This is a genomic window from Flavobacterium sp. (genome assembly GCF_040379285.1).
GTDB lineage: Bacteria > Bacteroidota > Bacteroidia > Flavobacteriales > Flavobacteriaceae > Flavobacterium.
In genome coordinates this window covers 1-57671 of record NZ_JBEILJ010000007.1, presented here as the reverse complement: position 1 = coordinate 57671, position 57671 = coordinate 1, and the positions used below count along the sequence as shown (strand labels likewise).

Below are 57671 nucleotides of genomic sequence, written 5' to 3'. Positions count from 1 at the left end.
ACCAACAATCGCAGTGTTCGGCTTCTATACTCCCTTTTTCAATCGCTGTGGCAATTTCGATAACCGTCATTTTTGCTCTCGAAGGATTCTTTATGGTCGCTATGTTGCAACATACTATGGGAGGATCAGATGGACAATCCGGTCTTCCAGTGCTTAATTGGAGCAACCGTGCGGGTGATTTACGGGTGGCTCATTTTTTTGGAATCCATGCCTTACAACTACTGCCGTTGTTGAGTTTTTACTTGGTCCAAACCAAAAGGGATGTTCTTATCATCGCGCTTCTCTATGGAATTGGAGTCACTTTTACATTCATTCAAGCGCTTCGCGCCAAACCTTTTATCTCTCTTTAATTTAAATAATCATGAAAAAAATTCTAATTACACTTTTTTGTTTAGGTGTTGGATGGAGTTGGAGTCAAACGGGAACCCTCAAGGGAAAAGTCATTGACAAGCAATCTGAAAAGCCCCTTGAATCCGCTCAAATCGCACTTTTAAATGTACAAGGTTTTGAAACAACGACCGATGCCAATGGAAGTTTTATGCTCACGGGAGTTCCTTTGGGTCGTCAAATGCTTAGCGTTCAGGCTTTAGGGTATGCCTCGGTAACTTTACCCAATCTTGAAATTACGGCGGGAAAAGAGTTAATACTCACGATTCCATTAACCGAACAGTTGACAACACTCAATGAAGTTGTGGTAAAAAATGAAACTTCCAAAGGGCGGGCATTGAATAAAATGGCAACTGTTTCTGCACGACAATTTACGGTTGAAGAAGTGAATCGTTATGCGGGAGGAAGAAGCGATGTAGCCCGATTGGTTGCCAATTTTGCAGGCGTTTCAGCGGCCAATGACAGTCGAAACGATATCGTCGTTAGGGGAAACTCTCCAGCGGGGATGTTATGGCGTATTGAAGGGGTACCTGTTCCTAGTCCCAATCACTTTGCGACCTTGGGAACCACGGGAAGTCCAGTTTCGGCATTGAATCCTAATATGCTGGCCAATTCTGATTTCCTTACCTCTGCTTTTCCAGCCGAATATGGCAATGCGATCAGTGGTGTTTTTGATTTAAATTTTCGCAAAGGAAATGCCGATCGTTATGAATTCATGGCAGGAGTTGGAGCTTATCCAGGAGCCGAATTTGTCGCTGAAGGTCCGTTGGGAAAAAAAGGCGGTTCATTTTTGGTCGCGGCACGTTATGGCATTGCGGGTTATTTGGGCGGGGCAGGAACAGGCGCTGCGATTCCCAATTACAATGATGTATCTTTTCATTTGGACTTTGGCAAGCTCGCTTCAGGTTCGTGGTCTCTATTTGGTATAGGAGGTCTATCCAACATAAATTTTTTGGGTAAAGACGCCACCGATGATGACCTATTCTCAGCCAAAGATTCTAATCAATATGTAGATTCACAATTTTCAGTACTTGGCGTATCGCATAAAATTTATGTAGGCCCACAAACTTTTTGGAAGACGACATTGGCTTGGGCAACGAGTGGTAATCGATATGAGGAGGAACGCATTTACAATTTCAATACGCCCAATGCGCTAAACTTGCCTTTTACCCTAAACGATAACCAAGACCAACGGTATACTGTAAGTACGTTTATCAATTCAAAAGTGAATAAAAAGACAACATTAAAAGCGGGGATTTTAGGGGAGTATTTTTCACTCGATTACAGCCTTGATGATCGTAACCGACAGCCCGATACCAATTTGGATGGCTATCCCGATTTTAATCGTATTTACTTATCCAAAGGAAATTATCAAGTGATACAACCCTACGCGCAACTCCAATATCGCTTTACCAATAGGCTCACCCTTAATGCTGGGATACACGGACAGTATTTTTCCATCAATGAACAAAGCGTAGTTGAACCTCGAGCGGCGCTAACATTTGCTATGAATTCGCGACATAGTCTCAATTTTGGCTATGGTATGCATCATCAAAATGTACCGGCTCCTATTTTATTTCAAAATTCACAAGTTCCCGGACAACCCCAACAACCCAATCGGCATTTGGATTTAGTTCGCAGTCAACATTGGGTTCTAGGGTACGATGTTAAGCTTGCTCCCCAATGGAGAGGAAAAATAGAGTTGTATTACCAAGCTATTGATCGTGCCGCTGTTGAGCGCTCCCCTTCAAGTTATTCCTCACTTACGGAAGGCGCTGATTTTGGTTATTCAACGGATAAAATCAATTTAGTAAGTCAAGGTCGCGGCTACAATGCAGGGGTTGAATTTACCTTAGAAAAGTTTTTTAGTAAAGGGTATCATGCTTTAATTACCACTTCATTATTTGAGAGTAAATACCGCGGAAGTGATGGTCTTTGGTATAATTCGCCATTTAATAACCGCTATGTAGTCAATGTGTTAGGAGGTAAAGAATTTAAAGTTGGTGCCAACCAAAAAAATACACTTTCATTTGATGGAAAGGTGACCACTTCGGGAGGGCGATTTTACACTCCCGTTGATTTGGTAGCCTCACAACAAGCAGGGTATGAAATAACGCAAGATGATAAAGCCTATAGTTTACAATATGAAGCTTATTTTCGACTTGACCTTCGCGTTGGATATAAATTTAACAGTACCAAAAAGAAGCAGTCACATTTGATTTATCTCGAGGTGCAAAATGTAACGGATAACAACAATATTTTTATCAGTCGCTATAATCGGGTGACAAACCAAGTCAATCGTGTGGATCAAATTGGACGATTCCCCGATTTTGGGTACCGCTTTCAATTTTAATTCAAAAGTCCTTCATTTTGATTTACTGATGATGATACGGCTCACCTTTTAAAATCGTAAAGCCGCGGTACAATTGCTCAATAAAAAATAAACGCACCATTTGATGGGAAAACGTCATAGCTGATAAGGCAACTTTACCTTGGGCTTTTTGGTACACGGTATCACTAAAACCATACGGCCCACCAATCACAAAGACGAGCGTTTTGAGTCCGGCATTCATCTTTTTTTGTAAAAATTCAGAAAATCCCACACTCGTATGGGATTTTCCGTTTTCATCCAGAAGGATTAATTCTTCGCCGGCACCGATTTTCGACAAAATCAGTTCGCCTTCCTTCTCTTTTTGTTGGGCTTCCGATAAGTTTTTGGCATTTTTGATATCGGGTAATATTTCCAATTCAAATTTGATATAAAACGACAACCGCTTTTGATAGTCCTCCATCAATTGTTGCAATTGCTTGTTGTCGGTTTTTCCAACGGCCAAAAGTTTGATGTTCATCCCATTTATTTTTCAACACAAAAATAGGGAAAATTCCAAGGGTGCCTGAAAAGTTCAATTCGAATTGTATCTTTGTGCCTCACAACAACACAACCATGTACCGCAATCTTATTCGTCCGATACTCTTCCGTTTCGATCCTGAAAACGTTCACCATTTCACCTTTAGATGGATAAAAATACTCGCGACGCTCCCCGGATTTTCCCAACTTTGCCGAGCGCTTTATGACGTCAATGATCCACGTCTCGAACGGGAAGTCTTTGGACTAAAATTCAAGAATCCAGTTGGGTTAGCCGCTGGTTTTGATAAAGATGCGAAGCTGTTTAATGAGTTGTCCGACTTTGGGTTTGGTTTTATCGAAATTGGAACATTGACGCCTGTGGGACAAGAAGGAAATCCCAAAAAACGACTGTTTCGATTGCGGGATGACGAAGCCATCATCAACCGAATGGGGTTTAACAACGGAGGTGTGCAAGAAGCCGTTGAACGATTGAAGAAAAATAAAGGTGTACTCATCGGGGGTAATATTGGCAAAAATAAAGTGACCCCCAATGAAGATGCTGTTTCCGATTATACAATCTGTTTCGAGGCCTTATTTCCCTATGTGGATTATTTTGTGGTTAATGTGAGTTCGCCCAATACACCCAATTTACGGGAACTTCAAGATAAAAAACCGTTGACCGAACTCTTGGCGACCTTGCAAGCGGAAAATCAAAAGCGTCCGTTACCCAAGCCTATTCTATTAAAAATTGCACCCGATTTGACCAATGAGCAATTGTTGGATATTATCGAAATTGTTCAAGATACACATATTGCTGGGGTGATTGCTACCAATACGACTTTGTCTCGTGAGGGCTTGTATTCGACCAATAAGTCAGAAATGGGTGGACTTTCTGGCAAACCCTTGACCCATCGCTCAACTGAAGTTATTCGTTTTTTACATCAAAAAAGCAACGGTACTTTCCCAATTATTGGGGTAGGAGGAATTCATTCGGCACAAGATGCATTGGATAAATTGGATGCGGGAGCGAGTTTGGTACAATTGTATACGGGTTTTATTTACGAAGGACCAGCTCTGGTGAAGGCGATCAATCAAGCCTTGTTAGCACGGATGCGTTAATTTCCTTTACGAAAACGTTTTCTTTACTATATTTGGCCTCGGATGGAAACAGTAAAACTTATCGAATGTCCACGAGACGCGATGCAAGGCATCAAAACGTTTATTCCCACAGAGGTCAAAGTCAATTACCTTCAAGCGCTACTTCGTGTAGGCTTTGATACCCTAGACTTCGGAAGTTTTGTCTCTCCTAAAGCCATTCCGCAAATGCAAGATACGGCTGAGGTTTTGGCCCGATTGGATTTAAGTCAGACACGCAGTAAACTCCTCGCCATAATCGCCAATACACAAGGCGCACTGAATGCAGCGGAGCATCAAGAAATTCAGTACCTCGGATTTCCTTTTTCGATTTCAGAAAATTTTCAAATGCGCAATACCCACAAAACGATTGCAGAAAGTTTAGTCACGTTGCAAGAAATCCTGGAAATTGCGCAGGCTTCCCAAAAAGAAGTAGTAGCTTATTTATCGATGGGCTTCGGCAATCCGTATGGCGACCCCTGGAATGTAGAGATTGTAGGGGAGTGGACGGAGCGCTTGGCGCAAATGGGCGTCACAATTTTGTCTTTGTCGGATACCATTGGGAGTTCGACCCCCGAAGTAATTGCGTATTTGTTCAGTAATCTCATTCCAAAATATCCCAATGTCGAGTTTGGAGCGCATTTGCATACTACACCCGACAAGTGGTATGAAAAAGTAGATGCGGCTTACAAAGCAGGTTGCCGTCGTTTTGATGGCGCCATTCAAGGTTTTGGCGGATGCCCCATGGCCAAAGACGACCTTACAGGTAATATGCCTACGGAGAAAATGCTTTCCTATTTCACTGCTGTCAAAGCCCACACCGGATTGCGTCCGATGAGTTTTGAAAGCGCCTATAATGTCGCATCACGCGTGTTTGGGGAGTTTCATTAGGATTAGTTTACAGTCACAGTCGCAGTCACAGTCTCAGTCTCAGTCACAGTCGCAGTCTCAGTCACAGTCTCAGTCACAGTCGCAGTCACAGTCGCAGTCACAGTCGCAGTCTCAGTCGCAGTCTCAGTCGCAGTCTCAGTCGCAGTCGCAGTCTCTGTCGCAGTATAGAAACACGTATTTATTTTATCAATTTAATTTACTTCCAAATTTTTCTGGATGCTGCATCATGTACTGAATTAATTTACCAATTTCAAGAGTTTCATTTTTATAACTTACATATTGGTTTTCAGAAATGTATTCGCATTCAAAAGCAAAAGTGATCCATACAAATGTCTCAGAATTTTCGGCGTCACAATCTGTCAATTTACTGATAAAATGAAGCGGATACTTTCGTTTTCGATATGCTTCTGCAAGATTAGCGCACACACTTCTTGAAGATCTTCGTATTTGATCGGTAAGTGCATAGGATTCTTCTTTGGGGAATTTTTTTGAAACTAAAAACAGTTTCATGGCAAGTTGGTATGCTTTTTTGTAAGCAAATAATTCTGTAAAATCCATTTTAATTCTATTTGGCGTTAATGAAAAAAAAAGTATTAATTTTTATGAATTAATTGATTGCATTTTCTTGATTAGCTAAAATGAATTCAATTCAAGCTAACTGCGACTGTGACTGCGACTGCAAACTATTTCACAAAATCAATTTTTTCCTCAATTAAAAGCCCTACATTTGCATGCAATTTAACAACAATTAAATTGCAATATGAAGGCACACACTACCAAAATCGTTGGTGAGGGATTAACTTACGACGATGTTCTGCTCATTCCTGGATACTCTGAAGTGCTCCCTCGCGAAGTCAATATTCAATCCAAATTCACCCGAAATATTACCCTGAATGTTCCCGTAGTTTCCGCTGCGATGGATACCGTGACCGAAAGTGCGATGGCTATAGCAATGGCACAGGAAGGTGGGATTGGTGTTTTGCATAAAAACATGACCATCGAACAACAAGCGGCTAAAGTCCGTAAAGTAAAACGTGCCGAAAGTGGGATGATTATTGATCCGGTTACGTTGCCACTTTCTGCTACGGTTGGTGATGCCAAAATGGCGATGAAAGAGTTTGGTATTGGGGGGATTCCTGTAGTCGATGAACAAGGCTTGTTAAAAGGAATTGTGACCAATCGTGATTTGCGTTTTGAAAAAGTAAATAGCCGATCTATTTTGGAAGTAATGACGTCAGATAATTTAGTTACGGCGGCACAAGGGACAACCTTACTAGAGGCGGAAAGTATTTTACAAGAAAATAAAATTGAAAAGTTACCTGTTGTCGATGCACACAACAAGCTGATTGGATTGATTACCTTTCGCGATATTACCAAATTAATTCAGAAACCCAATGCCAATAAAGATGCCTTGGGTCGGTTACGAGTAGCTGCAGCAATTGGGGTTACTGGAGATGCCTTGGATCGTGCAACCGCTTTGGTCAATGCAGGCGTGGATGCTATTGTAATTGATACTGCCCACGGTCATTCAAAAGGGGTTATCAGCATTTTAAAAGACGTTAAAAATAAGTTTCCACAATTGGATGTTGTAGTTGGAAATATTGCTACGCCTGAGGCTGCCTTATTTTTAGTTGAAAATGGCGCCGATGCGGTAAAAGTGGGTATCGGACCCGGTTCTATTTGTACCACCCGTGTCGTGGCAGGAGTGGGATTCCCACAGTTTTCAGCTGTGCTAGAAGTAGCTGCAGCCTTACGCGGCACAGGTGTTCCCGTGATTGCCGACGGTGGTGTTCGTTATACCGGAGATATTCCGAAAGCCATTGCAGCTGGAGCCGATTGTGTAATGTTAGGCTCGTTATTGGCGGGAACCAAAGAATCTCCTGGGGAAACAATCATATTTGAAGGTCGTAAATTCAAATCCTACCGCGGTATGGGTTCGGTTGAAGCCATGCAAGAAGGTTCGAAAGACCGTTATTTCCAAGACGTGGAAGACGATGTAAAAAAACTAGTTCCCGAAGGTATAGTAGGTCGCGTGCCATACAAGGGAGAGCTTAATGAAAGCATGCAGCAATTTATTGGCGGATTGCGCGCCGGAATGGGGTATTGTGGTGCCAAAGACATTCCAACCCTGCAAGAAACTGGGCGATTTGTGCGTATTACCGCAAGTGGTATTGGCGAAAGTCACCCGCACAACGTGACCATTACCAAAGAAGCCCCGAATTATTCCCGATAATACAGAGACGCGCTATTGCGCGTCTCTATGTGTGTGATATGCGCGTCATGAGACACGCAAGACACGCAAGACACGCAAGACGCGCTATTGCGCGTCTTTACGGGATGTCTCTAGCCATTTTTTAGGGTTGTTGATGATGTAGCGCCTCACGGCTAGCAGTGCCTTTTCATCTCGTAAGATACTTTCATGAAATCGAGGTTGCCATTCAAATTCGATACCATTTTGATTTGCATATCGCTTTGTTGAAGATTTAAATCCTCGGATTACAGCTGCAAGATTTTTAGATTGTGGACCAAATTGATTGGGTGTCCATTCCTTTTTATCGGGATTGTTGAATATCAAAATTCCATGGAGGTGATCGGGCATAACCACAAACGCATCAACCGTAACAAAGGGGTAATGGTCAGCGATTTCGGCCCAATATTTCTGTGCGATTTTACCAATTTCCGTTGCACACAGAGACGCACCATTGTGCGTCTCTGTGGGTGATGGAGACGCACTATCGTGCGTCTCTGTGATATGGCCAAAAAAATGTTTTCTGTTTTTTGTACAAATGGTAATAAAATAGATTCCGTTGGCCCCATAATCATAACCTTGTAATCGGGAAGAGGGTATTCGGTACTTGTTTTGAAATTTTTTCATGGCGTATATAAAATTAAAATTGTTGGCGCGTATCAATAGGAATCGAAAATTTCAATGGTTTGTGTGATGCTTTATTTGGCAGTATATCACGCAATACTTTTCAAAGTAAAAGGTAAATAAATCAATTCTTAATGGCTATTACTACGGTAAATTTAGCTATAAATTTAATTGAATAGTCAACTTTTATATCATTGAATTTAGTAGTCATTTTTGACAGGTTGTAACGTCTTTTGCCATAATTTTAGTAAATGTATTAGGGTTTTGTTCGGACCTTGTTTGTAAGCGCTTCGGTTAATAGGGGTAATTAGGCAACATTTACCTAACAATTACTGAACAAAACACGAACCAAATAGAGATAAAAATGAGAGTATCCCCTCCCCAAAAAAATACCTATTATTTTTAAATACTTCATTTAAAAAAAAACGACTCACCTCAGCAAGCCGTTCATTTAAAATTTATAATTTACAATAACCCTCATATTCCCAAGTAGTTGCTCGGAGTAATGGCCATCAATTCGGCTTTGACAGCATCATTTACCTTTAAGGTTTGTATGAACGCTTGTATAGATTGTTGGTTAATAGCACTGTTGGTTCGGGTTAAATCTTTTAAGGCTTCATACGGATTCGGATACCCTTCACGACGCAAAATCGTTTGAATAGCCTCAGCCACCACAGCCCAGTTGTTTTCCAAATCTTCGGCTAATTTGGCTTCGTTCAATAATAACTTGTTCAAACCTTTTAAAGTAGCTTCAAAGGCAATAAGGGTATGACCAAGGGGAACGCCCACGTTACGCAAAACGGTACTATCGGTCAAATCACGTTGCAATCGGGAAATCGGTAATTTGGCGGCTAAATGTTCAAATAATGCATTGGCCATCCCTAAGTTTCCTTCTGAATTTTCAAAATCAATCGGATTCACCTTGTGCGGCATAGCTGAAGATCCAATTTCACCCGCTTTGATTTTTTGCTTAAAATAATCCATTGACACATAGGTCCATAGATCGCGATCCAAATCAATTAATATCGTATTGATTCGCTTTAACGCATCAAAAAAAGCGGCAAAATGGTCGTAATGCTCAATTTGTGTGGTAGGAAACGAATGGTGTAACCCCAAAATGCCTTCCACGAAATTGGTTCCAAAATTTTTCCAGTCCGTATTCGGATAGGCTATTCGATGCGCGTTGTAATTTCCAGTAGCTCCCCCAAATTTGGCGGCAAAAGGAACATTAAACAGCAATCGCATTTGTTCTTCCAATCGTTCCACAAACACCAAAATCTCTTTACCCAAGCGGGTAGGAGAAGCGGGCTGCCCATGGGTACGCGCCAACATAGGTACATCATGCCATTCCATCGACAATTGTTTGAGTTTGGCGATAACTGCAATTAACGAAGGCAAATACACTTTCTCAAAAGCCTGTTTTGTCGAGAGTGGAATAGCCGTATTATTAATGTCTTGCGAGGTCAGTCCAAAGTGAATGAATTCTTTGAAGGGTTCTAAACCTAAGGCGTCAAATTTATGTTTGATAAAATATTCAACAGCTTTAACATCATGGTTGGTCGTTTTTTCAGTTTCCTTAATCCACAAGGCATCTTCCGTTGTAAATTCGTTGTACAACTCCCGAAGACTTGGAAAAACCGATGGATTAACGTTCTTCAATTGTGGAATACCCGCTTCACACAAAGCGATAAAATACTCGATTTCCACAAGAACACGGTATTTGATTAACGCTTCTTCCGAAAAATACGCAGCAAGCGGTTGGGTAACTTTACGATAACGTCCGTCTATGGGCGATATGGCGTTCAGTGCAGTAAGTGACATAGGTTGTGTTGTTAAGGCGCAAAATTACGGATTTGATTTCGGAAACGCCAAGCTATCACAGTACTTTTTTTAACTTTTCCCAAAGCAGGGGAACGCCTATTGTAGCCGATTCCGAAATGATTTCCAACGGATTAGCCACATCATACAGGGATGCGGGTTTGGGGTCAATGTAAAACAAGGGAACACCCGGTCGCGCATAGTGAATAAGTCCTGCCGCAGGATACACTTGCAGGGACGTTCCTATCACGACAACGGCATCCGCTTGTTGTACATAGTGTAGGGCTTGTTCAAGTGCAGGAACCTCCTCACCAAACCATACGATATTGGGACGCAGTTGTGCTCCCTTTTGATCACTATCCCCCCAATGCAAATCACCAGGCCAGTCAATTATGTAGTTGGGGTCTTGGGTCGATCGCACTTTCAATAGTTCACCGTGAAGGTGTAAAACATGTGAACTGCCCGCCCTTTCATGCAAATCATCCACATTTTGCGTAACGATGTGTATGCGATAGTCCTGCTCCATCGCGGCCAAAGTAGTGTGCCCTGTATTGGCTTGTACGGTATGCAATTGCCGTCGTCGTTGGTTGTAAAATTCCAATACCAATTCAGGATTACGTCTAAACCCCTCGGGAGTAGCCACTTCCATAACGTCATGACCTTCCCAAAGACCGTTGGCATCGCGAAACGTGGCAATCCCACTTTCTGCCGAAATACCGGCGCCTGTTAAAATGGTAAGTGTTTTCAATTGTAAGTTATAAATTATGAGTTATGAATTCTAGATACAGTAGGTGGTGCGTGGTTATTTGGATAGGATTCATTGATTGGTTAACGCAAAGTAGGAAGTTAATTGTAAAGAAACAACAACGATCAAAAATCTATTGCCTTACAAAGTTTACGCTTTGCGAACAGTACTTCATTTTTAATTCAACTTCCTTATTGTATTTTAGCTAAAAAAATACTCATGGTCGATTTGAACTTGTTAGCCTATCTCGAGGGGTTTTTAACCGAAGAACGCAAAGAAAAGTTTCAAAAGATATTGGCTTCGCGTACCAATCATATTACTATTGCGATGGAAGACGTGTATCAATTGCATAATACCAGTGCAGTGATGCGTAGTTGTGAAGTGTTTGGTGTGCAGCAGTTGCATGTTATCGAACAAAAGTTTGGCAAGCGAATCGATCGAGAAATTGCCATGGGGGCGCAAAAATGGGTCGATGTGCAGCGGTATAATTCCGTAACCTCTTGCATCGAAAAGTTGCGTTCACAAGGGTATCAAATTATCGCCACCACCCCGCACAACGATTCCTGTCTGCTACACGAGTTTGATATCTCCCAACGATCAGCCCTTTTTTTTGGGACAGAAAAAGAAGGCTTATCTCCTGAAATTCTGGCACAAGCCGATGGATTCTTAAAGATTCCAATGGTTGGATTTACAGAAAGTTTAAATATTTCGGTTTCCGCTGCGATTGTTATACAAGACCTTACGTCACGATTGCGCCAATCGGAAATCGCATGGTCATTAACCCCCGAGGAACGCCTGCATTATCGAATGCAATGGACCCAAAATTCAATCAAAGATGTTGCACGAATTATGGAACGTTATTCGCAGCCTCCTTCTTTTGAACCTTCACAAAATTCGTCAACGCAAACATAAGAAAGTGTGTTTGGAGTTGGGCCGATGTTAGTTTTGGACTTTCAACGACCATCAGTGTGGTTACTCCCTGATCGGTGGTTGATACCCCATATCCATTAAAGGTTCGATCCTCCTGTTGAAATTGGTAAAACAATTGGTCGGTGCGCTCAGAAGAAGCCTCTTTTTTACTGAGTTTAAAAGCTTCCCGATGTTGTTTTAGCCAAATATTTCCTTTTTCTTCGCCTTCGTATTCAATAACATAGGTAACTGTATTATCGGTCGACTTGAAGCCGAAGCGAATGGGCATTGGCGGATGGGTAAGGAACATTGTTTCTTTGGTCAAGCGAATACTTGTGTTGATGTCAAAGGGAAATAAACTGTCTTTAGCCAACCGTTGAATACCGCGTTGCAACAACACAATATCTTCGGTTTCACGCAATTCTTGATACGGAGTATACAAGGCTTTGGGGGCCTGTGCATATTGGGTTTCGCGAATCCGTTGCAGGTTTTCTTGCTGCATTTGAAGGGCATTATTTACCGATTGATTTACTAGGGAAATGGTTGGCGCTTGTTGGGTTCGACTGCATAAAAGGGCGATACGAACTAGCGCAAAAATCAAAATTCCGAACGTGAGAATTTTACGCCAAGGATTATTACTTTCCATCGCTTAAAATTCTGACGCATTAAATGTCATGGATTGAATGGCTTTGCTCTCTGGAGTGATTAATTTGTAGGTGACTTTAGTAATCCCAATGCCACGCATACGGCGAAGTGTATTTTGTGTAGAGGGATCTGATTTTAGCACCTCTTTCAACAAAGGTTCTGCATTGGGTGATTTAAGAATTTCCTGCATGTCGGCAGGCATTTCTAAGGTATAGGTGAGTTCGTTTCTCGATGTGCGTTCAATTTTCATCAAGCGACTTCCATCTTCATATTTCATGGGTAAACTCGCATTCAAGGCGTTGATTGCTGTTTCTTCAGCCGATTGACCATCATTGATCGGGCTACTTTGTTGGGTTTTATCCAAATACGGTTTATCTACAAGCGCATCGGTGATGATTCGGCCGTTGGTGTCGATGATTCTAACTTTAAACTTTACGCCTTCGTTGATGAGTTTCATCATCGATTCTTCGCGTTGAAACATGGCTGGAAGTGCCGAAATCATTAACTGTGCTGCTTGCGAAGCCGTAGGATCGTTAATGTCTAAGGGAGATGCCAAGTTTAACTCGATAACGTCCAAACCTCCTACTTTGGCTTGGGTGCCCGAAAGTCCGCTGTAGGACATCGCAGCGGTTTGATTAAAACCATTGACAAATTCGTGCATTTTTTGAGTACGTGATTTACAAGAAACGGTGAGGAATGCTATCGATAGAATGGCAAAAAGAGCGAATTTACGCATGAGTCTTAAATTTTAAGAGCCCAAGGTACTGTAATTTAGGGAGAAAAAATGTAGAAAGAGGAATTATTTGGACTTGCTCAATACTTTATACTGTTCATAGCATTGGCTGATGGCTTCCATGATTTGGAGGTCGTTGGCGGTTTCGATAAAGGCTTCCGAGTAACTACAGCGGCTGAGAATTTCGGCAATATCTTTTTTATCTACTCCCAAAAGGATAGCAATGGTTTCCCGATCGTATTTGGTTTCTAAAAGATTTTTAACCGTATCGTCTTTTTTCATTTCCCGTAATTTACGGAGTTCTTTGGGTTTTTTCCCAAAGAAATTATACAGCATATCTGCCGGATTGAAAACCGAGTTGACCACACGAGTAAAGGCGTTGGGGGAGGATTCTCCCGCTTCATACGCTTGTGGTAAGCCAGAAATGCTATAGCGATAATTTTCAGCAATGGGAATTAATTTGGTGTCGACCTCAAGATACCCTGTGAGCTTGTATTTTCGGATCACCACTTCTTCAAGCGCAATCGCTTTTTCGGTCAGTTCCAAACGAGCGGTTCCGGTTTTAATCCAGTCGTTGGTGACACGAACCCGAAGGGATTGAAATCCAATCATGGTGATGTGAAGCGTATCGTTGACGGAAGCATTGATTTCAAACTCTCCTTTAGTATTGGTTTGCGTTCCTTTGACTTTATTAATATTGATAATATTCACATTAGCTACAGGCAGGGTAGAGGCGCTATTGACAATAGTTCCTTTCACCAAGCGATCGGTAGGGTTGGTTTGGGCAGAGACACCAAGAAAAATACTAAAGAAAAGTAATAAATAGCGGTATTGCATGGTCACCAAATTCAGTGTTAAAAGTAGCAATTTTAACAGGAATTCCAATTTCGTATCGAAAGATTATCAGAAAATTAACAGCCTATCGCTAGGGGAGCGTCTTTTGTTTTGGGATGAAGTAGCCTCCAATAGAAGTTTAATCACCTCCCTGATTCATGAACAAAGGGGTGTCGTCGATTGCAGAGGCATCAAAGTTATATACAAAAAAAACCCTCCGAAGAGGGCTTGTATCTAACTTTTACGGCGGCGTTTGGCTGCTTCAAAAGCTTTGTTGGCGGGCTGTCGATCGCGACTAGCATCACTACGTCTTCCCAAAGGCCTTGCTTCACCACCACTACGGCGTTCACCACGGGGTTCAAAACGTCCTTCGCTACGGCGTTCACTGCGGCGTTCTGAATGGTCGGCAAAACGATCACGACGTTCGCGTTTACCTCCAAAATCACCACGGCCACTTTTACGTCCACCGTTGTCATTTTTAGAAATTTCAACGTTAATTTTTCGGCCTTCCAATTGGAAGTTGCTAAAAATATCCATGACACGTTCAGCATGTTCTCCGTCGGTATTGAAGAAAGAGAACCCTTCTTTTACATCAACTTTGAAAACATCGTCACGTCCTAAATCTAAGGCTTCGCGCAAGAAATCTTTCAATTTCATCCAATCAAAATCATCGCGTGTTCCGATATTGATAAAATAACGAACCGCATCGCCTGCTTTGATTGAACCGCCTGAGGAACGTTCACTGCTGCGTTCGCTCGATAGGTCTTTTTTCTTTTTATAGTAATTCAAGAAACGGTTAAATTCTACCGATACCATTTTACGAATCAAATCCTCTTTGCTTAGGTTTTCAAAAACCTGGTATATCGCAGGCAGGTAATTGTCGATTTCATGGTCGATTTCGGTATCATGAATTTTATTGGCTAAATGCAATAATTGAATTTCGCAGATTTCGATACCACTAGGAATCGTTTTTTCTTCAAACTTTTGTTTGATGATTTTTTCGATGGTGTGGATTTTTCGTACTTCTGATTTGGTAATAATTACAATTGAAGTTCCCAATTTTCCTGCACGTCCAGTACGACCCGAACGGTGGTTGTAGGTTTCAATTTCATCGGGTAATTGGTAATTGATGACGTGGGTAACGTTGTCAACATCAATTCCACGAGCCGCCACATCGGTAGCAACCAACATTTGGATTTGTCGTCCACGGAAGGATTTCATCACCGAGTCGCGTTGCGCTTGTGACAAGTCGCCATGTAAAGCTGCGGCATTGTAACCGTCTTCGATAAGTTTTTCAGCAACGGCTTGTGTATCGCGTTTGGTACGACAAAAAATAACCGAGAAAATATCGGGATTGGCATCGGCCAACCGTTTTAATGCTTCGTATCGATCGCGGGCATTGACCACATAAAATTCATGGGAAACCGTTGCTGTACCTGAGTTTTTAGCACCGACTGTAATTTCAACGGGGTCGGCCATAAACTTTTTCGCGATGCGCGCCACTTCGGCAGGCATGGTAGCCGAAAACAACCAAGTAGACTTGTCATCGGGCGTATCGGAAAGGATAGCACAGATATCGTCGTAGAATCCCATATTCAACATTTCATCGGCTTCATCCAAGATGCAGTAAGCGATGTTTTTAATGTTGACAAATCCACGGTTAATCATGTCTTGCATACGTCCGGGTGTCGCTACAATAACCTGAGCCCCACGTTTTACTTCACGGGCTTGTTCGGTAATGCTAGCGCCCCCATAAACGGCCACGACATGAAGTCCTTTAATGTATTTAGAGTACTGTTTAAGTTCGTTCGTAATTTGGAGACAAAGTTCGCGGGTGGGCGATAAAATCAAGGCTTGCGTACTGCGGTCCTCGACATCTATTTTTTGAAGTAACGGAAAGCCAAAGGCTGCTGTTTTTCCGGTTCCGGTTTGGGCCAAAGCCACAAGGTCAGTCTCCTGTTCCAAAAGCACAGGAATCGCTTTTTCTTGAACCTCCGATGGAGTTTCAAATCCCATATCGCCAATCGCTTGAAGAAGCGCGGCGTTCAGGCCTAATTGTTCAAATTTATTCATAGATCGTATTAATTCGGGGGCAAAGGTAGACTTAATAATTGGATATAGCTAATTATTAAGTGATTAGTAAGCGGGCATTCGGGATTATTTGGCTTGAAATTCAATAAATTACATCAAATCCTACTGCGATTAATTCAGTTATTTTGCTAGAAAAATGACGAAAGCGTGTATAAAATAGGGTTTACCTGCCCAAGATGTAGTTTTTTCTTTATTTATCGGTCAAAAATGCAATTAGCTGCGCCACTGCTTTTCCGCGGTGACTGAGTCGGGCTTTTTCGTCTTGATTCATTTCGGCAAAGCTGCTAGTAAAGCCTTCTGGGACAAAAATCGGGTCGTAGCCAAATCCTTGGGTTCCTTTTTTTTCTTTGCTAATTTCGCCTTGTACAATACCTGTAAATTGGTGTGATTTTCCGTTGATATTCAAGGCAATAACGGTTTTAAATTGGGCTTTTCGATTGCTTTTACCTTCTAATGCCGTCAAGAGCTTTTGCATATTGTCTAGCGCATTTTTCTGTTCGCCCGCATACCGTGCTGAATATACCCCAGGCGCTCCGTTAAGTGCCTCTACTTCAAGTCCTGTATCATCAGCAAAACAGGGAAGGCTATAGTTCTCCGTAACATAATCCGCTTTCAATTGGGCATTCCCCTCGAGGGTTGAGGCGGTTTCGGGAATGTCTTCAAAGCACCCAATGTCTTGTAAACCCAACAATTCAATGGATGGGGGTAACATGGCTTGAATTTCAGTAATTTTATGGGCATTATTGGAGGCAAAAACGAGTTTCATCTTTTTTGTTTCAAATCTATATAAAAGCAACCAATAACTAACAACTTTTATTTAGCTTCCAATTTTTTACATCTTAAAAAAGTAATTTAAAATAGCTTTAAAAAAAATAATTGAGTCATAAAACCGAATGACCTACTATATCGTATATTACTTCACACTCTAATCAAATTGATCATGCGTTGTTCCCCAAATCTTCGTATGGCTATTGGATTTATTTCTCTTTTTTGGAGCGGAATGGTATTGGCACAATTTTGCCTTTCTTTCCCGTTCTCCATTTGCAATCTGTGTGCCGAAATAAAGCACTGACTTATCTTTCGATCTAAGTTTACAATTTAATATTGACGGATTTGTAAATGCCCATTATATATGGATATGAAACGACCATAGTCAATAAGGGGTAATCGGGAATCAATACGGCTGCTATCCCTATCATTGCTGTAAAGGCCGATGTTATGGAAGCTGCCAAAGTTCGACTTCGGGAATTGGGGATGAACCATTATATGACCAAACCCGTCGACAAAGAGCGATTATTGGAAGCAATATTGACGTGTAGGCAAGAATTATAAACGATATGTTGTTGATAGAATCGTGTTAAAGCGCTATGATTAGAAATCGATTATCGTTATTTTTGCAACGATTATAACCTGTTTTGAATCATGGTAAAAGATTTATTTGAACGAATTCAACAAAATAAAGGGCCGTTAGGGCGATGGGCTTCTCAAGCAGAGGGGTATTATGTTTTTCCAAAGCTGGAAGGTGAATTAGGGCCTCGAATGCAGTTTCAAGGAAAAGAAATTTTAAACTGGAGTATTAATGATTACTTAGGTTTAGCCAATCATCCCGAAATTCGCAAAGTAGATACGGAAGCAGCACAACAATTCGGTGCCGCTTACCCGATGGGGGCACGTATGATGAGTGGTCATACCACATTACACGAACAATTGCAAAATGAACTGGCGACTTTTGTCCAAAAAGAAGCGGCTTATTTATTGAATTTTGGTTACCAAGGAATGGTGTCGATTATCGATGCATTAGTGACCAAAAACGATGTGATTGTCTACGATGTCGATTCGCACGGTTGTATTATTGATGGCGTGCGTTTGCACATGGGAAAACGTTTTACCTACAAGCACAATGATGTTGAGAGTTTGGAAAAAAACTTACAACGGGCTACCAAAATGGCGGAAGAAAATGGCGGAGGTATTCTCGTCATTACTGAAGGTGTTTTTGGTATGCGTGGACAACAAGGAAAGATCAAAGAAATTGTCGACTTGAAGTCTAAGTACAACTTCCGATTGTTAGTTGACGATGCTCATGGTTTTGGAACGTTAGGAAAAACAGGTGCCGGGGCAGGGGAAGAGCAAGGGTGCCAGGATGCAATTGATGTCTATTTCTCTACGTTTGCCAAATCAATGGCCAGTATTGGTGCCTTTGTAGCCGCCGACCAAGACGTGATTGATTATTTAAAATATAACCTTCGTTCTCAAATGTTTGCCAAGTCTTTACCTATGATTATGACCGTTGGAGCTTTGAAACGTTTGGAAATGTTGCGCACCATGCCTGAGTTGAAAGATAAGCTATGGGAAAATGTTAATTATTTGCAAAATGGATTGACGAGTCGCGGTTTTAATATTGGTGATACCAATACCTGTGTAACTCCGGTATATTTGGAAGGCTCAATTCCAGAAGCGATGGTTATGGTGAATGATTTGCGAGAAAATTATAATATATTCCTCTCTATTGTGGTGTATCCTGTAATTCCTAAGGGGATTATTCTATTGCGTATGATACCTACAGCTTCCCATACAAAAAAAGATATTGATGAAACATTAGCCGCTTTTGAAGCTATCCGTGAAAAGTTAGAAAACGGAACCTACAAACAAATCGCGGAAGCCACTACGGTTGATGTATCGTAACCAACAAAAATAAATTTTTATGCTCTATAAAAAGTCCATCCTTCGGGGTGGATTTTTTTATTTCACACTTTTATCACCAATCATTTATTGCTTTTTGTAAAATACGAAAATACTTACAAAAAATAACATTAAACTCATTTCGTCGAAAATTATAGTATTTAACCGATAAAAAGTTTTTTTACTTTGTAGGATAATTCTACATTTGAATACGATTTACCCTGATAACAATACAATATACTCGTTTAAAGCGAATGGTATTCAGCAGTAAAAAAAAATGTTTAACCTACTCAAAAGCCCTAATTCTGAGTTTCAAAATTGAACTACTATGAAACAAAAATTACTACTTATCAGTTTTTTTGCAACAAGTGTATCTTTTGCACAAGTTGGTATCGGAACCACAGATCCGCAAGCCGATTTAGATGTTCGAACAACCAATCCCAGTGCACCTGATGCAGCTGCGGGAATTGCTATTCCACAAGTGGACGCCCTGCCTACCACAGGAAATCGTGCGGGACAATTGGTGTATTTTACAACTGTCAATCGCTATTACTATTATGATGGTGTCAAATGGCTTGCCATCTATCAACAAGTACACGATTTTGGTGACATGAAATACAGTCTCAAAACGACCGATCATCAAGGTTGGGTGTTGTTAAACGGTCGTTCTGTTAGCGCATTAACACCTTCACAACAAGCGGCTGCCACACTTTTAGGGTTTGGTGAGAGCATACCAAATTTATCGGATAAAACTTTAGTAGGTTCGAGTGTTAGTAAACCTCTTGGTTTTTATGGTGGTAATTCAACCGTGACCATTTCTCAAAATCAATTACCCGATGTTACGCTCTCAACCTCTACCAATGGCGCGCATACCCATGGAGCTGGTTCTGTGGGGAGTTACAACTTAAATCTTACAGGTGGTATTACCTTTCAACTGTTGAATGCCTCAACGAATACAGCACAAACCACCTCAAGCGGATCGCATTCACATACCACTTCTTCTATTAATGGTGGTGTTACTCAAGAATCTCTAAACATTCAAAACCCTTATATGGCAGCGAATGGATTTATTTATCTCGGAGAATAATTATAAATATTTTTTATAGGTCCTTCTGCGTCTGAAAACGGTTGGGTTGAAGTTCTTCCAGATGTTATGAATGGCCGTATTCTCCTCTAATTCTGGGGTACGAACACAAGTTTGTACCCCATTTTTTTGGAAGGAATCATAATACGCTTCAAAAATTAAGGCGGTTACTCCTTTGTTTTGATAATCGGGATCAACTCCAATGAGATAAAATAAAACTTCTTCGTGTTTTTTTTGCGCTTTCAACAGGTAATAAAACCCAAAAGGAAACAGTTTACCATTAGCTTTTTTCATTGCTGCGGATAGATTCGGCATTACAATTCCAAAAGCGATTAGTTTTCCAGCATTATCAAAAACAAACTTGATGTACTCGGGTTTGATTAAACTAATGTATTTTTTTTTAAAATATTCCTTTTGCTTAGCATTAATCGCTACAAAAGAGGCTAAGGAGGCATAAGCTTTGTTAAACAAATCAAACATTTCATCAACATAAGGCATTATTTCTGCCGTTTTATTGAAATTTTTGCACACCACTTGGTAACGCTTTTGTATCAAGGTACTTGCTTTTCGATACGGTTCGATTTCGATACTTTTAAATGAAAACACATTTTCTAGGTATTCTTTTTCTTTAACAAATCCCAAGTGTTCCAAATGCGTTTTGAAGTAAGGATAATTATACCAGGTAATCATGGAAGCCAAACGGTCAAATCCCTCGGTGACCACGCCAACTTTATCCAAATTAGAAAAACCCATCGGACCCTCTACATAGGTAAGGTCATGTTTTTTTCCCAAAGCATATACTTTTTCTAAAAGTGCTTCCGTCACCGAAAGATCATCAATAACATCCCACCATCCGAAGCGGACCTTGCGTTTCTTTTGGTTGTTCACTTCTTCCCAATTGATAATCGCTGCAATGCGACCCACGGTTATTCCCTCGCGTTGCGCCAAGTAAAACAAGGCTTCAGCTTGGTCAAAAGCGGGGTTTTTTGATGCATCCAACGTGGCCAATTCGTCTTCAATCAAGGGCGGCACCCAGTTGGGATCGTTTTTATACAAACGAAACGGAAAGGTGACAAATTCGCGAAATAAGGCTTTTGAATTGACTTCTATAAGGGTAATCATCGTATTAAGGTTTTGCTGTGGGAACTTCGTCCAAACGTTTTTTTAGTTTTTCTTTCTCTTTTTCTTTTTTCTTCTCGCCTTTGGTTTTTTTCTTTTTCTTTTCTTCTTTTTTGGGAGCGCGAATCAAATTGTCTTCATAATACGTATCCGTTCGCCACGAAACGCCCAAACCAGCGTATGTAATCGAAGGGGTATTTTTCATGTTTTGACTGATAAACGCATCGACTTGAAAACTCGTTCCCCATAAATAGGCTGCTCCTGCGGTCATAAACACATCGCTGTAATAGCCTCCGCTGAGCATTTTTCCTTCAATAAATCCCGACCAACGATCAAATCCTTTGGTAATGGTTCCAATGAATCCCACAGTTTGGTTGTTGGAGGCAATTTTGTCTACAAAGGTATTCGTTACAAAAGCCCAAGCTCCAGAAAATACATTTTGAGAAATCAACATCACTTTTGGACTAAAAGTACCATAAGATTCGCCGGGATACATAAAAGGATAATTCCCCACTTTAATATTGGTTCCCGCATAAACCGATACCGCTGGAATCATCATGCGCCAATTGAATTTATGGTTGGCTTTCCAGCTGTATAAGTTGGGTTTGGCATCATAGTTTTTAAACGGATCATAAATCAAATATTTAAATCCCAAAAGAACCCGTCGGAAGCCGTCTCGATGAAAATTGCCCGCCGGTGAAAAGTAGCTGTCGTTTTGGTAGGTCATTTCTAAAATCCCTTCCAATTCCTCTTTAAAAAATCCATAACGCGTGGTCAAACTCACCAAATATCCTTCGGTATTGAAGGCATTACGGTCAAATTGTTCCTGACTGTAGCTAAATCCCGACTCAAATTGTAGGACACGTTTTCCAACCGCATAAGCATTCATCGATTCGCCGGGACGATTGGTGTTGATTTCATCCGTATACTGCGCATGGGTGAGTAATGAGCCAAGGGTGAGAACCAACAGATGTAAATGGGTGGATTTCATGGTCAATTAGTTGTGGGTTAGGTGACCCAAAAGTACACTTTTTATTATTTATTTATGACCTACACCATGATTTCCTATATGGTTTTTAGTATTTTTGACAAAATTTATACCCATGCAGGAAGCCAGTTTACAAGGACTTCTAAAGACCTTGTTTTATATCATTCTGTTTTACTACTTATTTCGTTTTATCGCCCGCTTATTGTTGCCTATCTTAGCGCAAAAAGTGGTTGAAAAAGCCAATCAACAGATGGAAGATAAATTCCGTCAACACCAACAAAATCAGTCTACTAAAGCCTCAACTTCAGCGCCCAAGAAGAGCGAAAAACAAGTCGGTGAATACATCGATTTTGAAGAAGTAAAGGATTAGCAAATTTATTTTTATGATGCAAAAAATTCAAGCATACCTTCAAAAAGGATATCCTCATTTGTTAGCCATTTCGGGATTTATCCTCATAGCTGTATTCTATTTTTATCCCATTTTACAAGGAAGAAAAATTTATCAAAGCGATATCGTACAATATACGGGTATGGCCAAGGAGCAAAATGATTTTCGCGCTACCTATGATACCGAGCCGTATTGGACCAATAGTGCTTTTGGGGGAATGCCCACCTACCAATTGGGGGCAAAATACCCTCACGATTACATCGGTGCAATCGACGATATATTGCGTTTTTTACCGCGTCCTGCCGATTATTTATGGCTTTATTTTATTGGGTTTTACGTGCTAATGCTCGTGCTTAAAACCGATCCGTTGAAGGCCTTCTTTGGGGCTTTAGCTTTTGGTTTTTCAACCTATTTGATTATCATTTTGGGTGTGGGACACAACGCCAAAGCCCATGCAATCGCCTACATGCCGTTGGTCGTAGCCGGTGTTTTATGGGTGTTTCAAAAACGGTATTTGTGGGGGGGCATTTTAACGCTTTTTGCAGTTGCGCTCGAAATCAATGCCAATCACTTTCAAATGACCTACTATTTGCTCATCGTACTTTTAGGATTGGGCATTTATTACGGTATCAAAATGCTGCGCGAAAAGGACTTTTCGGCCTTAGGGAAAACCGTTGCCACCTTTGCCATCACTTTAATTCTAGCGATAGGGGCCAATGCCACGTCACTTCTCGCTACCCAAGAATATGCGCAATTTAGTACCCGTGGAAAGAGTGCCTTGCAATTGGAACCCGACGGAAAGCCCAAAACCGATAAGGCCACTCTTGACCGAAGTTATATTACAGAGTACAGTTACGGAATTGCCGAGAGTTTAAATCTTATCGCTCCCCGATTGTTTGGTGGAGGTAACGACGAAAAGTTAAGCGACGATTCGAGCGTGTATCAATTCATGTTGAACTATGGGGCAACCGAGTCAGAAGCCCGCCAGTTTACCGATGCGTATGCGCGAACCTATTGGGGAGAGCAACCCATTGTTGCCGCACCTGCCTATATCGGAGCCGTTGTTTTCTTTCTTTTTGTTTTGGCCTTGTATCATGACAAACGTCAGCTTAAATGGGTTTTTTTTGGTGGAGCTTTGGTATCGTTGCTGCTGTCATGGGGGAGAAATTTCCCAGCCTTAACCGACTTTTTTATCGATTATGTTCCTTTGTACGATAAGTTTCGCGCGGTATCTTCAATTCAAGTCGTTTTGGAATTGTGTATACCGGTATTGGCAATTATGGGACTCCATGCGTTTATGACCACTGAGCCCGAAAAGCGATGGAATAATTTGAAGAAAGCAGGACTGACTTGTTTGGGTATTTTGCTGCTAATTTTTTTCCTCAAAAGCAGTTTTAATTTTTCGGGGACTTTGGATGCGGATTTACTTCGCATGTTTAGTGAAGGACAAGATAAATCATTCGGTATAGGTTTTATCGACGCCCTAAAAGCCGATCGGGAAACCTTGTATGCCGCCGATTTGTTGCGCTCCGGATTTTTAATGGCTTTAGCCTTTGTGTTTCTTTGGCGTTTTTCCAAAGTAAAATTAGGCGCTATGAATACCATCCTCTGTGTCGGTATCGTTATGGTTATTGATTTGGTATTGGTCGATAAAAAATATGTCGATAGTACTGATTTCGTCTCCGCACATGAGGTTGATCGTCCTTTTCAAGCCACGCCCGCCGACGAACAAATCTTACAAGACACTACCTACTACCGCGTATTGGATGTAGAAGGCAATATGAGTAGTGCCCGCGCGTCCTTTTTCCACAAATCGATAGGCGGATACAGTGCTGTTAAACCCCGTGCCATTCAGGAGTTGTTTGACTATCAAATTGCCAAAAATAACAAAGAGGTATTGGATATGTTGAACATCAAATACATTATCCAAGTGAATGAAAAAGGGGAGCAGTTTCCCACCCTTAATCCCAATGCCAATGGGAATGCTTGGTTTGTCCATTCGATTCAAGGCGTACCCTCGGATGATGCGGTAATGAAAAGCTTAGATACGTTGAAAACCAAGTCGGTTGCCGTTTATAATCGCAATGAATTTAAACCCACACCAACGCGATTTGTGCGCGATACCACGGCTCGTGTACAACTCACAGCCTACCGTCCCAATAAGTTAATCTATGTTTCCAACAGCAAGCATGAAGGTTTTGTAGTGTTTTCTGAAATGTATTACAAACCGGGGTGGCAGGCCAAAATCGATGGAAAATCCGTAGCTTATGGCAAGGTAAACTTTGCATTACGGGGTATGGTTGTTCCTGCGGGTAAACACACGATCACGTTCACGTTTGAACCCCAAGTGGTAAAAACAGGCAGCATGGTATCGTTAATCAGTTTTATCCTAATTGTTTTGTTATCCATTGTGGGTATTTATCTTGACCGTCGCCAACAGAAAGAACATTCTCCCTCGTAAGGTATGAGTACCACTAAGGAAAAAGTTTTAATCATCACCTACTATTGGCCACCTGCGGGAGGGCCAGGCGTACAGCGTTGGTTAAAATTTGTAAAATACCTTCCCGATTTTGACGTGATTCCTTATGTGTATGTCCCCGAAAATCCCAGTTATCCCATACAAGATGCGGGTTTGCTTCGTGAAGTGTCGGAGAAGGCCATCGTGATCAAAAAGAAAATTCGAGAGCCCTACCAATGGGCGGCTTTGTTTTCAAAAAAATCGACTCAAAAAATCAGTTCAGGGATTATACCCGCAGCCCAAAAACAATCGGTTTTACAAAAATTTCTGCTATGGGTTCGGGGCAATATTTTTATTCCTGATGCCCGCTTTTTATGGGTAAAACCGTCGGTTCATTTTTTAAAAAATTATATAGAAAAAGAAGGGATTACCACGATCATTACTTCGGGTCCGCCGCACAGTTTGCATTTAATAGGTAAGCAATTGCGTGCTTCGATGAATGTAAAATGGATAGCCGATTTTCGTGATCCATGGACGACCATTGGGTACCACAAAGCCTTAAAGTTGTCAAGGTATGCGGCTAAAATTCATCGTGACTTGGAGCGACAAGTATTGCAAAGCGCCGATCATATTTTGGTGACGAGTCCCACCACAAAAGAAGAATTTTCTGCGCTTACTTCCCAACCTATTACAGTCATCACCAATGGCTACGATACCGAACAAGTACCCCCACAAACGTTGGATACTTCGTTTTCCCTTGCGCACATCGGTTCGTTTCTTTCCGACCGAAATCCAATTATTTTATGGGAAGTTTTAGCCGAACTTATTCATGAAAATCCACAGTTTGCTGCTGATTTTTCCTTGAAGTTAATCGGTAAAGTCAGTGAAGAAGTGTTGCAAAGCATTTCCCATTATCAACTGAATCCGTACGTGAATAATTTGGGGTATGTAGCCCATGACGAAGCAGTAGCGCATCAGCGTAAATCCCAAGTTCTATTATTGATCGAAATTGACTCGACAGAAACCCGCAGTATTATCCCTGGAAAATTATTTGAATATATGGTTTCCGGTCGTCCGATCGTTGCTTTGGGTCCGAAAGGTTCTGATTTTGCCGAAATTGTAAATTCTACGAACACAGGTACTTTTTTTACCTATGCGGAAAAAGTCGCATTGAAGCAAAAAATTAGCGAACTTTACACTCAGTATCAAGCGGGTAATCTCCAGACACATCCCGTGGGACTCCAACAGTATTCGCGAAAGCAACTAACCCAAGCATTGGTTCAACTAATTCATTCCGTTTAAATGGGAATAGTTCAAAATCAATCCATTAAAAATACCGTCATTACCTTTTTCGGTTTTGGAATTGGTGCGATTAATGCCTTGTTTTTTTATACCCATTTTTTAGGAAAAGAACATTATGGCATTGTATCGACCTTGCTTTCTGGGGCCAATATTATGATGCCCTTGATGGCTTTTGGCGCACAAAACACCATCATTCGGTTTTATACTCAATACGATTCAGAGGCCAAGCGAGAGCGTTTTCTTGCATTTATGGCGTTGGTTCCTTTTTACTTAATGATTCCTATTGGCGTATTGTTTTACTGTTTTTACGATAGCATCGCTTCCTATTGGGTGACTGAAAATCCTTCGTTACAACCCTTTTTCGGTTTAATTCCGGTTATTGGTTTTCTAATGGCCTATTTTGAAGTTTTTTATGCATGGGTAAAAGTGCATTTACGTTCGGTTTATGGCAACTTTATTTATGAGGTTTTCGGACGGGCTTTAATCATGTTTCATTTGATTTTGCTTCATTTTGATTACCTCACGAAGGCACAATTTATATACAGTGTTACAGGGATTTATGCGTTACAAACGGTAGTCATGTTTGCTTATGCGATGCGGGTGCGACGCCCTTCTTTTGCCTTACAAATTCCGCATAATTTTAAAGAGATATTTTATTATTCTTCCTTCATTATCGTATCGGGAGGCATTGCGGTTATGTTGGTCGATTTTGATAAAGTAATGATTCCGCAATATCTACCTATCGCGCACAATGCAGTGTATTCGGTAGCTATTTTTATTGCCACCGTTATTGCAGTACCTTACCGTGCGATGAATCAAATTGTATCCCCAATTACTGCGCGCTTGATGGTGCAAGAAAGATGGGATGAATTGCAACAATTATATCAAAAAACATCCATCAATTTGCAAATCACTGGCGGTTTATTGTTGGTATTAATTCTAACCAATATCCACATGTTGTATCGCATTATTCCCGATAATTACGACGGGGGCGTTTGGGTGGTATTTATGATAGGGATTTCTAAGTATTACGATGTGCTTTTGGGCAATAACAACGCGATAATTGTCAATACCCGATACTACCGCATGGTTTTATTTTTTGGCGTGGCTACTGTGGTATTGATGATTGTTTTGAATACCATTTGTATTCCTATGTATGGTATCAATGGTTCGGCTTTGGCAACATTACTGACAATCATGCTGTACAATACGGTGAAATTTGTTTTTGTCGTTAAGAAGTTGAAACTTTTTCCTTTTACCCTGTATACGGTTCGATCGTTAGTAGTTTTAATGGTTGTTTTTGGGCTATTTTATGCTTGGGATTTTCCTTTCCACCCGATAATTAACATCGTATTTAAATCTTTATTAGTGGCGCCACTGTATCTGTTTGCCCATTATTATCTTCGCGTTTCCGATGAGGTAAACGAAGTATTGGATCGTTTTTTGCCTCGTTTTTTAAAACGATGAAAAAATAGAAAACCCTGTAATCCTAGGACTACAGGGTCTCCGAATCAAACTAACTAACCCAAACTTTATTTACTCTTCATTTGCTGTAGATTCCGACGTTTCTACTTGTCTTGTATTTTGATCTGTTGTGCGGTAGTAATAGCCTCCAGGGAAATAATGGGTACTTGAACCGTAATAGGTGGTTGAACAGGTGGCTTGCTCATAGTAATTAGGTGTAAAGCCATGGCGTTTGACGCTTCCCACGGTATGGACGATTTGACCCAAGCGATTGTAAACGATTCGCATACCGCCAATTTGCGTTAGCGCAAAACGGTTGTAGTACATGAACACACTTCCAATTCGACTTACTCGATCACGACTATCATAGTTGATGAATGTGTTACCAACGCGTCGTACACGTCCAAAGGAGTCAAATTCAATCAAAACCCCATAATTTACAGGGCGACTTCCTCGCGCCATAGTTTTGGAGCTTGCACCGCGGAAGTAGTAGCTACCTCCAACATCTTCAGGACGGGTATTGAAGTCAAAATCACCATTCAAGAACACATAAAATACAATCCCGCGTTCCATAAATTGAATCGGTTCGGCTTCATTGAAGTGTAGACCATGACGGTGGTTAGCAAACTCCAAAGTAGTGGCATGAGCCCAAGTGTTAAAAGCGAACACTAAACTGGATAAAAGCGTAATAGTTTTCATAAGGCATTCGGTTTACGGTTGGTGCTTACTCTTTCGATTTTCAGCTTCTTCGATCATTGTGATGTAAAGGTATTTTCAATTGCTGTGCCATCTTTATCGATAGAATTGTCAACGATTTGTTAATGATTTTTAATCTGTTGAATGCAAAACTCTTACTTCAGGTGACTGCTTTATTTTCAAGATAATTTTAGTATATTTGACTCCACAACAAACCACTTTATTGAAGATTACCCCATGAAAAAATACCTACTGGTCCTCTTTTCTTTAATTGGATTTCAATTTGTCTCAAATGCCCAATCTTTTATTCAAGCCTATGCCGACATTGCCAATCAGTGTTCTCAAACGAATGTCACGAACAATTTGACTGAGTTTGAAGATTTAGGTGTAAAACGACGCGGCACCGCAGCGTTGCAAAATACTTTAGATTGGTTGAAGAGCAAATACCTTAGCTACGGCTACACGGCCAACCAGCTTCAAGAGTTTTCCTATACCTATTCGGGTTCGTCAGCCGTGTGTAAAAATTTAGTAGTCACCAAAATCGGAACCACCTATCCCAATACCTATGTCATTATATGTGGTCATTATGATTCTATTGTAGGTACAGGGACCAATGATAATGGGAGTGGGGTAGCGGCTATTTTGGAAGTCGCGCGTTTATTGCAAAATGTCCCCACGGAATATTCCATTCGTTTTATCAATTTCTCGGGGGAAGAAGATGGTTTGCGTGGAAGTCAAAATTATGTCAACACCGTTGTCAATGGCACCACCCCCAAAATGAGTATCCGTTTGGTATTCAATATTGATCAAGTAGGCGGAGTTGCCGGAGATATCAACGATACCATTACTTGTGAGCGCGATACAGGGAGTCCAACTTCCAATAATGCGGCTTCTAATGCCATGACGCAACAATTGATTACATGTACTGAATTGTATTCGCCCCTAAATACCAATTTGTCGTATGCCTATGCGTCCGATTATATGACATTTGAAGATAACGGTGAAGTCATTACAGGGTTTTATGAAACCAATGAAACAACGCACCGACACACGGCTACCGATTTATTGGTCAATATGGATCCGGTGTACAACTATAAAGTGGCCCAAGCTGCTACGGGGGCGATGTTGCATTTTGCAGTAGCGAGTACAACCCTAAGCACATCGTCAGTACAGGAATATCAAATGTCGGTTTTCCCCAATCCAGCGACGAATGAGATTTATTGGAATTTGGGGACATTTCCCAAAAATGAGTATCAATTTAGCTTGATAGACAGCACCGGTAAAATTGTATTATCCCAAGCGGTTACCGATGCGCCTTTGGTCAAGGGGTTTGCCGTAGGTCATTTGGCTCGTGGTATGTATATGGCGGTTATGGAATCGGATTCTACCAGAGTTACCCGGAAGATTGTTTTAGAATAAAAAATAGCAAAAACCCCTTCATGATGAGAAGGGGTTTTTCATTATAACTTTGCTTTTAAGTATTGGCCTGTTATCGATTCCGGATTCTTAGCAATTTCCTCAGGAGTTCCAAAAGCCATCAATTGCCCTCCTCTTTCGCCTCCCTCCGGACCCAAATCAATAATCCAATCGGCACATTTGATTAAATCCAAATTGTGCTCAATTACGATGATAGAGTGGCCTTTTTCGATGAGTGCTTCAAACGATGCGAGTAACTTCTTGATGTCGTGAAAATGAAGTCCGGTGGTGGGTTCATCAAAAACAAAAAGTGCTTTTTCCTTGGTTGCGCCTTTCACTAGAAATGAAGCGAGTTTTATTCGTTGCGCTTCACCGCCCGATAAAGTAGACGAAGACTGTCCCAACTGCACATATCCTAAACCTACATCTTGTAAGGGTTGTAATTTTTGTACAATTTTATTTAGTTCGTGCTTTTTAAAAAAGGCAATGGCCTCATCAATGGTTAAGTTGAGTATCGCATCGATGTTGAGACCGTTACATTGAACTTCCAAAATTTCTTTCTTAAAACGTTTACCACCACAGGTTTCACAGGGCAATTCAACATCGGCCATGAATACCATTTCCACATTAATCGTTCCGTCTCCTTTGCACGTTTCACAGCGTCCACCATCTACATTAAACGAAAAATGTTTGGGTTGGTAGCCGCGTATTTTGGATAGTTTTTCCTTGGCAAACAAATCCCGAATGTCATCGTAAGCTTTGATATAAGTGACAGGATTTGAACGCGAGCTTCGGCCAATTGGATTTTGATCGACATATTCAATATGATGAATCCGATGGTAGTGGCCTTGCATATCGCTAAACTGCCCCGCTTTTTCGCCAATACCTTCGAGTTTTTTTTGTAAAGCTGGGAAAAGAATTCGTTTGACCAATGTACTCTTACCACTACCCGAAACCCCGGTAATTACGGTAAGACACTCCAAAGGAAATCGGACGTCTACGTTTTGAAGGTTGTGTTCTCTAGCGCCTAAAATGTCAATGTAAGCCGACCATTTTCTACGAACTTTAGGCACTGGAATTTCCATTTTACCGTTTAAATATTGAGCCGTTAACGAGTTGGCTTCTAAAATTTCGGAAAAAGTGCCTTGGGCCACCAATTCGCCTCCCAAACTCCCCGCTTCGGGACCGATATCGATTATCATATCAGCTTCCCGCATGATATCTTCGTCATGTTCAACCACAATGACCGTGTTGCCCAAATCGCGTAGGTTTTTTAACACTTCAATAAGCAATTCCGTGTCTTTGGGATGCAAACCGATACTGGGTTCATCAAGAATGTACATCGAACCCACTAAACTGCTGCCTAATGAGGTTGCCAAATTAATACGTTGCGATTCTCCGCCCGAGAGTGTAGCCGAGTTGCGGTTTAATGTAAGGTAATCTAAGCCCACATTTTTTAAAAAACGCAAACGGTTTTTAATTTCCAACAAGAGTCTTTTGGCCACTTGCGCATCGTGTTCCGACAATTGCAGTGTTTCAAAAAATGGTAATAACATCCGAATAGGCATGGCTACGAGTTCGCCGAGGGTTTTCCCGCCAACGTGCACATATTGCGCTTCTTCGCGTAGCCGTTTTCCCTTACATACGGGACATTTTGTTTTCCCGCGGTAACGGGACAGCATTACCCGATTTTGTATTTTATAGTTTTTTTCCTCTAATTCCTTAAAAAAATCATGCAACCCGACAAAGTAGCTATTTCCCTGCCACACCAATTCTTTTTGGGCAGGTTCCAATTGAAAAAACGGTTTGTGAATGGGGAAATCAAATTTGTAGGCGTTGTTTACCAATTGATCCCGATACCAACTCATGCTTTCGCCACGCCAGGGAAAAATTGCATTTTCAAATACCGATAAAGCCGTATTAGGAATAACTAAATCTTCATCGATACCGATAATATTTCCATAGCCTTCACAACGAGGGCAAGCGCCATAGGGATTGTTAAAACTGAACAAATGAATGTTGGGTTCAAGGAAGGTCAACCCATCAAGTTCAAAGTTGGTATTGAATTCAGTACAAATTTCGTGATCTACTGACGCAATGTAGCAGGTTCCTTTTCCTTCATAAAAAGCCGTTTGAATGGCATCGGCTAAACGGTTGTAAAAGGCCTCTTCCTCTTTGACCACAATGCGATCAATAACTAAACGAATATTTTCCTTGGGGACCGATTTTAGGTCAATTTCATCCAGACGCAGCATTTCATTGTCCACCAAAATACGGATAAATCCTTGTTGTAGAAGAACGTTGAGTTTGTCTTCTAAGGCTCTACCTTCTTCCACATGAATAGGAGCAAGCAGCAACCAACGGGTTTCGGGCTCTAAGGTCTTCACATGGTCAATAACAGAAGAAACGGTATCTTTTTTTACTTCATTTCCCGAAATCGGTGAAATAGTTTTCCCAATACGTGCGTAAAGCAATTTTAAGTAGTCGTAAATTTCTGTAGAGGTACCTACGGTCGAACGCGCATTGGTGGTGTTGACTTTTTGCTCAATAGCTATAGCTGGCGCGATTCCTTTGATATATTCAACCTTGGGTTTATCTAGGCGACCCAGAAATTGACGGGCATAAGCTGATAAACTTTCTACATAACGTCGTTGTCCTTCTGCATAGAGGGTGTCAAAAGCAATTGACGACTTTCCTGAACCCGATAGTCCTGTGATAACGACCAGTTGGTTGCGAGGAATGGCGAGGTTAAGATGTTTAAGATTGTGAATACTAGCCCCTTTGATTAGAATGTGTTTTTTGGGCTCTAATTCGACTAACTTTTCCGATAGCATTTCTTTTTTTTTCAAAGATACACATTCCCCATTTTTTGGCCTCTATTGCCAAAGCTTTTGCGTCCATTTTTAAGAGGATTTTAGCTTTAATGGGCAATTTTTCATTTCTTCTTTTTCATTTTTTAATTTTACCCGCCTAAGAAATCACTATTTAAATGTACATTACCTATTGACAAAGTGGCTATTCATGATATGATGGGACAAGAGGTTTTAACAGCCTACACCGCAACCAATCGCATTCCAATTCAGGCGCTAACCCCGGGATTGTATTTGGTAACAGTCTATGCGGAAGGGCAGAAGCGTACCCAAAAAGTGGTCATCACCCAACAATAGCAGCGAATTTTATAAAAAATGAATCCCAAAGTAACGTGGTTTTCGCCGCTTTATTTTAGGATTTTTTGACTCAATATGTTAATTTATCGAAAGAAACTTGCATATTAAAAAAATATTATATTAAATTTGGCTATTACTTAACACCAAAATCTTTTGCCTATAGCGTAAAAAACTACTTTTTAGATTGACAACAGAAACAAAAAAATCACTAAAAAGGGTTTGCTATGGCTACAACTCATCTCTCCGATTCTGTCTTAGTACAGCAATACATTGCAGGCAATGAAAATGCCTTGGCAATGTTAATCAACCGGCATCAATCCAAAATCTATGGATTTATCTATTCCAAGTTACCCGATCGGGATGTAGCAGACGATATTTTTCAAGATACCTTTATTAAGGTAATTAAAACGTTGAAATCGAATGCTTACAACGAGGAAGGGAAGTTTTTACCTTGGGTTATGCGTATTGCTCACAACCTTATTGTAGACCATTTTCGAAAAAACAAGAAAATGCCTGTGGTGCGTGATACGGATGAATTTTCAATCTTTTCGGTCATCAAAGACGATTCCAAAACAATCGAAGGTTTGATGATCAGTCAGGTCATTGAAGAGGATTTACGCCGAATCATCCAAGAATTGCCTGCGGACCAAAAAGAAGTATTGGTGATGCGGATTTATCAGGACCTGAGTTTCAACGAAATTGCTGAAATTACAGGGGTAAGTATCAATACCGCGCTAGGAAGAATGCGCTATGCATTGATGAACTTGCGCAAAGTGATTGAAAAAAATAAAATTATTTTAACCAATTAACAATATTTGACGTACGGTAACGTTATAGATGGGAATAACACGCAAATTAACATCTATGGCGAAACTTTACTCTCAAAAAGCCTTTTCGGGTCCGAAACGGTTGCCCAAAAAAGAAACGGTGCAGTTTTTACTGAATTATTCAAAAGCCTTGAAAATTGTAAAAACCAGCCGAATGAACTTCGAACTGATTACCAATTAAATCCATGATCCCGATAACGTGCATTATCGGGATTTTTTTTGTGCTTCTTTGAGTACCGATTTTCGCCCGATGGTTTTCGTAATTATGTCTTTTTCTAGGTCCCATCCCCGTGCGGGCGAGTACTCCCTACCATACCAAATAATTTGTAAATGCAAATCATTCCATGATGCTTCGGGAAATAGTTTTTTGGCATCGCGTTCGGTTTGAACCACACTTTTTCCATTGGATAATCCCCAGCGGTACATCAAACGGTGAATGTGTGTATCTACAGGAAATGCCGGTACACCAAAGGCCTGACTCATCACCACACTTGCTGTTTTGTGTCCCACACCCGGTAGGGCTTCAAGGGCGTCAAAACTTTGGGGAACTTCACCGTTGTATTGATCAATTAAAATATTCGATAAGCCATGTATTGCTTTAGATTTCATCGGTGAGAGTCCGCAAGGTTTAATGATTTCCCGTATCGTTTCAACGGATAACTTCACCATAGCATAGGGATTATCCGCTTTCGCAAATAGATGAGGCGTAGTTAAATTTACCCGAACATCTGTACATTGAGCGGATAGCAAAACCGCAATTAATAGCGTATAGGGATCTTTATGGTCCAAAGGAATGGGAATGGTAGGGTAAAGGTCTTTTAACGTATTTATAACAAACGTTGCGCGTTCCTTCTGAGTCATTTTTGTACTTTTAAAAGTATAAATTTACGTCAAACGCTAACAAATAAAAAACACTATGACCAATTTAAAAAAAGGCGATGCTGCCCCATTATTTTCGGGCAAAGATCAAGATGGAAATGTGCATACCTTGGCGGATTACAAGGGTAAGAAACTTGTGGTATTCTTTTACCCAAAAGCCAACACGCCCGGTTGTACCGCAGAAGCTTGTGACTTACGGGACAATTATGCCCGTTTTGAAGCCCAAAATTATGCCTTACTCGGTGTAAGTGCTGATTCGGCAAAAGCACAAGCGAGTTTTAAAAATAAGTATGAATTCCCTTTTCCATTGTTGGCAGATGAAGATAAATCCGTGATTCAAGCTTTTGGTGTTTGGGGTCCCAAAAAATTTATGGGGAAAGAATACGATGGCATCCACCGCACCACTTTTGTGATCAATGAGGCGGGCGTGATTGATGACGTCATTACCGATGTAAAAACAAAAGCCCACGCGGAACAAATTTTACCCTAACAATAAGCCCCGAGTCATTTCGGGGCTTATTTTTTATGCTTCTTCCAATACGCGATTGGGGTCGTATCCAAACAAATGATGTTGTTTAATTAAATCTGCTGTCCCTTCAGGTAACATAGCTTCCCAACCCGACGTACCATTGGAGATCATTTTCAATACCTCGCGTGAGAATATCTTCAGATTGCCCCGGTCAAAATCGGTTACATCCACCACCTTACCATTGTACGCAAAGAACTTGTACAACTCTTTCATTCGTGGGTGAACTTTTAAGTTTTGTGAAGTGATAATCTCTCCATTTTCTTCCATTGGGTAGAGGTATACTTTGAGATCGCGGTAGAATAACTTACCAAAGGCTTCCAAAATTCCACCACTCAAATGGCGGTAGTATTTTTCATCAAAAATATCAATCAGATTGTTCACACCCATGGCCAATCCCATACGGGCTTTCGTGTAGCTGGAGAAGTACTCCACGACGCGATAGTACTCTTGGAAATTGGATATCATAACCGTTTGCCCTAGTTTACAAAGCAATTCGGCACGGTCCATAAAGTCACGTTCATCAATTTCCCCTTCCGAACGTAGGTTAGAAAGCGTAATTTCAAAAACGACAAAGGTATTTTCTTTTTCAACTTTGTTTTCTTGGTAGAACATTTCCAACGATTTCTCGTACATGTCCATGTTTACTTTGGTCACGGGTCGGAAACTTCCGCGAATCGCCAAAATATTTTTCTTGTATAAAACAGCGGCAGGGAGTATGTTTTTTCCATCAGAACCAAACATAACGGCATCGGTCATTCCGTTACGAACCAATTGTAAACTGATCAATCGGTTGTCAACGTTGGCAAAGCGTGGTCCCGAAAAGTTGATGGTATCGATTTCCAGTTGGTCTTTGTCCAAATGATCGTAGAGGTAGCGTAACAGTTTCTTGGGGTCGTTGTATTTGTAGAACGCACCATAAATCAGATTCACACCCAAAATACCCAACGTTTCTTGTTGCAAACGGGCATCATTTTCTTTGAAACGAATGTGAAGGGTGATTTCATTGTAATCCTCATCGGGTTCAACTTGGTATTTGATACCCACCCAACCGTGTCCTTTGAATTGTTTTGCAAAATCAATAGTCGCTACCGTATTGGCGTAACTGAAAAACATTTTATTAGGATGCTTATCCCGCTTCAAACGCTCTTCAATTAAGCGAACTTCATGGTTCAACATTTTTTTCAAACGGCTTTCGGTCACATAGCGACCATCGTTTTCATTGCCGTAAATTGCATCACTGAAGTCTTTATCATACGCCGACATGGCCTTGGCAATGGTACCCGAGGATCCTCCCGCACGAAAAAAATGACGCACTGTTTCTTGACCAGCTCCAATTTCAGCAAAGGTTCCGTAAATATTTTCGTTCAGGTTAATCCGTAAGGCCTTATCCTTTGTTGTCGGAATCTGTGTAATGACACGATCACCTTTTAACTTGATGTTTAATTCGTTATTCGCCATAATTCTTGTATGCCACGCAAAGTTAATAAAACGATTGCGGTATGTAAAAGGAATTAATCCTAATTTTGTATTAAATTACGCCTTATTACCGCGGGGTATTTCTCGCTTACCACAAAAATCGTGCTACATGAAAATTTATTTTCTAGGAACCGGTACTTCACAAGGTATTCCCGTCATCGGAAGTGACCATCCCGTTTGCTTAAGTCAAGACCCACGCGACAAGCGGCTACGGGTTTCTATATGGGTGGAAGTGGAGGGACAATCCCTCATAGTCGATTGTGGCCCCGATTTTCGGCAGCAGGTGCTAACGTCAGGATGTACCCGCATTGATGGCTTGCTTTTTACCCATGAGCACGCCGATCATACCGCGGGTTTGGATGACATTCGGCCGTTTAATTTTCAATACGGTCCTATGCCCGTATATGCCGAGTCGCGTGTTATTGCCAATTTGAGGCAACGCTATAACTATATTTTTGCGACTGAAAATCGGTATCCAGGAGCCCCCGCTGTGCATGTTCACCCCATTGAGGCTAACGCGCCTTTTTCTATCGGTGGTGTTGCAATTCAGCCTATACGTGTTTGGCACGGCGATTTACCGGTTTTGGGATTTCGAATAGGTGATTTCGCGTATTTGACCGATGTTAAAACTATTGAAACAGCCGAATTGGATAAGTTGAAAGGACTGAAAGTATTGGTGGTGAATGCCTTACGGGAAGCGCCTCACGATACTCATTTCAATTTGCAGGAAGCATTAGATTTTGTAAATTTGGTACACCCAGAGCAAGCCTATTTAACGCATATTAGCCACCATATGGGCTTTCATGCGGAGCGGGAAAAAACGCTCCCTTCTTCGGTTTTTTTGGCTTACGATAACCTAGTTTTAACACTCGAATAATCATGGCACGACAACTTTATCTTTATTTATTTATCATAGCTGCACTTTTGGCTTCTTTTACCTACGTGTATTACAGCAAGCAGGTTCAAATGCAACAAAAGAAAGCAACCGCTGACTTAAAGACGAAAAGCGATAGTATTGCACAACTTTCGCAACAGTTGGCCAATGCCGATTCCTTTTCGTTACAAAAAAACGAGTATGCGCAAAACTATTTTGCCAATTTTGATGTAAAAAAGTTAGAACCTTCCATCAAGGAACAGTTATTGAGTTTCAACGACAAACCGGAAGGAAATCCGTATACGGGACAAGAGAAATTGGGAGAGCAAAAGTTCATTATTAATTCCATGAAAGTACTCAACCACCGCTGGATTATTGCCAACTACAGCGATGGAACGTACTGGGGCGATGTGATGATCAAATATTTTGTCGATGAAAAAGGAAAAGCTACGTTTCAAACCATGGACAGCTACATCTATCCCAAAGAGGAATACTAACGTTTAATTTTCAGCATGAAAACATCTTTTTTTTCACTTATACTTTTGTTGCTTGTCGGCGCTTGCAAACCCCAATCGGAGGAGGCAACCGCAGCACAAGGGCAAGTCAAGGATTCTACCATCACGGGTTCAGATAAAGACGAAAACGGTTGTTTAGCTTCAGCGGGTTATACTTGGTCGAAACTAAACAAAGAATGTGTCCGGATGTTTACAGGATTGCAATTAAATCCCTTAGATCAAGCCAATACTGAAGATGAAACCCTAGCGGCCTATGTCTTGTTTAGCGAAGACCGCAAGCAAGCGGAGGTCTTTTTACCCAACCAAGAATCTATGTTACTTACGCGTGCCAGCGAGGGCAGTCCATGGGTAAAAAACGACTACCAATTGGTAGCTTGGAAGGGGTTTATCTTTAAAAAAGGGGAAACGACCTTGTATGCGGGTGATAGTGAAATCGGGCAAAAGGTAACGGGTAGTGCCGATCCAGAAGCCGAATAATTACCGTGTAGTTTCTAGCCAGTTTCTAAAATCAAAAAAGTTTTGTGGCGACACACCATGGCCTACAGGATACTCTTTGTAGGTAACCGCAATTCCCAAGGCTTCCAATTGCGGCACAGCTTTTCGGGCCCAATCAACAGGAATCACCTGATCAACACTTCCGTGGGAGGCGAAAACTTGTAAACTGTCTAACGCTTTGCCTTCAAATCCTTCCGCAGCGATGTCTCGATTAAAATACCCACTCATCCCCACTACACGTTGTACTTTTTCGGGATACGATACCGCTACGGCATAACTCAAAATACAACCTTGACTAAATCCGATGAGGGTTACCTGTTTTGAATCAATAGGGTATTTCTGAAGAAGTTCATCGATACAATCTGCGATTCGATCCCGCGATTGACGGGCTTGTACTACATCTGAAAATTTATTTTCATCGGCGTCAAAATTTATGGCATACCACGCATAACTTCCGTACATGAGATCATAAGGCGCTCGAACAGAAATCACATAATAATCGTTTGGCAGTTCAGTTGCAAACGAAAATAAATCTTGTTCGTTGCTTCCGTAGCCGTGAAGTAGAATCAACACGGGATGACCTGATTGAATCGTTTGAGGTTCTCTAACAAGGTAGTGTAAGTCCATAGCTATTGTTTGCGCGTAAAGATACTAATTCCCAATACGATTTTTCTCGTCTTCTACCCCGGTATTGCGGTTTTGTGCTCTTTTCACTTGGTCATTACCAAAATTATAAGTGAGGTTAAAACGAAGCTGGCGGCTGTCACTTCCCCCACGACCGTTGATGATAACGTTAGCAAACTCGGTTCGACCCGACCACGGTGAGGTAAACAATACGTCGGAAACGGCCACGCGTACATTTAATTTATCTTTCAAAAACTTCTTCTGTGCCGCAATGTCTAGGGATCCCAAACTTGCTGTACGATAGGTTCCACCCCACACCGAAGGCGAATTAAACCATCCTGAAATTTCCAAATTGATTTTTTTAGGAAGCGTAATATTATTTTGCCCATAAATGTTTAAAGTTTCCTGCGTTAAGCCCACAAAAGAGGGATCCGTGGGAATGTAGCGGCTGCGAAAGGCATTGACACTCATGTACACATTCCACCAATTATTGACCTTAAAAGGGTACGAAATTCCCAAATTAATCGTTTCCTGATTGGCCACATTTTTGGTGGTCATGCGACTCTTATTCAGTCCCACCGCTTCGGTCACTTGCGCAAAGAAATCAGAGACATAACTGTAACTCAACGAGGTGTTAAGTTTGTATTTATAGGTGTGGGAAGCTTTGATATTATGCACATATTGGGGTTGTAAAAAAGGATTCCCTTTGCTAACCGACAATTCATCAATTTGATATTCAAAAGGATTTAAAGCGTTGTAACTTGGGCGTTCGATACGGCGACTGTAGGTAAGTGCCCACGAATTGCTTTCGTTTTGTGCAAACGTGATTCCTCCACTGGGAAAGAAATCGGTATATTTTCGTTTTACCCGTGCATCATTGTTTTGCTGTAAACTGCTCAATTCACCATCGGAATGTGTGTTTTCAACGCGGAGTCCCAATTGGAAATTGAACTTTTTCACCATACGGTTATAATTCACATACACCGCATTTACATTTTCTTTATAGGTAAAGCGATTGCTCAAAGTGGTATTGAAAACGGGTTGTCCAGCGGGATAATTAAATACATCAAAAGTGTTTTCTGTGGATACTAACGAAGTTTTCATTCCCAGTCCCAATTTTCCCTTACCCAGTCGCTGTTCATAATCGGATTTAAATGCGGCAATATCAATTATGACAGGGGTGTATTGGCTGTTGATGATGGCACTTAATACGGTTGTTTCGGTGGGGTCCAAATAAAAGTTGGGTAAAAAAGTATCGCGGTCTGAGTTGTACCGCCCAACATCTAAATCGGTAGTTAACGAAACCCCTGTGGTGTCTTGAAATCGGTAATTTACGTTGGCATACAAGTTATAATTTTTGTTATGAGCCTTGTTTTGCGCTACCAAAACGCTATCGATAACATTGGAAGTTTGCGGGCGAATAGGAGTTCGAGATCGGCCATCTCCATAGGCATTATTAAAGTTCCCCGTGAGGACAAGTCCAAACGAATGACGACGATTGTGGGTGTAATCAAGTCCCATTTTCAAGTTGTTGGCATTGGTCATGTAATCCGTTTTCGTATCGGAATTAAAAACCCGACCGTTTTGTAGGCGTTCAAACTCCATAAAGTTGTAACTCTTCCCAAATCGGTTGCTATAGTTGAGGTAGGTGTTGAATTTTTTACTGCGATTGTTTAAAGATATCGAATTCACCGACGTACCAAAGCGCCCGATATTGTATCCCGAAGTGACCGTACCGTTCGTCCCAAAGTTTTTATTTTTTTTCAATTTGATATTGACAATACCTGCATTTCCGGCAGCATCGTATTTGGAAGACGGTTGGGTAATGATTTCAATCGATTCAATATCTGTGGATTGGATCGTTTTTAAAAAAATGGTCATATCGGCGCCACTCAAAAACGATTGTTTTCCATCGATGTAAAAAAGGACACCACTTTTGCCTTCAACCACAACATTATCGTTGTTATCGACTACGACACCTGGTGCTTTTCGCAGCAATTCAAAACCGGTATTCCCTGTTGCATTAATCGTATTTTCGACATTGAAAACTGTTTTGTCGGCCAAGACTTGAACAAGTGGTTTTTCTTTTTTGATGACGACTTCGTTCAACTGAACAGCGCTTTCTTTCAGAAGGATGGGTTCCAAAATTAATTCGCTTTCCGTTATAAGCAGTCCTTTCAGAATTTGGTCCTCAAATCCCACAGAGGTGACTTTTAAACTATAGGTTCCTGGACGCAATCGCGAAATGGTAAACGCGCCTTCGGCATCGGTTAAAACGGCTTTGACCAGTTTGTTGTCGGCATCAAATAGTGCGACAGAGGCCGTGTAAAGGGCTGTTTCTTTTTCCGAACGCACTCTTCCTTTAACATTTCCGGTTTGCGCTTGAGCACGAAAACCGTAGCTAAAAAGGCTAAGGAGTACGAAAAGTATAGGGGTAGTTCTAGAGGGTTTTTCTTTCATGAGGTTTCTGATTGCCTCATTTGTCCTGAAAATGTCAGATTGTTACAATCGTTTCAACCATTTTTGAAAAAAAGGTCCCAACAAAGGAATGGGACGGGTATACCCCATAACAGCCGAGAACATCCCGTAAAATGTGAGGATACTTATAAAAATCCAAAAGGGAAAAGCGATGTTGAAACTCGTTTCAGGGGGTAATTGCGAACGGTTGAAATAACTACTCATCGTGAGTCCAATCAACAGAAATGTCGCTGTGAGTCCCAACCCTTGGCGCAAATGAAACGAAGTATAGGGATTTTTTTTATCGGCATTGATGGATAATGCGATGAGCGGTCCAATGATGAGCACATAACTCAAGATTGCCATTGATTTGCCTTCTTTGATGGTTGTTGTGTCCATAATTAATTGAGCATAAGATGTTTTTCACGGGCAATACCAAGTACTTTTCCACGGGTGGGTTGACCGAGTAAAGCTGCATTTTTGGAAGTAGAGCGAATTTGATCTGCCGTAAACGTTCCCGATTCTTCTGTGGTAAATAGCGTAAGATTCACTGCAGCACCTGGCGCAATTACCGCCAGAGGTAGTCCAAAAATCGCTCGACCCGCAGTCAGTTTTTCTACAATCAAATCCATCGAAAGAACAGCTGCAAGCGCACCCCACGCCGATTCTAATCCGATTGACCCCTCATGGGCCAAGTCAAATTCTACTTTTTTATATTCAATATCTACCGGATGATGGTCTGTCGTGATGCAATCGATGGTGTTATCGCGTAGCCCTTCCCACAGCGCCTCTCGATCATGTGCCGTGCGTAACGGAGGGGAAAGTTTGTAGCGGGTATCAAACGATTCCAAAACGCCATCGGTAAGGACTAAGTGCGCGACAGCCACACTACAGGTAACATTCAATCCCCGCGCTTTGGCCTCACGAACAAGTGCCACCGATTTGGCTGTCGAAAGGGTAGGGATATGTAAAGCGCCTCCGGTATATTCCAATAAAAATAAATTGCGGGCCACCTGTAATTCTTCCGCCAAACTCGGAATTCCTTTGAGTCCTAGTCGTGTTGCTGTAATACCTTCGTTAACCACACCATTTCCGCGGAGAGTGTCGTCTTCACAATAGGCAAGAACCCGTCCATTGAAATCCTGTACATATTGTAGTGCAATCTTGAACAGATTGGCATTTTTCATACTTTTTTTATAATCTCCAAAAGCTATGGCTCCAGCTTGTTGCATATCGTACAGCTCGGCCAATGCTTGTCCAGCACTACCCATTGTGAGCGCCCCAATCGGATGAATTGCGGTTGCTTGTCCCGAAGCTTTTTGATGCAACAAATGAAGAACGGCGGCATTATCGGCTACAGGTAGTGTATGCGGTTGTACCATGATTTCAGTGAATCCTGAGCTAGCAGCAGTTTGCAACCCATTGGCGATGGTTTCAGCAGCTTCAAATCCGGGTTCTCCCAAAACGACCGAGGTGTCAAACCAACCCGGGGATACGAAGGCATTGGGCAATTCGATGACCTGCGCTTCTTGTGGGAGCGGCAGATTTTCGCCTATAGCGTGAATCAAACCGTCTTTAAGGTGAATATCGACACATTGGTGGTGATAGGCCCCTTTGGGGTCTACAATTGTTACCGATTTAAGTACCGTAGTCATAGTTGTTGTGTGTTGTTTATCGGATTATTTTTTGAATGGCAATTTCGATTAGCAAGAAAAGTAAAGCCAAAAGAATACACCATTTCCAAATTACAGTATCGCTTCGATCCGCTTGTAAGGTATCAAACAATTGGTCGGTAGCCGTTATTTCCTCCCATTCTGCCATCCAATTGGAGGGTACCGCTTGAAGGTCGCTCTCTGTTCTAGGGTAGTTGAAACTCAATTGATCGACGGCTTCTTTTTTACTTAAAAGCGTGTAATTGCCTGCCCGTTGCGGTTGGGTCGAGAAAGTAAGTTTCACCTGATTGTAAAGCCTTTGCTGTTCGGGAATGACTTTAGTTTCATCCTTTAGTAAGGATACAATTTCATCCTCACCGAGCGATATTGCAGCAATGTAGGGGCGACTGCTTCCGATGGTAGAGGCTTTGACTCCCGTTTTTTGGCTATTGAAGGCCATGTTATACAGCGTTGGCACAATCAAGTACGGTGAGTTTTTAAAGTTACCCCACTCCTGACGAAGGGGTGCAGAGAAACAATAAATCGATCCTGCCCCACGGGTAATGGCACTCAAAAAAGGACGCTGATCGTTGCATTCCAAAACGGTTGGAAAAGAGGTTTGTACCGAGTAGCCAGCCTTTGAGGTTGGGTATTGAAAATTCTCCGTTTTCTTTTCAAAAACTCCCGCATACAAGGGGTGATTGAAATTGATTTTGGTCACCAATCGATCGGTCACTTTCCAATCTTGATACACATATCCGCCACCGAGGGCATTGAGTAAGGCGTTGTACGAACTAACATTGGTATCGGGGGCAGGAATAAGAATCAGATTTCCACCCTGTACGACAAAAGCTTTTAAGGTAGTTTGTAGTGATGCAGGTAAAGTTGCTATTTCGTTGAGTACAATCGCATCTTGTTTTTCCAGAAGCGCGTAGGGTAAGGTCGCTAGGGTTGTGGCCGTGTATTCAAATTCGTCTGGGGTGTAAATTTTAGTTAGAAAAGTTGCGGGCGCCGATTCGCTTATACTCATGACCCGACTTTTTTCGGGTTTTGAGAGTGAAAAATAATAGGTGTTATCGTACTCTAAACTGTTGTCATTGAGCGATACATAACCGTTAAACTCGGTTTTTGGAAGCGTAAATTTTAGGGTTTGTTTCGGTTGATTGAACGTAACTAAGGTTTTGGCTACCAATTTTTGACCGTCGTACAAAGCCACCGGTACCGCCTCGGAAGTGGCTCCATACGAGCGCAATGCCACTTCGATTTCATAAAATTGATCGAGCGTTTGATCGAGGTAGACACTGTCAATGGCGAAGTTTTGTGTTTTTTCGGCTTGTACCTGAATGTAATACCCTTTTTCGTCATTATTCAAGGCTCCCAAAGCTTCGGCACGGGTACCCACACCGTCGGAGATCACAACGATATCTTTGCGAAAAGCAGAACGGTGGGCGCGAACTTGGGCAATCAATCGTTCCGGTTCAAAGGGTGTAGCGCTATAGGAAAGGTTTTGCAGTTCTCGTTGAATCGACTTGATGTCGGTATTCCAAAAACTCTCAGTGTTGGTGAGGAGCGAAAAGTTGGCACTCTCAGGGGCTTCCGCCAGAATGTCTTGCACTGCACGTTTGAGCAATTCCCCTTTTTTGCCTTTGGCTTGCATGGAAAACGAATTGTCTAAAATAATGTAGAGTTCGTTTTTTGCATTTTTTGCTTCTTTGGCTTCCCAAAACGGTTGCGCAAAGGCTAGAATCAAAAAGGTAAGCAGTAACAGGCGGGTGGCAAGAAGTAAGTATTTTTTGAGGGTCGAACTTTTTCGGGTTTGTACAACTAATTCTTTGAGGAATCGAACGTTGGTAAAGTATTGCGTTTTAAAGCGCCGCAATTGAAACAAATGCACCAAAATCGGGAGCACCAAAAGGGGGAGAAAAAAGAGAACTTCCGGGTGTTTAAATTGCATTGTCGGACTTACGTTTGTGGTTTCAAAAATAACAAAAATAACCGATGTAAGAAGCCTTTAACGGGAATTTAGCGCTTATCCTTTTTTGCGTTTTTCATTCCTTTTACGCTCAACAGCTCGGTTGCGTGGTGCTGTTTTTCGCGGTTTTCGTTTGCCGGGTCCTCCTAAATTTACTTTCTTATTTTTATCTTTTTTCTCTTGAAAAGCAGTGCCTCCCTCGATTTTTGGTCGTTTGAGAAGAAACTTGATTTTCTTTTTGTCTTTTTCAAATTCCAACAGTCGGTTGACCACTTCAATTTCCTCGGGAAAGGGAATAAGTGTGAGTTCTTTTTCCATGAGCATTTCTGCTTCAAGTTGGATTTCCTCTTCACGCGGACTGATGAAACTAATCGCAGTACCCGATTTGTCGGCCCGTCCCGTTCGTCCGATACGGTGGATGTATTGTTCGGGACTTTCGGTCATTTCAAAATTGATGACGTGGGTAATGTCGGAAATGTCCAATCCCCGCGCCATTACATCGGTGGTGACCAACCCACGAAGCTCGCCCTTTTGAAAAGACGCCATGGTATTCAGTCGGTAGTTTTGCGATTTGTTGGAATGGATAATGCCCAATTGTTCAGGGAAATCAGGTTCTAACGCTTGCGCAATCAAGTCTACGGACTTTTTGTTGTTGGCAAAAATTAGAATGCGTTCCATCGAAGGGTCGCTGTGCAACAACTGTTTGAGCAGATTTAGTTTGGTCAAAAAGTTGGGCACTCGGTAAACATATTGTTCTATTTTTTCTAATGGGGTTCCTGAGGGGGCCAAACTAACTTCTTCGGGGAAATCAAAATACTCGTCCAACATCGCATCCACTTCATCGGTCATGGTCGCTGAAAAGAGAATGTTTTGGCGTTTTTGACGCATCATCGAAAGGATGGCCGTTACTTGAGCACGGAAACCTAAGTTTAGAATTTCATCAAATTCATCGATAATGAGTTTTTGTAACGTATCAAAACGCACTACATTGTCCAGGGCCAAATCCATAATACGTCCGGGAGTACCTACCAAAATATCTACGCCCTCATAAACAGCTTTCTTTTGGGTGTTGATGTTTACGCCTCCATATACGCCAAGGGTGCGAATGGACATGTATTGGGTAAGTTGGGTCACCACCTCGGTAATTTGTACCACAAGTTCACGGGTAGGAACAAGGATCACGACACGAGGGGTTTCAGAAGCCATAAATTTCCACGGTTTCAAAACAGGTAGGAGGTAGGCCAATGTTTTTCCCGTACCGGTTTGCGCAATTCCGATGACATCTCTTCCCGAACTAATCACCGGAAACGCTCGTTGCTGAATGGGAGTAGGTTGGGTAAGTCCCATTTCGTCAATCGCTTTTTGGAGCGCTTTGGGCAATTGCAACGATTCGAAAGTGGTCATGGTAGTTGAATTTCGGGCAAAGGTATGAAAAAGAAGGCAGTCATCAGTCGTAAGTCGTAAGTCATCAGTCACCAATTACTAGTCACTAGTTTAAGTCATTATTTGATTTGAAATAGTAATTCTCCCCCTCTGGGGGCTGGGGGGCTAGTCACTAACACCCAAGAACAAAAAAGCCCAACAAATCATCGATCTATTGGGCGTGGTATTAGAAAAAATCTGGATTAACTTTTTTGTTCTTTGTTGAAATACACCAGGTAGTAATACATTTGGCGTTCTTCATCCCAGCCTTTTTCAACAAACTTTTCGGCACTGTCGGGGTTTACAAAATCCAATTTGATTTGGATATTGGTGTCCAAATTGATCACATTTTTTATCGAACGTCTTGCATCAGAAACCGCTGCATTGGCAATCGGAAAGGAAGTCACGTCTTCAATGCTATACTTTTCTCCACGATCGGCTTTGAAACTCTTGAATTCGGGAATCAATTCGGGGTTTTCAATGACCTCATTGAGAAACTTGGTCTCTTCAAACGTATCGTTTTTGGCAAAGTGATTGACAGCACGATTCATGAACAGTACCTCTTCTTTTTTATCCTCGGCAGGGAAAACCACTTCTTTGGCGAACTCTTGACAAAACTTCAAATATTTTTTTGTCATGTAATTTTCATCTTGAAAGGCATCGACCGATAAAAAGTGTTCCAGCCAGTACCGCGCATCATAGCGGTTGCTATCTAAAGTGAGGATTTTGTAACCCTCTTCTTTTTTATAGTTAAAAATTAGACAGCCTTTGTCCAATTTATTGAGATTAATCCCTTCCTGAAGGATCATTTCCAAATTACTACCGCGTTCTTCAAATTGCAAAAAATCAGTCCGTAATTCGCTTTTAAACACCCCTAGGGCATCCACGGTTTGATTGTCGATGGAAATGTTGGTTAAATAAGTTATATACACTTCCCCATTCTTGATGTGCGGATGATTCGATTGTTCAAAAAGGTGCCGAGTGATTTTTTTGGATACCTCATGCACACTGCTGGGGTTGGTAAACACTTCGGTGGCTAAATTGAACATTTCGTTGTATTCCAAATCGACATCATGCGCAAACTGGAAGTAGTTCTCCTCTTTTTCCCGAAAAGGGCGAAAAAAGAACTCTTTGAGCAAGGGCACAATTTCATCGGTCAAACTATAGGTAGTCTCCGATAAGAATAGGTTTTCATTTCGACTTTTGTTGCCCACACGGTGAATTGATAAGGAGTCGATATGGGTGTTAAATAGATTGAGCATAGTTATTAGCTTCTGAGATGCTGAGCCACTAGGCTTCTGAGTCTGGTGAACACAGCATTAATTACACATTTATTTTTTTGATGAACGATACCAATATTACTTCAATTTCTGTACTGAAATTCCAAAGTCGTTGGAACTGTTCTTGATTGATATATTCAATATTTTTTGCAATTTCGAGTTGGGTTTGAAATTCGAAAAGCGAACCTAGGGCAATTCGTAAAAAACGAATAAAATCTTTATTACTATTTCGAGCCTTACCTTCAGCAATGTTACACGGAATTGATAGTGCCGACCTTCGCATTTGATCGGTTAAGCAATACTGCTCCGTTTTGGGAAATTCTAGGGTAATCTCATAAGTTGTTGTCACTAAATTCATGGCTTTTTGCCAAACAATTAAATTTCGATACGTGTTCATGGCTCATATTTTTGCCAAGATATGACAACTTAAGGTGAACTTTCCGAATGTAACCATTTGTGATCGGTTAAGCTATATTGGCGGGAAAACAGCTCAGTTACTCAGAAACTCAGCAGCTCAGTAGCCTAATTCCAATTTTCCTCAAACCCATAATCCTCAAAATGATCATCGCCGCCAAACATGTCCATGTCCTCCTCATCCAATTCGTCTTCAAAATCATTATACGATTCATAGTCCCCATCGGCTTCGAATTGTTTTTCCAAGGCTTCTGCTGGCATCTCTCCGTGTGAAAATAGCAATTCAGGGTAGGTAGCACCAGGTACAGGTTCTTCTATCGCCGCCAATTCGACCAAAAACGTCCACATGCTGATAAAATCATATACATAAATGATTTTGGTCTGATCCTCGTTAAGGAGGTCTTGCAACTGGAAGTCAGCCATCGTTCGCATTTCGCCAGGAGTGTCGCCGGTTTCAAACATCGGAATCTCGTCCTCTTGGTTCCACGTATCGTCGCAGGTGTAAAAAGAGGCAACTTCAGTCCCATCAAAACCAAAAGCGTTAACCAAAGCATTGTGTAAATCCTCAAGAGTTGCATTGTCTTCGATAGCGATATCGCGAAAAATATCGTCTTCAGCGTCCAAGATAGCTCGGAATTTATAGATCATCATACGGGTATTTTTTTGAGCGTTCAAAGATAAATTTAATTTTAGAAAATGGGTTCCAAAAAGGGCAATTGTTGATAAGATTTTGAGCGCAAAGGAAAGGGCATTGTTGGACGTCCGAGGGAAAGTCCTTATTTTTGGAAGGCTAAAAAAATACGGCTATGAAAATGGTTATTTCACCGGCTAAATCGCTTGATTTTGAGCGGACGGTTCCCTTTACTCAACACACAACTTTTGATTTTGCGAAAGAGTCAGCGGCGATTGACAAGATCTTAAAGAAACTCAAACCACAAGATTTACAATTGCTTATGGAGATTTCTCCTGCCTTGGCAACTTTAAATTGGGAACGCAATCAAGGGCGTGACGTCAATGCAATGACAGCCTCCAATGCGCGTCAGGCCCTGTACGCTTTTGATGGTGACGTTTACACAGGATTGGATGCCTATACTTTGACAGCGGCACAAGTGCACCGTGCGCAAGAACAACTTCGGATTTTATCAGGTTTATACGGACTATTAAAACCCTTGGATTTGATGCAACCTTACCGCTTGGAAATGGGAACAAAATTATCTGTGGGGAGTGCAAAGGACCTGTATGCCTTTTGGAAACCCAAATTAACCAAGACCTTAAATGCTTCGATGGAGGAGGGGGAGTTGCTGCTCAATTTGGCAAGTACGGAATATTTTTCTGCCTTGGACGCTAAGCAGTTAAAAGCTCGAATTATTACACCCGAATTTAAAGATTATAAGGATGGCAAGTTGAAAATGATTAGTTTCTTTGCCAAGAAAGCCCGTGGCTTAATGGTGCGCTATGTTCTAGATACTCAGGCTCAAACCCTTGAAGCGTTGCAGGGCTTTCATTATGAGGGTTATGCTTACGACCCATCGCTGAGTACAGACAAGAAATTGGTCTTTACCCGTTAAAATATAAAAACCTCCGGGGACTACTCGGAGGTTTTCTGATTTAGAGTGCAAAAAAATAGTATGACTTACGTGTTTTTTTCTAAAACAAGTCACCGAGATTTTACCCTACCTAATTTTTTATTTTTTTTACAAATACAAGTATTCCTCGTAATCATGACGGTTTTCTTGTGCAGCTTTTTTGTGATCGCGTGCCAATTGTTTCATCGCATCAACCCCTTTGCGTGCACATTGTTTGATCTCTCTGAGGTGATAGGCGAGTTGTTCCAATCGTTTGCGTTCTTGCTCATCGAGTTTATTAGCCAAGTCCAAAAGCAAGGCTTCCCATTCTTTTTCTTGTTTTTGGTGTGCTTCAAATTCGCTATTTAGCTCCTCCAACAATTCTGCAATCTCCCTAGAAATATCGGTGTGTAGGGCCTCCGTCTTGCGTTGGAGTTCTTGAATTTCTTTTTTGCGCTTTTGGTTGTCTAATAGTCCCATAACTGAATGATTTTGTATAATCCCTTGATTATTAAATAAATGTATAAAACCTGAGTGTAATGTAAAAATAATGTTAATAACTTCTTGCACGAAACGACGCTATCTTGAGGATTTATAATTCAAAACGGGCACTTTTTTAGGTATAAGTAAAATCTATATTGAATTTTTAAAAAATTGTAATTCAATAGTTAACGTTTCTTTTAGTAAAGTTATAATTTAAAATAATATCGCGCCAGCCAATGTTGTAAAATTGTTTTTCCCATAGGCGTTAAAATACTCTCAGGATGGTATTGAACTCCGTAAACGGGTAAGTCCGTATGCCGAATAGACATGGGATGACCCTCAGGGGTTTGCGCAGTAACCACCAAAGTTTTGGGAAGTGTGGCAGGGTCGATAATCCACGAATGATAACGTCCTACGGTGAGTTGCTGCGGAAGGTTTTGGTATAGTACATCCGTAGGGTCGGTGGTGTCAATAACAGTTGCAACTCCATGTTGTACGGTATTTAAATTCTGTAGTTTAGCTCCAAATACTTCACCTATAGCTTGCATACCAAGACAGATGCCTAAAATGGCTTTTTCGGTGGCATAACGTGCAATTAACGCGTTTAAAATTCCCGCCTCATGGGGTAATCCTGGGCCGGGAGAAAGTACAATATGATCAAAGGTCGCGACCTCCTCAAGTGTGATTTCATCGTTGCGATACACCACTACAGGAACGCCAAGAGCTTCGATATAATGAAGTAAATTATAGGTAAAACTGTCGTAGTTGTCAAGGAGTAATATGGGCTTCATGGTTTCAAAGATAGCGAGAAAATTAAAAAAGCCCCAGCGCGAACTGAGGCTTAGTATCCTTATTTGATTTGAAATTAGAACCTAATAGTTACGGTTAAATCAAACTCGTCGTTGATGGTTTTGTTACCCAAGTTGTCAAAGAAACTACCTGAACCGTATTTGATGCCGTATTTTGTTCGGTCGATTTTAAAGCTCGTAGTTGCAGTTGAACCGTTTACTTTCAATTCAAAAGTTACTGGAGCTGTTACATCTTTAATGGTCAAGTCAGCTGTCACAACATACGTGCCGTTTCCTTTGTCAACCAACTTTTTGAAAACCAATTTCGAAGTGGGATATTTTTCTGTTCCAAAGAAGTCATCATCTTTCAAGTGACTGTTTAAATCATCTTGGTTTTCACCTTGTAAATCAGTTGCATTGATTGAAGTCATGTCTACTAAAAATGAGCCCCCTGTCAATTTTTTTCCTTTGAAAATTAAGGTACCTCCTTTGAAGTCTACGACGCCATTGTGTTGGCCGGTAACTTTTTTACCAACCCATTCGATTTTACTTTTAGCGACATCAATTTTTTTGTTTTGCGCTGATGCAATGGTAGCGGTGGCTACGAATAAAGCTACTGCAATTGTTCTCAATTTTTTCATGATTGTAAATATTAAATTAGTGTTGAATTAAAGGGTTTCAAATAATAGGGATTCGCTTTTACGAACTTTTGGTGCGTGCTGTGTAGCATCGTCATTGTGGCGGTATCCAATAGCACAAACCACAGCTGCGTTAAGGTTGCGTTCGTTCAAGCCTAAGATTTGGTTGTACTGTTGTGCGTCAAAACCTTCCATGGGGGTCGTGTCAATTTTCAGTTCGGCCGCCGCATTCATCAAATTGCTCAAGGCAATGTAAGTTTGCTTGGCCGTCCAAACGTTGCGCGCTTCTTCAGGAATACTATTGATGGTATTTTTCATAAAATCCATGTATCCTTGTACATCACTTAAGGCAATGCCACGGGTTTGTACCATATTCTCAAAATACGCATCGATTTGGTCGTTTCCAAGGTTCAATTCATTGGCAAATACCACTAAATGCGAGGCATCTACAATTTGTGATTGCCCCCATGAGGCAGGTTGCAATTGGGCACGAAGCGCTCGATTTTCAACAAAAATTACTTTGTAGGGTTGTAAACCATACGAAGAAGCCGATAAGTTGATCGCGTCTTTCAAGGTCGCGATGTCGGCGTCACTCACTTTGCGCGTAGTATCATATTTTTTGGTGGCATAACGCCAACGGGCATTTTGATTAAATTCACTCATAGCAAATTACATATTAAGGGTTCTAAATTTTTCTAATAAATTGTTTAGTTGGATGATTTCCTCCTTGCTCAAGTTTTGGGCAAAAAGTTGCTCGTGCGCCAACACTACGGGTTCCAATTCTTCAAGCAAGGCCAAACCTTTGTCGGTGATTAATACCTCCATTTTTCGACGGTTGTTGGGACAAACGTTTCGGGTCACCAAATCTTTCAGAAGTAGTTTGTCAATCAATCGCGTGGTATTGCTGTTTTTGGTAACCATGCGCTCTTGAATGACACACATGTTTGCAGGTTTCCCTTTTTGTCCACGAAGAATTCGCAATACATTGTATTGTTCTCCCGAGAGATCATAAGGCTTAAGTACCTCGTAAAACTTTTCAGCAACCACGTTTTGAGTCACCATCAAATTGAAGATTACCCGTTTGGTATTACTTAACGTTAGACTGGATTGAATGATTTCTTCAATTTTCATAATTGTAATTACAAAATTACTAAGTTCAAAGGTATGGTAATCCAAATTATTTGTATATACAAGCGTGAGTTATAATTTTGTTAAACTTTTCTAGTACTTTTTATGATTGTGTTGCAGTTTGTGGTATTTTTGGATCAAAATAAAAACGATGCAACACTTATCTCAAGAGGCTTGGGCCGCGCAATTGGCCGCTGATGAAAAGGCTGTAATTTTAGATGTCCGCACCGAAGAAGAATGGGCTGAAGGGATCATTCCGGGAGCCATCCTTAATGATATTTATAAAGGACAAGGTTTTATTTATCGCTTACAAGAGCTGGATCCTCAAAAAAACTATTACGTGTATTGTAAAGCAGGCGGGCGAAGTGCGCAAGCGTGTCAAATTATGGATCAAATGGGATTTGCACAAACCTACAATTTGGAAGGGGGTATAATGCAATGGAACGGCGAGGTCGTTCAACCCTAGTGCTTTGCACGGTGGTTATCCCGTGTCTTTTAACATAAAATCGTATAGAATGTTTTGATTTCATCATGATGCCATTGCGTAGTTCGCACACTTACCTCAGGGAGGTCTTTGCGGCGAATGCGAAGCGTATACGAATGAAATCGATACACTGCGGCATATCCAGCCAAAATTGTTCCCAGTCCCCCCAGACAATAATCCCCCACAAGGGCAGCGTTTCGGCATTCCATGCCATTACAGACCAAAGTAATCCCACACCAACCCCCATGAATAGGTTGATGGTGTAGTTTCTTTTTTTGATTAAATGAACACTGGATAGGGTTTTCAAATCCAATTTTTGTTGTTCCCCTCCCTACAATAAAAGCACCTGCTCATGAGTGATGAGTCCAAATTTCTTACTCAAATACACACGATGTTGCGCTACAGGGTAGGTGGTCATAGATGGGACATTTTCTACTATATACCAAAACAAGTTTCCCTTTGTTTTACCCTACTTTACAATAGTGATCAGTATCAAAGGAATTCAAGATTTCAATCAGTAAAGAATGTATTGTAGATTTTCTTCAAGAACCTACGCAAAAAGGAGATATTGCAATGGGATTATGTATGTACTCAATACTGCTAATATTCATTCGGAACGTATTGAAAATTTATATTTTAAACGGGGGAATTTACCGCAAACCCTTACGGGAACAGGAGTGGATGGAAAGCCCAATTGTTAATTGAACCCCTTTCAAAAACAGAAGGTAATACGAAATACTACGATGCTTTAGTAGTTGTTTTTGTTTGAAAAAAAAGCCTGCTCCTTGTTGAGCAGACTTTTTAGTGGAGTCGCCGAGAATCGAACTCGGGTCCAAACAAGCAATCCAATAGCTTTCTACACGCTTAGTTCTCGATTGAATTTTCGTCAAAAAGCAAGGCCAAGAACTGCCACTTTTTGCTTAGCTTTATCCGTGTCAGAAAGGATTCAAAGCATTACCTTTCCTAGGTTTACTTTTACGGTTCACCTGGACCAACCGCCATAAACCAAGGCTTTTGAGGTGAATCTAGCTTCTCGTCATTGACGAGACTAGGCCAATCGTACTAAACTTCGGATTAAGCAGCTAAAGCGTAATTATTTTCGCCGTTTATAAAGTCGTACCTTTGGATTAACGAGCCAAAAGTACAAGGCTCGACGTGCTTACGATTCAATTCCACTTGCTGTCAAAACCAGTCGACCCCAAAGTGAACCCCAACTTGAATGGGAACGCAAAGGTACATAAAGTTCCTAGAAATTGAAAAATTGTTTAATCGCCATTCGTGGCGGTGTCGCCAAGCGCAAAAGGATAATTACCAAACAATGCACATAAATTTTTCAGCTGATACGTTTTCTTAGTATACTTATTCGACAAGGCAATAATGACCGTATTTTCCTCGCGTAACGAAATATAACTCGAAGTATTCCCATGCCACCAGCCGTTATGGTAAAACAGTTTTTGTCCCGTGGCCCATTCCCGTAAACGAATGCCCAAACCATAGTTTTTTTCACCTTTGGCCTCATAACTGTAGCCTTTGAAAACTTGTTGAAGAAGGTCAGGACTCAAAAATCCGGGGGCGTTGCGGGCTAAATCAAATTTTAATAAATCCCTCGGAGTTGAATAGATGTTTTTATCTCCATACACCGCATCCAAGAAATCAAAACCATATTTCACATAATTGTACTTGTACGAAGGAGTCGCTTTTTCTTTGGGCGTTTCCTCATCAAAAACAAAGGTATGAGTCATTCCTAGGGGATCGAAAATGATTTCTTTCATGGCGTCACGGTATTTTTTACCCATAACTTTTTCAATCACCAAGGCCAGTAGGGCATAATTGGTATTGTTGTAACTGAAATGCGTATCGGTTTTGGTTTCCAATGGGATATTTTTGGTCATCAAAATGTGCAGCAAGTCTTTATTCGTCAAGGTCTTTTTGCGTCCCCAAATTTTAGCATCGTCACAAAAATAATTGTACTTTTTCATGCCACTTCGGTGATTTAAAAGCGTACGAATGGTCACGTCTTTGTAAGGAAACCCTCGGAATAAGCTGGTTAACTTCTGATCTAACTTGAGTTTCTTGGTATCGATAAGTTTTAAAATAGCCGTGGCTGTCAATACTTTACTCACCGAAGCGATATGCAAAGGCTTGTCCTCAGCATTGAGAATGTTTTGCTCCTTATCGGCATAACCTTCGTAACGTTCGTAAATGATTTCTCCATTTTTGGCCACCAAAAAACAAATGTTTTCAAATTGGTTGTTGAAAAACTTTTTGATGTATTTCTCGATTTCGTTGCGTTTGGCATTTTTGTAACTCTCAGCCAATTTTGGTAACGAATCGGAGGCAGGAACCATCGCGTATTCTGGCCCTGTATGCTCCTTCTGCTGTCCTCCCGATTGTTGACAACCAATGAAGAGCAAAGCGGTGGTTACTACCGTATATAAATAGTGCTTTCGCATGATGAATTTGTTCGAAAAAAAACAAATATAAGTACCGTGAACGCGCTTTTGTTTTTGAAAAAAGCTAAAAACTAACAAAATTATTAACAGCTCTTGTAAGCGATTGATAATGAAGGAACCATCGTAAAATGAATTTTTAGGAAAAGTTTTGAAATCGATTTCGTTACCCGTACTTTTGGGCGCATTCAATTTAAAATAGGCAATAGCTATGGTATTTGGTATCGTAAAAGAACGTAAGTCTCCTCCCGATCGTCGCGTGGTTTTTACCCCCGAAGAATTGGTCCGATTGCAACAGGCCCATCCCGAGGTTCGTATCAAAGTGGAATCCTCCGACATCCGCGTGTTTCCCGACGAGGCTTACCGCACAATGGGACTCGAAGTGACCACCGATATGCAGGACTGCGATGTGCTTTTCGGAGTGAAAGAAATTCCCGTAGACGCGTTATTGCCCGGGAAAAAGTATTTCTTTTTTTCGCACACGATCAAAAAACAACCGTACAACCGTGCTTTGTTGCAAGCTATTTTAGCCAAAAAAATCGAACTCTATGACCACGAAACGATTGTGGATGCCCAAAACAAACGGCTCATCGGATTTGGACGTTATGCGGGTATAGTGGGCGCCTACAACGGGTTTAGAGGATTTGGCATCAAATACGAATTGTTCACCCTTCCCAAAGCCGAAACACTACAAAGCAAAGACGATCTTATTGCGCGGTTGAAGCGTATCCTTTTGCCCAATATCAAAATTGTATTGACCGGTAAAGGAAAAGTCGGAATGGGCGCCAAAGAAATTCTGGACGGAATGAAAATGAAATCGGTTTCCGTCGAAGATTTCTTGACCAAAACCTACACCGAACCCGTGTATACACATATCGATGTGATGGATTATAACGTGCGTTTGGACGGACAATACCTCGGTAAAAGTGACTTTTATGCCCATCCCGAAGCCTACACTTCCCATTTTGAGCGGTTTACCAAAGTCGCCGATGTATTTATGGCAGGTCATTTTCACGCCAACGGTTCCCCCGATATACTCACCCAAGCCATGCTGCAAGCCCCCGATTGCAAACTCAAAGTAGTTGCAGATATTTCGTGTGATGTAAACGGACCCATTGCATGTACCACTCGCGCGACAACCATCGCCGACCCGTTTATGGGCTATTTGCCTAGAGAACATCGCGAAGTGCCTTACACGCATCCCGGCGCCATTATGGTGATGTCGGTGGATAATCTGCCTTGTGAGTTGCCCAAAGATGCCAGCGAAGGATTTGGGGAAATGTTTATGGAACACGTGGTCCCCGCCTTTTTTAACGGCGATAAAGACGGTATTCTACAACGCGCCAAGATGACCGAAAATGGACAGTTGACACCGCGATTTGCTTACCTGCAAGACTACGTAGACGGCCATTAAAAAATACAATCCTGAGTTTGCACTCGGGATTTTTTATTTCCCTCGGTTATGGTATCTTTAGCCTTTTAAATGCATTCGTATGAAACGTTTCTTTGGATGGCTTGGCTTTTTCGTCCTAGCCGCAACTTCTGCGCAAACCGTAACCGCTCCTGGAGGCAATCTGTCGCTAACTTTTCAATTAACCGACAAAGGACAACCGGCCTACAGTGTTCGGTTTAAAACCCAAGATGTCGTACTTCCTTCTACCTTAGGGATGCGCATTAAGGATTTACCTGCCTTGACCGAAGGCTTTGAAGTCCTGAAAACCGAGTCCAACGTTGTTAACGAACCTTGGACACCCGTTTTGGGAGAAACTGCCGAAATTCCCAACCACTACACCCAACTCACCGTTGCCCTTCGCCAAGCGGCTACAGGTCGTTTGCTCACCCTTATTTTTAAGGTATACGACGAAGGTGTTGCATTCCGCTACGAATTTCCCAAACAGCCGCAACTCAATTATTTTATCATAGAAGACGAGTTGACGCAGTTTAATTTGAATGGTAATCATAAAACATTTTGGATTCCCGGCGACTACGACAGTCAAGAATATGCTTATAACGAAACCTTTTTTGCCGATATCGACGGGGCAAAAATCGAT

General features: G+C 41.4%; 56 protein-coding genes and 1 other RNA gene (1 of these 57 running past the window's edge). 24 read left to right on the top strand and 33 right to left on the bottom strand.

Features of this window, described 5'->3' with window-relative positions:
* Nucleotides 1–350 carry the 3' end of a hypothetical protein gene (locus ABWO12_RS02990; RefSeq protein ID WP_353087089.1) on the top strand. The gene continues 412 nt to the left of window position 1, outside the view, so the window shows 350 of its 762 coding nt (coding positions 413–762); its start codon lies off the left edge, out of view; the stop codon is at nt 348–350.
* Nucleotides 351–361: 11 nt separating this feature from the next.
* The gene (locus ABWO12_RS02985) at nt 362–2740 is read left to right on the top strand and encodes a TonB-dependent receptor (protein WP_353087087.1); all 2379 of its coding nucleotides are present in this window, start codon (nt 362–364) and stop codon (nt 2738–2740) included.
* A gap of 22 nt (nt 2741–2762) precedes the next feature.
* Here ABWO12_RS02985 and rlmH read toward each other — a convergent pair whose 3' ends face one another.
* Nucleotides 2763–3236, bottom strand: a complete 474-nt coding sequence (gene rlmH / locus ABWO12_RS02980) for a 23S rRNA (pseudouridine(1915)-N(3))-methyltransferase RlmH (RefSeq protein WP_353087085.1) — start codon at nt 3234–3236, stop codon at nt 2763–2765.
* Between the two features lie 95 nt (nt 3237–3331).
* On the opposite strand from rlmH, the gene ABWO12_RS02975 reads away from it, so the two are divergent.
* A complete protein-coding gene (locus ABWO12_RS02975; protein WP_353087083.1) occupies nt 3332–4354 on the top strand; it encodes a quinone-dependent dihydroorotate dehydrogenase in 1023 nt (340 codons plus the stop codon).
* A gap of 42 nt (nt 4355–4396) precedes the next feature.
* Entirely contained in the window at nt 4397–5260 is an 864-nt protein-coding gene (locus ABWO12_RS02970; protein WP_353087081.1) for a hydroxymethylglutaryl-CoA lyase, read from the top strand.
* A 186-nt stretch (nt 5261–5446) separates the two neighbouring features.
* Here the strand turns inward: ABWO12_RS02970 and ABWO12_RS02965 are convergent, their stop codons facing one another.
* The gene (locus ABWO12_RS02965; protein ID WP_353087079.1) at nt 5447–5818 is read right to left on the bottom strand and encodes a four helix bundle protein; all 372 of its coding nucleotides are present in this window, start codon (nt 5816–5818) and stop codon (nt 5447–5449) included.
* A 202-nt stretch (nt 5819–6020) separates the two neighbouring features.
* Between ABWO12_RS02965 and guaB the strand changes: the two genes are divergently transcribed.
* Nucleotides 6021–7493, top strand: a complete 1473-nt coding sequence (gene guaB / locus ABWO12_RS02960; RefSeq protein ID WP_353087077.1) for an IMP dehydrogenase — start codon at nt 6021–6023, stop codon at nt 7491–7493.
* Nucleotides 7494–7577: 84 nt separating this feature from the next.
* Here the strand turns inward: guaB and ABWO12_RS02955 are convergent, their stop codons facing one another.
* From ABWO12_RS02955 to ABWO12_RS02945, 3 genes are all read right to left on the bottom strand, one after another.
* Nucleotides 7578–8135, bottom strand: coding sequence for a transposase (locus tag ABWO12_RS02955; RefSeq protein ID WP_353087075.1), 558 nt, complete (start codon nt 8133–8135; stop codon nt 7578–7580).
* 474 nt (nt 8136–8609) lie between these two features.
* Nucleotides 8610–9953, bottom strand: a complete 1344-nt coding sequence (gene purB / locus ABWO12_RS02950; protein WP_353087074.1) for an adenylosuccinate lyase — start codon at nt 9951–9953, stop codon at nt 8610–8612.
* 55 nt (nt 9954–10008) lie between these two features.
* A complete protein-coding gene (locus tag ABWO12_RS02945) occupies nt 10009–10698 on the bottom strand; it encodes an SIR2 family NAD-dependent protein deacylase (RefSeq protein ID WP_353087072.1) in 690 nt (229 codons plus the stop codon).
* 216 nt (nt 10699–10914) lie between these two features.
* On the opposite strand from ABWO12_RS02945, the gene ABWO12_RS02940 reads away from it, so the two are divergent.
* Nucleotides 10915–11607 carry a TrmH family RNA methyltransferase gene (locus ABWO12_RS02940; protein WP_353087070.1) on the top strand — a complete coding sequence of 231 codons (693 nt, stop codon included), beginning with the start codon at nt 10915–10917 and terminating at the stop codon, nt 11605–11607.
* Here the strand turns inward: ABWO12_RS02940 and ABWO12_RS02935 are convergent.
* The 5 genes from ABWO12_RS02935 to ABWO12_RS02915 form a co-directional block, all read right to left on the bottom strand.
* Nucleotides 11543–12250, bottom strand: coding sequence for a hypothetical protein (locus tag ABWO12_RS02935; RefSeq protein ID WP_353087069.1), 708 nt, complete (start codon nt 12248–12250; stop codon nt 11543–11545). The two genes, ABWO12_RS02940 and ABWO12_RS02935, sit on opposite strands and share 65 nt — an antisense overlap.
* Before the next feature lie 3 nt (nt 12251–12253).
* The gene (locus tag ABWO12_RS02930) at nt 12254–12985 is read right to left on the bottom strand and encodes a hypothetical protein (RefSeq protein ID WP_353087067.1); all 732 of its coding nucleotides are present in this window, start codon (nt 12983–12985) and stop codon (nt 12254–12256) included.
* A gap of 63 nt (nt 12986–13048) precedes the next feature.
* Nucleotides 13049–13819, bottom strand: coding sequence for a carboxypeptidase-like regulatory domain-containing protein (locus ABWO12_RS02925; RefSeq protein WP_353087065.1), 771 nt, complete (start codon nt 13817–13819; stop codon nt 13049–13051).
* 231 nt (nt 13820–14050) lie between these two features.
* The gene (locus ABWO12_RS02920; RefSeq protein ID WP_353087063.1) at nt 14051–15889 is read right to left on the bottom strand and encodes a DEAD/DEAH box helicase; all 1839 of its coding nucleotides are present in this window, start codon (nt 15887–15889) and stop codon (nt 14051–14053) included.
* Nucleotides 15890–16097: 208 nt separating this feature from the next.
* Nucleotides 16098–16673 carry a non-canonical purine NTP diphosphatase gene (locus ABWO12_RS02915; protein ID WP_353087061.1) on the bottom strand — a complete coding sequence of 192 codons (576 nt, stop codon included), beginning with the start codon at nt 16671–16673 and terminating at the stop codon, nt 16098–16100.
* A gap of 656 nt (nt 16674–17329) precedes the next feature.
* Between ABWO12_RS02915 and capB the strand changes: the two genes are divergently transcribed.
* Together capB and ABWO12_RS02905 are read left to right on the top strand one after the other, a co-directional pair.
* Nucleotides 17330–18589 carry a cysteate-C-fatty acyltransferase gene (capB, locus tag ABWO12_RS02910; RefSeq protein ID WP_353087060.1) on the top strand — a complete coding sequence of 420 codons (1260 nt, stop codon included), beginning with the start codon at nt 17330–17332 and terminating at the stop codon, nt 18587–18589.
* 325 nt (nt 18590–18914) lie between these two features.
* Complete coding sequence (locus ABWO12_RS02905; protein WP_353087058.1) at nt 18915–19673, top strand: phage tail-like protein; 759 nt, start codon at nt 18915–18917, stop codon at nt 19671–19673.
* Here the strand turns inward: ABWO12_RS02905 and ABWO12_RS02900 are convergent, their stop codons facing one another.
* Both ABWO12_RS02900 and ABWO12_RS02895 read right to left on the bottom strand, forming a co-directional pair.
* Complete coding sequence (locus ABWO12_RS02900) at nt 19674–20792, bottom strand: GTP cyclohydrolase (protein ID WP_353087056.1); 1119 nt, start codon at nt 20790–20792, stop codon at nt 19674–19676.
* Nucleotides 20793–20796: 4 nt separating this feature from the next.
* Nucleotides 20797–21780, bottom strand: coding sequence for a transporter (locus tag ABWO12_RS02895; RefSeq protein ID WP_353087054.1), 984 nt, complete (start codon nt 21778–21780; stop codon nt 20797–20799).
* A 112-nt stretch (nt 21781–21892) separates the two neighbouring features.
* Between ABWO12_RS02895 and ABWO12_RS02890 the strand changes: the two genes are divergently transcribed.
* The 4 genes from ABWO12_RS02890 to ABWO12_RS02875 are packed head-to-tail and all read left to right on the top strand — an operon-like array spanning nt 21893 to nt 27392.
* Complete coding sequence (locus ABWO12_RS02890) at nt 21893–22147, top strand: DUF4834 domain-containing protein (protein WP_353087052.1); 255 nt, start codon at nt 21893–21895, stop codon at nt 22145–22147.
* A gap of 13 nt (nt 22148–22160) precedes the next feature.
* Nucleotides 22161–24626, top strand: a complete 2466-nt coding sequence (locus tag ABWO12_RS02885; RefSeq protein ID WP_353087050.1) for a YfhO family protein — start codon at nt 22161–22163, stop codon at nt 24624–24626.
* A 3-nt stretch (nt 24627–24629) separates the two neighbouring features.
* Nucleotides 24630–25925, top strand: a complete 1296-nt coding sequence (locus tag ABWO12_RS02880; protein WP_353087048.1) for a glycosyltransferase family 4 protein — start codon at nt 24630–24632, stop codon at nt 25923–25925.
* On the top strand, nt 25926–27392 hold the full coding sequence (locus ABWO12_RS02875) for a lipopolysaccharide biosynthesis protein (protein WP_353087046.1): 1467 nt from the start codon (nt 25926–25928) through the stop codon (nt 27390–27392).
* Nucleotides 27393–27461: 69 nt separating this feature from the next.
* On the opposite strand, the gene ABWO12_RS02870 is transcribed toward ABWO12_RS02875, so the two are convergent.
* Nucleotides 27462–28088, bottom strand: coding sequence for a hypothetical protein (locus ABWO12_RS02870; protein ID WP_353087044.1), 627 nt, complete (start codon nt 28086–28088; stop codon nt 27462–27464).
* A gap of 234 nt (nt 28089–28322) precedes the next feature.
* Between ABWO12_RS02870 and ABWO12_RS02865 the strand changes: the two genes are divergently transcribed.
* Nucleotides 28323–29504 carry a M20/M25/M40 family metallo-hydrolase gene (locus tag ABWO12_RS02865; RefSeq protein WP_353087042.1) on the top strand — a complete coding sequence of 394 codons (1182 nt, stop codon included), beginning with the start codon at nt 28323–28325 and terminating at the stop codon, nt 29502–29504.
* A gap of 41 nt (nt 29505–29545) precedes the next feature.
* Here the strand turns inward: ABWO12_RS02865 and uvrA are convergent, their stop codons facing one another.
* Nucleotides 29546–32335, bottom strand: coding sequence for an excinuclease ABC subunit UvrA (uvrA, locus tag ABWO12_RS02860; protein ID WP_353087111.1), 2790 nt, complete (start codon nt 32333–32335; stop codon nt 29546–29548).
* Nucleotides 32336–32512: 177 nt separating this feature from the next.
* Here uvrA and ABWO12_RS02855 point away from each other — a divergent pair, with 177 nt between their 5' ends.
* The 3 genes from ABWO12_RS02855 (at nt 32513) to ABWO12_RS02845 (ending at nt 33676) form a co-directional block, all read left to right on the top strand.
* Nucleotides 32513–32668 (top strand): T9SS type A sorting domain-containing protein, encoded by a 156-nt coding sequence (locus ABWO12_RS02855; RefSeq protein ID WP_353087041.1) that lies wholly within the window; start codon nt 32513–32515, stop codon nt 32666–32668.
* Between the two features lie 224 nt (nt 32669–32892).
* Entirely contained in the window at nt 32893–33477 is a 585-nt protein-coding gene (locus ABWO12_RS02850) for an RNA polymerase sigma factor (RefSeq protein ID WP_073362878.1), read from the top strand.
* A gap of 55 nt (nt 33478–33532) precedes the next feature.
* Complete coding sequence (locus tag ABWO12_RS02845; protein WP_353087039.1) at nt 33533–33676, top strand: hypothetical protein; 144 nt, start codon at nt 33533–33535, stop codon at nt 33674–33676.
* A 23-nt stretch (nt 33677–33699) separates the two neighbouring features.
* Here ABWO12_RS02845 and ABWO12_RS02840 read toward each other — a convergent pair whose 3' ends face one another.
* Entirely contained in the window at nt 33700–34356 is a 657-nt protein-coding gene (locus tag ABWO12_RS02840) for an endonuclease III domain-containing protein (protein ID WP_353087037.1), read from the bottom strand.
* Nucleotides 34357–34411: 55 nt separating this feature from the next.
* On the opposite strand from ABWO12_RS02840, the gene bcp reads away from it, so the two are divergent.
* Nucleotides 34412–34864, top strand: a complete 453-nt coding sequence (gene bcp, locus ABWO12_RS02835; protein WP_353087035.1) for a thioredoxin-dependent thiol peroxidase — start codon at nt 34412–34414, stop codon at nt 34862–34864.
* Between the two features lie 33 nt (nt 34865–34897).
* Here bcp and ABWO12_RS02830 read toward each other — a convergent pair whose 3' ends face one another.
* Nucleotides 34898–36361 carry a TonB-dependent receptor gene (locus ABWO12_RS02830; protein WP_353087033.1) on the bottom strand — a complete coding sequence of 488 codons (1464 nt, stop codon included), beginning with the start codon at nt 36359–36361 and terminating at the stop codon, nt 34898–34900.
* A 127-nt stretch (nt 36362–36488) separates the two neighbouring features.
* Here ABWO12_RS02830 and ABWO12_RS02825 point away from each other — a divergent pair, with 127 nt between their 5' ends.
* The 3 genes from ABWO12_RS02825 to ABWO12_RS02815 are packed head-to-tail and all read left to right on the top strand — an operon-like array spanning nt 36489 to nt 38245.
* Nucleotides 36489–37256 (top strand): MBL fold metallo-hydrolase, encoded by a 768-nt coding sequence (locus tag ABWO12_RS02825; protein ID WP_353087032.1) that lies wholly within the window; start codon nt 36489–36491, stop codon nt 37254–37256.
* 2 nt (nt 37257–37258) lie between these two features.
* A complete protein-coding gene (locus tag ABWO12_RS02820) occupies nt 37259–37750 on the top strand; it encodes a hypothetical protein (protein WP_353087030.1) in 492 nt (163 codons plus the stop codon).
* 15 nt (nt 37751–37765) lie between these two features.
* Nucleotides 37766–38245, top strand: a complete 480-nt coding sequence (locus tag ABWO12_RS02815) for a hypothetical protein (RefSeq protein ID WP_353087028.1) — start codon at nt 37766–37768, stop codon at nt 38243–38245.
* Here the strand turns inward: ABWO12_RS02815 and ABWO12_RS02810 are convergent, their stop codons facing one another.
* The 9 genes from ABWO12_RS02810 to ABWO12_RS02770 all read right to left on the bottom strand — a co-directional run bounded on the left by ABWO12_RS02810 (nt 38246) and on the right by ABWO12_RS02770 (nt 48732).
* Nucleotides 38246–38890 carry an alpha/beta hydrolase gene (locus ABWO12_RS02810; RefSeq protein WP_353087027.1) on the bottom strand — a complete coding sequence of 215 codons (645 nt, stop codon included), beginning with the start codon at nt 38888–38890 and terminating at the stop codon, nt 38246–38248.
* 24 nt (nt 38891–38914) lie between these two features.
* Complete coding sequence (locus tag ABWO12_RS02805; RefSeq protein ID WP_353087025.1) at nt 38915–41347, bottom strand: TonB-dependent receptor domain-containing protein; 2433 nt, start codon at nt 41345–41347, stop codon at nt 38915–38917.
* 42 nt (nt 41348–41389) lie between these two features.
* Complete coding sequence (locus tag ABWO12_RS02800; protein ID WP_353087023.1) at nt 41390–41743, bottom strand: hypothetical protein; 354 nt, start codon at nt 41741–41743, stop codon at nt 41390–41392.
* A 2-nt stretch (nt 41744–41745) separates the two neighbouring features.
* On the bottom strand, nt 41746–42999 hold the full coding sequence (locus tag ABWO12_RS02795) for a dihydroorotase (protein ID WP_353087022.1): 1254 nt from the start codon (nt 42997–42999) through the stop codon (nt 41746–41748).
* Between the two features lie 16 nt (nt 43000–43015).
* The gene (locus tag ABWO12_RS02790) at nt 43016–44950 is read right to left on the bottom strand and encodes a BatA domain-containing protein (protein WP_353087021.1); all 1935 of its coding nucleotides are present in this window, start codon (nt 44948–44950) and stop codon (nt 43016–43018) included.
* 75 nt (nt 44951–45025) lie between these two features.
* Complete coding sequence (locus ABWO12_RS02785) at nt 45026–46372, bottom strand: DEAD/DEAH box helicase (protein ID WP_353087019.1); 1347 nt, start codon at nt 46370–46372, stop codon at nt 45026–45028.
* Between the two features lie 221 nt (nt 46373–46593).
* Nucleotides 46594–47652 (bottom strand): nucleoid-associated protein, encoded by a 1059-nt coding sequence (locus tag ABWO12_RS02780; RefSeq protein ID WP_353087018.1) that lies wholly within the window; start codon nt 47650–47652, stop codon nt 46594–46596.
* 61 nt (nt 47653–47713) lie between these two features.
* Nucleotides 47714–48067, bottom strand: coding sequence for a four helix bundle protein (locus ABWO12_RS02775; protein WP_353087016.1), 354 nt, complete (start codon nt 48065–48067; stop codon nt 47714–47716).
* Nucleotides 48068–48192: 125 nt separating this feature from the next.
* Complete coding sequence (locus ABWO12_RS02770) at nt 48193–48732, bottom strand: IS1096 element passenger TnpR family protein (RefSeq protein ID WP_353087109.1); 540 nt, start codon at nt 48730–48732, stop codon at nt 48193–48195.
* A 158-nt stretch (nt 48733–48890) separates the two neighbouring features.
* Between ABWO12_RS02770 and yaaA the strand changes: the two genes are divergently transcribed.
* Nucleotides 48891–49652 (top strand): peroxide stress protein YaaA, encoded by a 762-nt coding sequence (yaaA, locus tag ABWO12_RS02765; protein WP_353087014.1) that lies wholly within the window; start codon nt 48891–48893, stop codon nt 49650–49652.
* Between the two features lie 126 nt (nt 49653–49778).
* Here yaaA and ABWO12_RS02760 read toward each other — a convergent pair whose 3' ends face one another.
* The 5 genes from ABWO12_RS02760 to ABWO12_RS02740 all read right to left on the bottom strand — a co-directional run bounded on the left by ABWO12_RS02760 (nt 49779) and on the right by ABWO12_RS02740 (nt 52689).
* The gene (locus tag ABWO12_RS02760) at nt 49779–50129 is read right to left on the bottom strand and encodes a hypothetical protein (RefSeq protein WP_353087013.1); all 351 of its coding nucleotides are present in this window, start codon (nt 50127–50129) and stop codon (nt 49779–49781) included.
* A 209-nt stretch (nt 50130–50338) separates the two neighbouring features.
* A complete protein-coding gene (locus ABWO12_RS02755) occupies nt 50339–50923 on the bottom strand; it encodes an anthranilate synthase component II (RefSeq protein ID WP_353087012.1) in 585 nt (194 codons plus the stop codon).
* Nucleotides 50924–50997: 74 nt separating this feature from the next.
* On the bottom strand, nt 50998–51561 hold the full coding sequence (locus ABWO12_RS02750; RefSeq protein WP_353087010.1) for a YceI family protein: 564 nt from the start codon (nt 51559–51561) through the stop codon (nt 50998–51000).
* A 27-nt stretch (nt 51562–51588) separates the two neighbouring features.
* Nucleotides 51589–52221, bottom strand: a complete 633-nt coding sequence (locus ABWO12_RS02745) for an NAD(P)H-dependent oxidoreductase (protein WP_353087008.1) — start codon at nt 52219–52221, stop codon at nt 51589–51591.
* Nucleotides 52222–52227: 6 nt separating this feature from the next.
* Nucleotides 52228–52689: a MarR family winged helix-turn-helix transcriptional regulator gene (locus ABWO12_RS02740; RefSeq protein ID WP_353087006.1), complete on the bottom strand. Its 462-nt coding sequence runs from the start codon at nt 52687–52689 to the stop codon at nt 52228–52230.
* 148 nt (nt 52690–52837) lie between these two features.
* Here ABWO12_RS02740 and ABWO12_RS02735 point away from each other — a divergent pair, with 148 nt between their 5' ends.
* A complete protein-coding gene (locus ABWO12_RS02735) occupies nt 52838–53152 on the top strand; it encodes a rhodanese-like domain-containing protein (protein ID WP_353087004.1) in 315 nt (104 codons plus the stop codon).
* Between the two features lie 29 nt (nt 53153–53181).
* On the opposite strand, the gene ABWO12_RS02730 is transcribed toward ABWO12_RS02735, so the two are convergent.
* The 3 genes from ABWO12_RS02730 to ABWO12_RS02720 form a co-directional block, all read right to left on the bottom strand.
* Entirely contained in the window at nt 53182–53379 is a 198-nt protein-coding gene (locus ABWO12_RS02730) for a hypothetical protein (protein ID WP_353087002.1), read from the bottom strand.
* A 593-nt stretch (nt 53380–53972) separates the two neighbouring features.
* Nucleotides 53973–54370: a transfer-messenger RNA gene (gene ssrA, locus ABWO12_RS02725) on the bottom strand.
* Nucleotides 54371–54435: 65 nt separating this feature from the next.
* The gene (locus ABWO12_RS02720; protein WP_353087001.1) at nt 54436–55623 is read right to left on the bottom strand and encodes a serine hydrolase domain-containing protein; all 1188 of its coding nucleotides are present in this window, start codon (nt 55621–55623) and stop codon (nt 54436–54438) included.
* 208 nt (nt 55624–55831) lie between these two features.
* Between ABWO12_RS02720 and ABWO12_RS02715 the strand changes: the two genes are divergently transcribed.
* Nucleotides 55832–57034, top strand: a complete 1203-nt coding sequence (locus tag ABWO12_RS02715; RefSeq protein WP_353086999.1) for an NAD(P)-dependent oxidoreductase — start codon at nt 55832–55834, stop codon at nt 57032–57034.
* Nucleotides 57035–57113: 79 nt separating this feature from the next.
* Nucleotides 57114–57671 (top strand): glycoside hydrolase family 97 N-terminal domain-containing protein (locus tag ABWO12_RS02710; protein WP_353086998.1); only part of this gene is annotated, 558 nt, incomplete at its 3' end.

Excerpts from the sequence above, each read along its gene's own strand:
- ABWO12_RS02985 (WP_353087087.1), top strand. The coding sequence starts at position 362 with ATGAAAAAAATTCTAATTACACTTTTTTGTTTAGGTGTTGGATGGAGT.
- rlmH (WP_353087085.1), bottom strand. The coding sequence starts at position 3,236 with ATGAACATCAAACTTTTGGCCGTTGGAAAAACCGACAACAAGCAATTG.
- ABWO12_RS02975 (WP_353087083.1), top strand. The coding sequence starts at position 3,332 with ATGTACCGCAATCTTATTCGTCCGATACTCTTCCGTTTCGATCCTGAA.
- ABWO12_RS02970 (WP_353087081.1), top strand. The coding sequence starts at position 4,397 with ATGGAAACAGTAAAACTTATCGAATGTCCACGAGACGCGATGCAAGGC.
- ABWO12_RS02965 (WP_353087079.1), bottom strand. The coding sequence starts at position 5,818 with ATGGATTTTACAGAATTATTTGCTTACAAAAAAGCATACCAACTTGCC.
- guaB (WP_353087077.1), top strand. The coding sequence starts at position 6,021 with ATGAAGGCACACACTACCAAAATCGTTGGTGAGGGATTAACTTACGAC.
- ABWO12_RS02955 (WP_353087075.1), bottom strand. The coding sequence starts at position 8,135 with ATGAAAAAATTTCAAAACAAGTACCGAATACCCTCTTCCCGATTACAA.
- purB (WP_353087074.1), bottom strand. The coding sequence starts at position 9,953 with ATGTCACTTACTGCACTGAACGCCATATCGCCCATAGACGGACGTTAT.
- ABWO12_RS02940 (WP_353087070.1), top strand. The coding sequence starts at position 10,915 with ATGGTCGATTTGAACTTGTTAGCCTATCTCGAGGGGTTTTTAACCGAA.
- ABWO12_RS02935 (WP_353087069.1), bottom strand. The coding sequence starts at position 12,250 with ATGGAAAGTAATAATCCTTGGCGTAAAATTCTCACGTTCGGAATTTTG.
- ABWO12_RS02930 (WP_353087067.1), bottom strand. The coding sequence starts at position 12,985 with ATGCGTAAATTCGCTCTTTTTGCCATTCTATCGATAGCATTCCTCACC.
- ABWO12_RS02925 (WP_353087065.1), bottom strand. The coding sequence starts at position 13,819 with ATGCAATACCGCTATTTATTACTTTTCTTTAGTATTTTTCTTGGTGTC.
- ABWO12_RS02920 (WP_353087063.1), bottom strand. The coding sequence starts at position 15,889 with ATGAATAAATTTGAACAATTAGGCCTGAACGCCGCGCTTCTTCAAGCG.
- ABWO12_RS02915 (WP_353087061.1), bottom strand. The coding sequence starts at position 16,673 with ATGAAACTCGTTTTTGCCTCCAATAATGCCCATAAAATTACTGAAATT.
- capB (WP_353087060.1), top strand. The coding sequence starts at position 17,330 with ATGGTAAAAGATTTATTTGAACGAATTCAACAAAATAAAGGGCCGTTA.
- ABWO12_RS02905 (WP_353087058.1), top strand. The coding sequence starts at position 18,915 with ATGAAACAAAAATTACTACTTATCAGTTTTTTTGCAACAAGTGTATCT.
- ABWO12_RS02900 (WP_353087056.1), bottom strand. The coding sequence starts at position 20,792 with ATGATTACCCTTATAGAAGTCAATTCAAAAGCCTTATTTCGCGAATTT.
- ABWO12_RS02895 (WP_353087054.1), bottom strand. The coding sequence starts at position 21,780 with ATGAAATCCACCCATTTACATCTGTTGGTTCTCACCCTTGGCTCATTA.
- ABWO12_RS02890 (WP_353087052.1), top strand. The coding sequence starts at position 21,893 with ATGCAGGAAGCCAGTTTACAAGGACTTCTAAAGACCTTGTTTTATATC.
- ABWO12_RS02885 (WP_353087050.1), top strand. The coding sequence starts at position 22,161 with ATGATGCAAAAAATTCAAGCATACCTTCAAAAAGGATATCCTCATTTG.
- ABWO12_RS02880 (WP_353087048.1), top strand. The coding sequence starts at position 24,630 with ATGAGTACCACTAAGGAAAAAGTTTTAATCATCACCTACTATTGGCCA.
- ABWO12_RS02875 (WP_353087046.1), top strand. The coding sequence starts at position 25,926 with ATGGGAATAGTTCAAAATCAATCCATTAAAAATACCGTCATTACCTTT.
- ABWO12_RS02870 (WP_353087044.1), bottom strand. The coding sequence starts at position 28,088 with ATGAAAACTATTACGCTTTTATCCAGTTTAGTGTTCGCTTTTAACACT.
- ABWO12_RS02865 (WP_353087042.1), top strand. The coding sequence starts at position 28,323 with ATGAAAAAATACCTACTGGTCCTCTTTTCTTTAATTGGATTTCAATTT.
- uvrA (WP_353087111.1), bottom strand. The coding sequence starts at position 32,335 with ATGCTATCGGAAAAGTTAGTCGAATTAGAGCCCAAAAAACACATTCTA.
- ABWO12_RS02850 (WP_073362878.1), top strand. The coding sequence starts at position 32,893 with ATGGCTACAACTCATCTCTCCGATTCTGTCTTAGTACAGCAATACATT.
- ABWO12_RS02845 (WP_353087039.1), top strand. The coding sequence starts at position 33,533 with ATGGCGAAACTTTACTCTCAAAAAGCCTTTTCGGGTCCGAAACGGTTG.
- ABWO12_RS02840 (WP_353087037.1), bottom strand. The coding sequence starts at position 34,356 with ATGACTCAGAAGGAACGCGCAACGTTTGTTATAAATACGTTAAAAGAC.
- bcp (WP_353087035.1), top strand. The coding sequence starts at position 34,412 with ATGACCAATTTAAAAAAAGGCGATGCTGCCCCATTATTTTCGGGCAAA.
- ABWO12_RS02830 (WP_353087033.1), bottom strand. The coding sequence starts at position 36,361 with ATGGCGAATAACGAATTAAACATCAAGTTAAAAGGTGATCGTGTCATT.
- ABWO12_RS02825 (WP_353087032.1), top strand. The coding sequence starts at position 36,489 with ATGAAAATTTATTTTCTAGGAACCGGTACTTCACAAGGTATTCCCGTC.
- ABWO12_RS02820 (WP_353087030.1), top strand. The coding sequence starts at position 37,259 with ATGGCACGACAACTTTATCTTTATTTATTTATCATAGCTGCACTTTTG.
- ABWO12_RS02815 (WP_353087028.1), top strand. The coding sequence starts at position 37,766 with ATGAAAACATCTTTTTTTTCACTTATACTTTTGTTGCTTGTCGGCGCT.
- ABWO12_RS02810 (WP_353087027.1), bottom strand. The coding sequence starts at position 38,890 with ATGGACTTACACTACCTTGTTAGAGAACCTCAAACGATTCAATCAGGT.
- ABWO12_RS02805 (WP_353087025.1), bottom strand. The coding sequence starts at position 41,347 with ATGAAAGAAAAACCCTCTAGAACTACCCCTATACTTTTCGTACTCCTT.
- ABWO12_RS02800 (WP_353087023.1), bottom strand. The coding sequence starts at position 41,743 with ATGGACACAACAACCATCAAAGAAGGCAAATCAATGGCAATCTTGAGT.
- ABWO12_RS02795 (WP_353087022.1), bottom strand. The coding sequence starts at position 42,999 with ATGACTACGGTACTTAAATCGGTAACAATTGTAGACCCCAAAGGGGCC.
- ABWO12_RS02790 (WP_353087021.1), bottom strand. The coding sequence starts at position 44,950 with ATGCAATTTAAACACCCGGAAGTTCTCTTTTTTCTCCCCCTTTTGGTG.
- ABWO12_RS02785 (WP_353087019.1), bottom strand. The coding sequence starts at position 46,372 with ATGACCACTTTCGAATCGTTGCAATTGCCCAAAGCGCTCCAAAAAGCG.
- ABWO12_RS02780 (WP_353087018.1), bottom strand. The coding sequence starts at position 47,652 with ATGCTCAATCTATTTAACACCCATATCGACTCCTTATCAATTCACCGT.
- ABWO12_RS02775 (WP_353087016.1), bottom strand. The coding sequence starts at position 48,067 with ATGAACACGTATCGAAATTTAATTGTTTGGCAAAAAGCCATGAATTTA.
- ABWO12_RS02770 (WP_353087109.1), bottom strand. The coding sequence starts at position 48,732 with ATGATCTATAAATTCCGAGCTATCTTGGACGCTGAAGACGATATTTTT.
- yaaA (WP_353087014.1), top strand. The coding sequence starts at position 48,891 with ATGAAAATGGTTATTTCACCGGCTAAATCGCTTGATTTTGAGCGGACG.
- ABWO12_RS02760 (WP_353087013.1), bottom strand. The coding sequence starts at position 50,129 with ATGGGACTATTAGACAACCAAAAGCGCAAAAAAGAAATTCAAGAACTC.
- ABWO12_RS02755 (WP_353087012.1), bottom strand. The coding sequence starts at position 50,923 with ATGAAGCCCATATTACTCCTTGACAACTACGACAGTTTTACCTATAAT.
- ABWO12_RS02750 (WP_353087010.1), bottom strand. The coding sequence starts at position 51,561 with ATGAAAAAATTGAGAACAATTGCAGTAGCTTTATTCGTAGCCACCGCT.
- ABWO12_RS02745 (WP_353087008.1), bottom strand. The coding sequence starts at position 52,221 with ATGAGTGAATTTAATCAAAATGCCCGTTGGCGTTATGCCACCAAAAAA.
- ABWO12_RS02740 (WP_353087006.1), bottom strand. The coding sequence starts at position 52,689 with ATGAAAATTGAAGAAATCATTCAATCCAGTCTAACGTTAAGTAATACC.
- ABWO12_RS02735 (WP_353087004.1), top strand. The coding sequence starts at position 52,838 with ATGCAACACTTATCTCAAGAGGCTTGGGCCGCGCAATTGGCCGCTGAT.
- ABWO12_RS02730 (WP_353087002.1), bottom strand. The coding sequence starts at position 53,379 with ATGGAATGCCGAAACGCTGCCCTTGTGGGGGATTATTGTCTGGGGGGA.
- ABWO12_RS02720 (WP_353087001.1), bottom strand. The coding sequence starts at position 55,623 with ATGCGAAAGCACTATTTATATACGGTAGTAACCACCGCTTTGCTCTTC.
- ABWO12_RS02715 (WP_353086999.1), top strand. The coding sequence starts at position 55,832 with ATGGTATTTGGTATCGTAAAAGAACGTAAGTCTCCTCCCGATCGTCGC.